General features: G+C 67.7%; 65 protein-coding genes (1 of these 65 cut by a window edge). 36 read left to right on the forward strand and 29 right to left on the reverse strand.

The features are described from left to right. The 3 genes from ABC271_RS00400 to ABC271_RS00410 all read right to left on the reverse strand — a co-directional run. Positions 1-607: response regulator transcription factor (locus ABC271_RS00400; RefSeq protein WP_412923018.1), on the reverse strand; the 607-nt coding region annotated here is incomplete at its 3' end. Between the two features lie 170 nt (positions 608-777). Next, the gene (locus ABC271_RS00405; protein WP_412923019.1) at positions 778-1,089 is read right to left on the reverse strand and encodes a hypothetical protein; all 312 of its coding nucleotides are present in this window, start codon (positions 1,087-1,089) and stop codon (positions 778-780) included. An 81-nt stretch (positions 1,090-1,170) separates the two neighbouring features. Beyond that, positions 1,171-1,527: a DUF7882 family protein gene (locus ABC271_RS00410; protein ID WP_108320225.1), complete on the reverse strand. Its 357-nt coding sequence runs from the start codon at positions 1,525-1,527 to the stop codon at positions 1,171-1,173. A gap of 235 nt (positions 1,528-1,762) precedes the next feature. On the opposite strand from ABC271_RS00410, the gene ABC271_RS00415 reads away from it, so the two are divergent. Further along, positions 1,763-2,047, forward strand: a complete 285-nt coding sequence (locus ABC271_RS00415; RefSeq protein WP_237488856.1) for a DUF7882 family protein — start codon at positions 1,763-1,765, stop codon at positions 2,045-2,047. 81 nt (positions 2,048-2,128) lie between these two features. After that, positions 2,129-2,299: a hypothetical protein gene (locus ABC271_RS00420; protein WP_160897575.1), complete on the forward strand. Its 171-nt coding sequence runs from the start codon at positions 2,129-2,131 to the stop codon at positions 2,297-2,299. Between the two features lie 189 nt (positions 2,300-2,488). Here the strand turns inward: ABC271_RS00420 and ABC271_RS00425 are convergent, their stop codons facing one another. The 4 genes from ABC271_RS00425 to ABC271_RS00435 are packed head-to-tail and all read right to left on the reverse strand — an operon-like array spanning position 2,489 to position 5,286. After that, positions 2,489-3,298: an AAA family ATPase gene (locus tag ABC271_RS00425; protein ID WP_070434716.1), complete on the reverse strand. Its 810-nt coding sequence runs from the start codon at positions 3,296-3,298 to the stop codon at positions 2,489-2,491. Continuing rightward, positions 3,295-4,332 carry a Mu transposase C-terminal domain-containing protein gene (locus tag ABC271_RS00430; protein ID WP_459564426.1) on the reverse strand — a complete coding sequence of 346 codons (1,038 nt, stop codon included), beginning with the start codon at positions 4,330-4,332 and terminating at the stop codon, positions 3,295-3,297. Before ABC271_RS00430 ends, ABC271_RS00425 begins: the two co-directional genes overlap by 4 nt. Then, positions 4,329-4,682 (reverse strand): hypothetical protein, encoded by a 354-nt coding sequence (locus tag ABC271_RS18750; RefSeq protein WP_459564417.1) that lies wholly within the window; start codon positions 4,680-4,682, stop codon positions 4,329-4,331. The genes ABC271_RS00430 and ABC271_RS18750 overlap by 4 nt, the downstream gene beginning before the upstream one ends. Positions 4,683-4,689: 7 nt before the next feature. Then, on the reverse strand, positions 4,690-5,286 hold the full coding sequence (locus ABC271_RS00435; protein ID WP_070434801.1) for a recombinase family protein: 597 nt from the start codon (positions 5,284-5,286) through the stop codon (positions 4,690-4,692). A 147-nt stretch (positions 5,287-5,433) separates the two neighbouring features. Between ABC271_RS00435 and ABC271_RS00440 the strand changes: the two genes are divergently transcribed. Then, the gene (locus tag ABC271_RS00440; RefSeq protein ID WP_183420941.1) at positions 5,434-5,853 is read left to right on the forward strand and encodes a hypothetical protein; all 420 of its coding nucleotides are present in this window, start codon (positions 5,434-5,436) and stop codon (positions 5,851-5,853) included. A gap of 11 nt (positions 5,854-5,864) precedes the next feature. Here ABC271_RS00440 and merB read toward each other — a convergent pair whose 3' ends face one another. Both merB and merA read right to left on the reverse strand, forming a co-directional pair. Continuing rightward, a complete protein-coding gene (gene merB, locus ABC271_RS00445) occupies positions 5,865-6,521 on the reverse strand; it encodes an organomercurial lyase MerB (protein ID WP_128219031.1) in 657 nt (218 codons plus the stop codon). A gap of 44 nt (positions 6,522-6,565) precedes the next feature. Then, a complete protein-coding gene (merA, locus tag ABC271_RS00450; RefSeq protein WP_128219030.1) occupies positions 6,566-7,990 on the reverse strand; it encodes a mercury(II) reductase in 1,425 nt (474 codons plus the stop codon). Between the two features lie 101 nt (positions 7,991-8,091). On the opposite strand from merA, the gene ABC271_RS00455 reads away from it, so the two are divergent. From ABC271_RS00455 to ABC271_RS00470, 4 genes are all read left to right on the forward strand, one after another. Continuing rightward, positions 8,092-8,481 (forward strand): heavy metal-responsive transcriptional regulator, encoded by a 390-nt coding sequence (locus ABC271_RS00455; protein ID WP_108320786.1) that lies wholly within the window; start codon positions 8,092-8,094, stop codon positions 8,479-8,481. Positions 8,482-8,574: 93 nt separating this feature from the next. Continuing rightward, positions 8,575-9,057, forward strand: a complete 483-nt coding sequence (locus ABC271_RS00460; protein WP_319801395.1) for an ArsR/SmtB family transcription factor — start codon at positions 8,575-8,577, stop codon at positions 9,055-9,057. 11 nt (positions 9,058-9,068) lie between these two features. After that, positions 9,069-9,665: a cadmium resistance transporter gene (locus tag ABC271_RS00465; RefSeq protein WP_412923020.1), complete on the forward strand. Its 597-nt coding sequence runs from the start codon at positions 9,069-9,071 to the stop codon at positions 9,663-9,665. Beyond that, the gene (locus tag ABC271_RS00470; protein ID WP_164878281.1) at positions 9,662-10,189 is read left to right on the forward strand and encodes a signal peptidase II; all 528 of its coding nucleotides are present in this window, start codon (positions 9,662-9,664) and stop codon (positions 10,187-10,189) included. Before ABC271_RS00465 ends, ABC271_RS00470 begins: the two co-directional genes overlap by 4 nt. 81 nt (positions 10,190-10,270) lie before the next feature. On the opposite strand, the gene ABC271_RS00475 is transcribed toward ABC271_RS00470, so the two are convergent. From ABC271_RS00475 to ABC271_RS00510, 8 genes are all read right to left on the reverse strand, one after another. After that, positions 10,271-11,143: a F510_1955 family glycosylhydrolase gene (locus tag ABC271_RS00475; protein WP_239277143.1), complete on the reverse strand. Its 873-nt coding sequence runs from the start codon at positions 11,141-11,143 to the stop codon at positions 10,271-10,273. 64 nt (positions 11,144-11,207) lie between these two features. Then, positions 11,208-11,813, reverse strand: coding sequence for a DUF305 domain-containing protein (locus ABC271_RS00480; RefSeq protein ID WP_108320503.1), 606 nt, complete (start codon positions 11,811-11,813; stop codon positions 11,208-11,210). 89 nt (positions 11,814-11,902) lie between these two features. Beyond that, positions 11,903-12,355, reverse strand: a complete 453-nt coding sequence (locus ABC271_RS00485) for a DUF6153 family protein (RefSeq protein ID WP_108320502.1) — start codon at positions 12,353-12,355, stop codon at positions 11,903-11,905. Positions 12,356-12,463: 108 nt separating this feature from the next. Then, positions 12,464-12,868 (reverse strand): four-helix bundle copper-binding protein, encoded by a 405-nt coding sequence (locus ABC271_RS00490; RefSeq protein WP_108320501.1) that lies wholly within the window; start codon positions 12,866-12,868, stop codon positions 12,464-12,466. Between the two features lie 93 nt (positions 12,869-12,961). Further along, positions 12,962-15,112, reverse strand: a complete 2,151-nt coding sequence (locus tag ABC271_RS00495; RefSeq protein ID WP_412923021.1) for a heavy metal translocating P-type ATPase — start codon at positions 15,110-15,112, stop codon at positions 12,962-12,964. A 40-nt stretch (positions 15,113-15,152) separates the two neighbouring features. Next, positions 15,153-17,414 (reverse strand): heavy metal translocating P-type ATPase, encoded by a 2,262-nt coding sequence (locus ABC271_RS00500; RefSeq protein ID WP_412923022.1) that lies wholly within the window; start codon positions 17,412-17,414, stop codon positions 15,153-15,155. Further along, the gene (locus tag ABC271_RS00505) at positions 17,411-17,734 is read right to left on the reverse strand and encodes a cation transporter (RefSeq protein ID WP_412923023.1); all 324 of its coding nucleotides are present in this window, start codon (positions 17,732-17,734) and stop codon (positions 17,411-17,413) included. The genes ABC271_RS00500 and ABC271_RS00505 overlap by 4 nt, the downstream gene beginning before the upstream one ends. Before the next feature lie 28 nt (positions 17,735-17,762). Further along, positions 17,763-18,044 carry a metal-sensitive transcriptional regulator gene (locus ABC271_RS00510; RefSeq protein ID WP_058233655.1) on the reverse strand — a complete coding sequence of 94 codons (282 nt, stop codon included), beginning with the start codon at positions 18,042-18,044 and terminating at the stop codon, positions 17,763-17,765. 217 nt (positions 18,045-18,261) lie between these two features. Between ABC271_RS00510 and ABC271_RS00515 the strand changes: the two genes are divergently transcribed. After that, positions 18,262-18,510: a hypothetical protein gene (locus ABC271_RS00515; protein ID WP_160897560.1), complete on the forward strand. Its 249-nt coding sequence runs from the start codon at positions 18,262-18,264 to the stop codon at positions 18,508-18,510. 99 nt (positions 18,511-18,609) lie between these two features. Here ABC271_RS00515 and ABC271_RS00520 read toward each other — a convergent pair whose 3' ends face one another. The 4 genes from ABC271_RS00520 to ABC271_RS00535 all read right to left on the reverse strand — a co-directional run bounded on the left by ABC271_RS00520 (position 18,610) and on the right by ABC271_RS00535 (position 21,806). Continuing rightward, positions 18,610-19,032 (reverse strand): hypothetical protein, encoded by a 423-nt coding sequence (locus tag ABC271_RS00520; RefSeq protein ID WP_160897559.1) that lies wholly within the window; start codon positions 19,030-19,032, stop codon positions 18,610-18,612. A gap of 154 nt (positions 19,033-19,186) precedes the next feature. Next, a complete protein-coding gene (locus tag ABC271_RS00525) occupies positions 19,187-20,587 on the reverse strand; it encodes a ParB/RepB/Spo0J family partition protein (protein ID WP_160897558.1) in 1,401 nt (466 codons plus the stop codon). Between the two features lie 397 nt (positions 20,588-20,984). Then, the gene (locus ABC271_RS00530) at positions 20,985-21,548 is read right to left on the reverse strand and encodes a hypothetical protein (protein WP_160897557.1); all 564 of its coding nucleotides are present in this window, start codon (positions 21,546-21,548) and stop codon (positions 20,985-20,987) included. A gap of 12 nt (positions 21,549-21,560) precedes the next feature. Then, the gene (locus ABC271_RS00535; protein ID WP_160897556.1) at positions 21,561-21,806 is read right to left on the reverse strand and encodes a hypothetical protein; all 246 of its coding nucleotides are present in this window, start codon (positions 21,804-21,806) and stop codon (positions 21,561-21,563) included. A 427-nt stretch (positions 21,807-22,233) separates the two neighbouring features. On the opposite strand from ABC271_RS00535, the gene ABC271_RS00540 reads away from it, so the two are divergent. The 9 genes from ABC271_RS00540 to ABC271_RS00580 all read left to right on the forward strand — a co-directional run bounded on the left by ABC271_RS00540 (position 22,234) and on the right by ABC271_RS00580 (position 30,000). After that, positions 22,234-22,596, forward strand: a complete 363-nt coding sequence (locus ABC271_RS00540) for an ArsR/SmtB family transcription factor (protein WP_412923024.1) — start codon at positions 22,234-22,236, stop codon at positions 22,594-22,596. Continuing rightward, positions 22,593-23,687 carry a cation diffusion facilitator family transporter gene (locus tag ABC271_RS00545; RefSeq protein ID WP_412923025.1) on the forward strand — a complete coding sequence of 365 codons (1,095 nt, stop codon included), beginning with the start codon at positions 22,593-22,595 and terminating at the stop codon, positions 23,685-23,687. Before ABC271_RS00540 ends, ABC271_RS00545 begins: the two co-directional genes overlap by 4 nt. A 5-nt stretch (positions 23,688-23,692) precedes the next feature. Then, entirely contained in the window at positions 23,693-24,427 is a 735-nt protein-coding gene (locus ABC271_RS00550) for a VIT1/CCC1 transporter family protein (protein ID WP_412923026.1), read from the forward strand. Further along, on the forward strand, positions 24,427-25,104 hold the full coding sequence (locus tag ABC271_RS00555) for a response regulator transcription factor (protein ID WP_412923027.1): 678 nt from the start codon (positions 24,427-24,429) through the stop codon (positions 25,102-25,104). The genes ABC271_RS00550 and ABC271_RS00555 overlap by 1 nt, the downstream gene beginning before the upstream one ends. Further along, on the forward strand, positions 25,101-26,462 hold the full coding sequence (locus ABC271_RS00560) for a sensor histidine kinase (RefSeq protein ID WP_412923028.1): 1,362 nt from the start codon (positions 25,101-25,103) through the stop codon (positions 26,460-26,462). Before ABC271_RS00555 ends, ABC271_RS00560 begins: the two co-directional genes overlap by 4 nt. 147 nt (positions 26,463-26,609) lie before the next feature. After that, a complete protein-coding gene (locus ABC271_RS00565) occupies positions 26,610-28,040 on the forward strand; it encodes a ferredoxin reductase family protein (protein ID WP_412923029.1) in 1,431 nt (476 codons plus the stop codon). After that, positions 28,037-28,585 (forward strand): FMN-binding protein, encoded by a 549-nt coding sequence (locus ABC271_RS00570; protein WP_412923030.1) that lies wholly within the window; start codon positions 28,037-28,039, stop codon positions 28,583-28,585. The genes ABC271_RS00565 and ABC271_RS00570 overlap by 4 nt, the downstream gene beginning before the upstream one ends. A 2-nt stretch (positions 28,586-28,587) precedes the next feature. Then, entirely contained in the window at positions 28,588-29,319 is a 732-nt protein-coding gene (locus tag ABC271_RS00575; protein WP_412923031.1) for an FAD:protein FMN transferase, read from the forward strand. Between the two features lie 165 nt (positions 29,320-29,484). Beyond that, positions 29,485-30,000 carry a DUF2231 domain-containing protein gene (locus tag ABC271_RS00580; protein ID WP_412923032.1) on the forward strand — a complete coding sequence of 172 codons (516 nt, stop codon included), beginning with the start codon at positions 29,485-29,487 and terminating at the stop codon, positions 29,998-30,000. 192 nt (positions 30,001-30,192) lie between these two features. Here the strand turns inward: ABC271_RS00580 and ABC271_RS00585 are convergent, their stop codons facing one another. Then, positions 30,193-31,248, reverse strand: coding sequence for an IS110 family RNA-guided transposase (locus tag ABC271_RS00585; protein WP_412923033.1), 1,056 nt, complete (start codon positions 31,246-31,248; stop codon positions 30,193-30,195). A gap of 338 nt (positions 31,249-31,586) precedes the next feature. On the opposite strand from ABC271_RS00585, the gene ABC271_RS00590 reads away from it, so the two are divergent. Continuing rightward, positions 31,587-31,745: a hypothetical protein gene (locus ABC271_RS00590; protein ID WP_412923034.1), complete on the forward strand. Its 159-nt coding sequence runs from the start codon at positions 31,587-31,589 to the stop codon at positions 31,743-31,745. A gap of 23 nt (positions 31,746-31,768) precedes the next feature. On the opposite strand, the gene ABC271_RS00595 is transcribed toward ABC271_RS00590, so the two are convergent. The 6 genes from ABC271_RS00595 to ABC271_RS00620 all read right to left on the reverse strand — a co-directional run bounded on the left by ABC271_RS00595 (position 31,769) and on the right by ABC271_RS00620 (position 35,005). Continuing rightward, complete coding sequence (locus ABC271_RS00595) at positions 31,769-32,491, reverse strand: single-stranded DNA-binding protein (protein WP_160897555.1); 723 nt, start codon at positions 32,489-32,491, stop codon at positions 31,769-31,771. Next, positions 32,488-32,718, reverse strand: coding sequence for a glutaredoxin-like protein NrdH (nrdH, locus tag ABC271_RS00600; RefSeq protein WP_160897554.1), 231 nt, complete (start codon positions 32,716-32,718; stop codon positions 32,488-32,490). The genes ABC271_RS00595 and nrdH overlap by 4 nt, the downstream gene beginning before the upstream one ends. Then, on the reverse strand, positions 32,715-32,975 hold the full coding sequence (locus tag ABC271_RS00605) for a hypothetical protein (protein ID WP_202401085.1): 261 nt from the start codon (positions 32,973-32,975) through the stop codon (positions 32,715-32,717). Before ABC271_RS00605 ends, nrdH begins: the two co-directional genes overlap by 4 nt. Before the next feature lie 29 nt (positions 32,976-33,004). Then, on the reverse strand, positions 33,005-33,211 hold the full coding sequence (locus ABC271_RS00610) for a hypothetical protein (RefSeq protein ID WP_160897553.1): 207 nt from the start codon (positions 33,209-33,211) through the stop codon (positions 33,005-33,007). Between the two features lie 405 nt (positions 33,212-33,616). Beyond that, the gene (locus ABC271_RS00615; RefSeq protein WP_160897552.1) at positions 33,617-34,627 is read right to left on the reverse strand and encodes a DUF3560 domain-containing protein; all 1,011 of its coding nucleotides are present in this window, start codon (positions 34,625-34,627) and stop codon (positions 33,617-33,619) included. A 24-nt stretch (positions 34,628-34,651) separates the two neighbouring features. Next, entirely contained in the window at positions 34,652-35,005 is a 354-nt protein-coding gene (locus tag ABC271_RS00620; RefSeq protein ID WP_160897551.1) for a hypothetical protein, read from the reverse strand. A gap of 331 nt (positions 35,006-35,336) precedes the next feature. On the opposite strand from ABC271_RS00620, the gene ABC271_RS00625 reads away from it, so the two are divergent. The 3 genes from ABC271_RS00625 (at position 35,337) to ABC271_RS00635 (ending at position 36,736) form a co-directional block, all read left to right on the forward strand. Continuing rightward, positions 35,337-35,612, forward strand: coding sequence for a hypothetical protein (locus ABC271_RS00625; protein WP_412923035.1), 276 nt, complete (start codon positions 35,337-35,339; stop codon positions 35,610-35,612). 47 nt (positions 35,613-35,659) lie between these two features. Then, the gene (locus ABC271_RS00630; protein WP_160897549.1) at positions 35,660-35,908 is read left to right on the forward strand and encodes a hypothetical protein; all 249 of its coding nucleotides are present in this window, start codon (positions 35,660-35,662) and stop codon (positions 35,906-35,908) included. Positions 35,909-35,977: 69 nt separating this feature from the next. Beyond that, positions 35,978-36,736: a ParA family protein gene (locus ABC271_RS00635; protein WP_160897548.1), complete on the forward strand. Its 759-nt coding sequence runs from the start codon at positions 35,978-35,980 to the stop codon at positions 36,734-36,736. A gap of 394 nt (positions 36,737-37,130) precedes the next feature. On the opposite strand, the gene ABC271_RS00640 is transcribed toward ABC271_RS00635, so the two are convergent. After that, positions 37,131-38,276, reverse strand: a complete 1,146-nt coding sequence (locus ABC271_RS00640; RefSeq protein ID WP_160897547.1) for a geranylgeranyl reductase family protein — start codon at positions 38,274-38,276, stop codon at positions 37,131-37,133. Between the two features lie 215 nt (positions 38,277-38,491). Here ABC271_RS00640 and ABC271_RS00645 point away from each other — a divergent pair, with 215 nt between their 5' ends. The 15 genes from ABC271_RS00645 to ABC271_RS00715 all read left to right on the forward strand — a co-directional run. Then, positions 38,492-39,004, forward strand: coding sequence for a hypothetical protein (locus ABC271_RS00645; protein WP_160897546.1), 513 nt, complete (start codon positions 38,492-38,494; stop codon positions 39,002-39,004). Beyond that, a complete protein-coding gene (locus tag ABC271_RS00650) occupies positions 39,001-40,071 on the forward strand; it encodes a hypothetical protein (protein ID WP_160897545.1) in 1,071 nt (356 codons plus the stop codon). The genes ABC271_RS00645 and ABC271_RS00650 overlap by 4 nt, the downstream gene beginning before the upstream one ends. After that, a complete protein-coding gene (locus ABC271_RS00655) occupies positions 40,068-40,529 on the forward strand; it encodes a hypothetical protein (protein WP_160897544.1) in 462 nt (153 codons plus the stop codon). The genes ABC271_RS00650 and ABC271_RS00655 overlap by 4 nt, the downstream gene beginning before the upstream one ends. Before the next feature lie 180 nt (positions 40,530-40,709). Continuing rightward, on the forward strand, positions 40,710-41,192 hold the full coding sequence (locus ABC271_RS00660; RefSeq protein ID WP_412923036.1) for a hypothetical protein: 483 nt from the start codon (positions 40,710-40,712) through the stop codon (positions 41,190-41,192). Positions 41,193-41,195: 3 nt separating this feature from the next. Next, the gene (locus tag ABC271_RS00665) at positions 41,196-42,353 is read left to right on the forward strand and encodes a hypothetical protein (protein ID WP_160897542.1); all 1,158 of its coding nucleotides are present in this window, start codon (positions 41,196-41,198) and stop codon (positions 42,351-42,353) included. 71 nt (positions 42,354-42,424) lie between these two features. Next, positions 42,425-42,736 carry a hypothetical protein gene (locus ABC271_RS00670; protein ID WP_202401084.1) on the forward strand — a complete coding sequence of 104 codons (312 nt, stop codon included), beginning with the start codon at positions 42,425-42,427 and terminating at the stop codon, positions 42,734-42,736. Between the two features lie 42 nt (positions 42,737-42,778). After that, complete coding sequence (locus ABC271_RS00675; protein WP_412923037.1) at positions 42,779-43,501, forward strand: DUF8175 domain-containg protein; 723 nt, start codon at positions 42,779-42,781, stop codon at positions 43,499-43,501. Continuing rightward, a complete protein-coding gene (locus tag ABC271_RS00680) occupies positions 43,498-45,099 on the forward strand; it encodes a TrbL/VirB6 family protein (protein ID WP_160897540.1) in 1,602 nt (533 codons plus the stop codon). The genes ABC271_RS00675 and ABC271_RS00680 overlap by 4 nt, the downstream gene beginning before the upstream one ends. Continuing rightward, positions 45,096-46,613 carry an SCO6880 family protein gene (locus ABC271_RS00685; protein WP_412923038.1) on the forward strand — a complete coding sequence of 506 codons (1,518 nt, stop codon included), beginning with the start codon at positions 45,096-45,098 and terminating at the stop codon, positions 46,611-46,613. Before ABC271_RS00680 ends, ABC271_RS00685 begins: the two co-directional genes overlap by 4 nt. 359 nt (positions 46,614-46,972) lie before the next feature. Then, positions 46,973-48,592: an ATP/GTP-binding protein gene (locus ABC271_RS00690; RefSeq protein WP_160897592.1), complete on the forward strand. Its 1,620-nt coding sequence runs from the start codon at positions 46,973-46,975 to the stop codon at positions 48,590-48,592. A 55-nt stretch (positions 48,593-48,647) separates the two neighbouring features. Next, positions 48,648-50,543, forward strand: coding sequence for a type IV secretory system conjugative DNA transfer family protein (locus ABC271_RS00695; RefSeq protein WP_412923039.1), 1,896 nt, complete (start codon positions 48,648-48,650; stop codon positions 50,541-50,543). Then, a complete protein-coding gene (locus ABC271_RS00700; protein WP_160897538.1) occupies positions 50,536-51,216 on the forward strand; it encodes a DUF4913 domain-containing protein in 681 nt (226 codons plus the stop codon). The genes ABC271_RS00695 and ABC271_RS00700 overlap by 8 nt, the downstream gene beginning before the upstream one ends. 72 nt (positions 51,217-51,288) lie before the next feature. Then, a complete protein-coding gene (locus tag ABC271_RS00705) occupies positions 51,289-52,377 on the forward strand; it encodes a PDDEXK nuclease domain-containing protein (protein WP_412923040.1) in 1,089 nt (362 codons plus the stop codon). A gap of 223 nt (positions 52,378-52,600) precedes the next feature. Beyond that, complete coding sequence (locus ABC271_RS00710; RefSeq protein WP_160897536.1) at positions 52,601-53,287, forward strand: hypothetical protein; 687 nt, start codon at positions 52,601-52,603, stop codon at positions 53,285-53,287. A gap of 10 nt (positions 53,288-53,297) precedes the next feature. Then, positions 53,298-54,202, forward strand: partial view of an XRE family transcriptional regulator gene (locus ABC271_RS00715; RefSeq protein ID WP_412923041.1) — the 5' portion only. Its footprint extends 211 nt past the window's final position; 905 of the gene's 1,116 nt are visible here — the first part of the coding sequence; it begins with the start codon at positions 53,298-53,300; its stop codon lies off the right edge, out of view.

Below are 54,202 nucleotides of genomic sequence, written 5' to 3' on the forward strand. Positions count from 1 at the left end.
GCAGGTGATGGATGTAGAGCTCGACGACGTTGGAGCTTCCGCCGAATTCGTAGTTCCAGACGCGGTCGAGGATCTGCGCCTTCGACACCACGCGGCGTTGGTTGCGCATGAGGAAGCGCAGCAGCTCGAACTCCGTCGCCGTCAGCTGGATCTCGCGGTCGCCGCGCACGACTTCGTGGCTGTCCTCGTTCAGCGAGAGGTCGCCGACGCGCAGGATGGGCTCGGAGTCGCGGGTGAGGGCGGTGCCCGCGCGTCGCATGAGCCCGCGGAGGCGTGCGACGACCTCCTCGAGGCTGAAGGGCTTGGTGACGTAGTCGTCGCCGCCGGCGGTGAGGCCGGCGACACGGTCGGCCACGGAGTCCTTCGCGGTGAGGAAGAGCACGGGGACGTCGTTGCCCGAGTGCCGCAGTCGCTGCAGGACCGCCATGCCGTCGAGGTCGGGCATCATGACGTCGAGCACGAGGGCGTCAGGTTCGAAGTCGCGGGCGGCCTGCAGGGCGTTGAAGCCGGAGCCGGCGGTGCGCACTTCCCAGCCCTCCATGCGCAGTGCCATCGACAGCAGGTCGGTGAGCATCTGCTCGTCGTCGATGACGAGCACGCGCGTCATTTCGCAACCACGACGGTGCCGGGGCTTTCTGCCAGATACGTCACAGACGAAGCATATGAGTGTCGGGCGGTCGTAATGCTGGCTTCAAGCGGCGCGAGGTCTGCACTGCTACCGCTTTGCGCCCCGGATTATTCGAAGCGGAACCGATCGGTTACGTGCCGTCGTGACGGTCAGATGATGTCGTAAGGCGACTCCTCATCGTCGAACACCTGCCCAGAATGGTTGCGCCACCCGTCGCCGCCGCCGTCGGCGAGGCCGCTATCAAGGCGCACTGTGGAGGAATCGATGGTGATCGAACTTGCCGCCGCCGACACGAAGATGCTGAGACGTTCGCCCCCGTCCAGCGTGACCGTGATGAAGCCACCGCCGGCGCGCGTGGCGCCGAGAACCTGAGCCTCGATATCCCCGACGCTCTCCAACGGCGCGAGAGCATGGGTGGCACCATTCACGGTCAGCTGAACCCGTTCGATGCTCTGAGTCATGCGGTACAACGTAGATGTCGCTAGGTCTCACCGGCATCGGGGTTGCACCATCGGAAAGCGCGTTGCACACTGCGACTGTTGTCACGCCTCTACCGGGTGATTCCGTCGGTCGGCGTCGCGCGCGAGTTGGTCCGGAGTGCGCCCGGCCGGCTCATCAAGCACGTGAAGTCCCTGTGGCGAGTTGGCGGCGTCGGTCAGCATCCGCAGCCAGGACGGGTTGAGCTGCGGTGTGTGGCCACCCTCGTATCTAAACGCCAGCTTGACTCCGGGGTACAGGTAGACGCTTGTCCGGCCACCGCCGAGGCTGATGTCGATCTTCCATGTGAAGGTGAACCGCTCCCCGCGGCGGATCTTCGCCACGATGACCGCCTGCAGGTGAGCGAGCTCCCGGTCATCGAAGTCGGCACTGACACTCGAGTCGTACGTGAATCTCCCCATCGGAAACCTCCAACATCGGGACCCCCGGCGCGACCATCATGGCGAGAGGTCCCACACGCCGGAGGAACGACGTCCGTGTCAGCGTCTCAGACGACACGTTCACCCCTGGACCCTTGCGAAAACCTTCCCGGGCTGTTGTGCAAATGTGAGCAACATCGCGGGTGCGATAATTCGGAGCGGCCGGGCGATTTCGCGATGGCCCAGCCTCGAACGAGATGAAGGACACGCTCGCCCCGTGGGACGACTGATCTACACGCAAGACTCCAGCTACGACATCGACGACCGTATCCTCGCGCACCTCCGCGTCGTCATGATGAACAAGCTCCGCCGCCGTGAAGGCTTCATGCTCCAGATGCCCACCACCGGCGGCGGCCGCTCCTCCATCTGGATCAGCCCCACACGGGCCCTGCTCATGCAGTTCTACGGCGGCCGCGCACCGCAGCTCGACCGTGAGTTGATCGACAAGATGATGCACGACGCGAGTAGCGCCGACGGGCTCACCCTCTCGAACCGTCTGTAACGGCATCGCCACAGGTGATGTGGCGGGTGAATCTCGGACCGATCCGTTCTGTCTCCCCGGCGTCCGCGTTAGCGTGACGCCGTGACGAAGCCCCACCGCATCAGCCATCCTGCGGCAGCCCGCCTCGCCGGCGTCCCCCTCGAAAGCCTCGACGCATGGGCAGCCGTCGACCGGCAAGGACGCTACGACACCGCCGAGTTCAAACTCTGGACCGAAATACACGTGGCCGTCCGCTCAATCGATGGGCGCTAAGCCGGCGCCATCCCCGCGTCGAAATAGGAGACGGGTCCGAATGCACCCTCTCGATGATCTGTTGCGCCTTGTAGGTTTCCTCATTGGTGCGATTCCGATCGGTTTTGCACGCTCGGAAGGCCTGTCGACCAGGTGGCTGTGAATGTTGACGCTCTTTGGCGGTGTTCTTGCGTTGTTGTTTGGCGGTGGCTATCCGATGACGAGGACGCTGGCGGCGGCTTCGACGACGTCGTCGGTGATGGTCTCGAGTTCGTTGATCTTGAGCACTCGTGCGATTTGGGGGAAGAGGCGTTCGAGGAGGCGGAAGTTGCCGCGAGTGATGCGTTCGATCGCGGCGATGGCTTGCGCGTCGGTGAAGTCGTCGGGGTCGAGGGTGCGGCCCAGTCGCTTCCAGCGACGTTCGAGGACGAAGAGGAGTTCGTCGCGGCCGAGGTTGCGGTAGCGGTGGGAGAACCCGAGGCGGCTGTAGAGCTGGGGGTAGTGCCGGAATCGTTGGTCGATGCCGGGCATGCCGATCAGGATGATCGCGGTGTGCTCACGGTCGTGCCGGTCTCGGAGGACTTCCAGGGCCGTGGGCGTGAGGCGTTCGGCCTCGTCGATGATGAGCAGCTCGACCCGCTTGCCCATGTTGTAGCGGCCGTGAGTCCCCGTAACTTTGCCGGTGGCGCGCAGGTGCTCATCGATGCAGATGCCCAGCCTGGTCTGCAGGTGGTCGATCTCATGGACGAGCTGCGCCGGCTTGGGGAGGACCGGTGGCGTGTAGAACAGGGTCCGGGATCGGTTCGCGGTGGCGTAATGCTCTGTGTCGGTCTCGCTCCGCGGTCCCCACTCGGTGATGAAGGGTTCCAGGGTGTCCCAGTGGGCGTATCGGCGGCCGGATTGCGTCTTGCCGACGCCGGCATCGCCGTGGCAGATGCCGATCGTGCGTTCCTTGCGGACGGCGTTGGCGAATTCGATGAAGCGGCGGTGTTCTTTCGTGACGATGAAGTCGCGGCTCATGGCTCGTCCTCTTCGTAGGTGCGTAGTCTCACCTGGCGTGGTGTCCGCGGCTCGGTTCGCGGCTCGTCACGGACGGCTGTCTGGGGGATGCGTTCGTTGATCTGTTGACGCAGCCGCCGACGGCGGGCGCGTCGGGCGGTCTCGATGTCGCGCAGGGAGAGTCGCTGGTTGGGGTGTGCTTCGTCGATCGCGATGCAGATGTGCGTGTCGTGGTCGTAGACGCGGATCTCGGACACGTCGCGCGGGTCGTACCTGATTGTCACGCTGCGTCCGACGAACGGCGCGAGTGTGGGTGAGAGGTACCGCTGGCCTTGGAAGTGGATGCCATCGCGTTGGACGACGCGGTTCTTCGGCAGGGTCAGCAGCAGCCCGTCGAGCTGGTCGAGGCTGTCGGGCATCCGCGGCAACCAGCCGTCACCGATCCAGGCCTCCTTCGGGCTGGCGCCGATCTCGCTGTGGGGGCGCTCGTTGTACTCGGTGACGAACCGGCCGATGGCCTGATCGAGGTCCGCGAGGCTGAGCTGCGGCTTCGGGGCTCGTGCCCGAGGGGTGAGGTGGCCGGGGAGGGTCGTGAGAAGTTCGGTGTTCACGGTGCCGAAGAATCGCTCGATCTTCCCGCGACCTTGCGGCCGGCCGACTGTCGAGTAGATCAGCCGGATCTTCAACGCCACCGCCGTGTACTCCAGATGCCTGCTGGTGAAGTCGCTGCCGTGGTCGACGTGGAGCACGTCGGGGAGACCGCACATCGCCCAAGCCGGGTTGGTCTTGCGCCAGATCGCCTGCCGCAATGCGAGCGCCGTGTTGATCGCCGAGGGCGCCCCTGTGAACACGGTGTACCCGCAGATCGCGCGCGAGTAGTCGTCGATCACGACCGTTAGCCAGGGGCGTTCCGGCTTCCCATCGGCGCCGACGATGAGGATGTCGAGTTCGGTGTGATCGGCCTGCCAGATCGCATTCGGTCGCTCGGCTCGGCGGCGGAACACTAGCTCGTGTCGGTCCCGGTACGCGGCTGGGCCGTCCAGCGCGAGGGTCACGAGTGCCGGGTCAAGGCGGTGCAGGAAGGCCGGACCGTCGAATAGCTTGGACGGGCGCACCCGATGCGGTCGGCCTCGGCCATGGCGAGCCGGTGCAAGGCCGCCATCCCGGGACGCGGTTTGGTGAGTCCGAGCTGCTCAACGAACGCGACCAGGTCTGGGTCGGTGCGCCGGGTCCCCGCGTCCGCTCGCGCGCTCGGTTTCAGCCCGTCGATCCCCGCCACCGCGTAGTCATGGTTCCAGCGTTGAAGGGTGCGCAGACCGATTCCGGTCTCCCTGACCAGCGTGGCCAGGGGAATGTCATCCTCGACATGGAGACGCAGGATCCGCCACCGGGCCAGCGCGTCCATGGCACATCTAGTCGCCGACCGCTGCCGGGGTGCCGGTGGCGTGCTGATGACGGTAGAGCGTCGCTCTGGACCATCCGACCAGTCGGGCTGCGTCTTCGGCGGTGCGTCCCTTCGCGCGCGCGTCTCGCACGATCGCAAGCTTCTCCTTCACGACGCCCGGATCCACGGGTGGCCGGCCGAAGCGCGTGCCAGCCTGCTTCGCCGCGGCGATGCCGGCGTTGACTCGCTCGGTGATCAGTTCACGCTCGTACTCCGCCAGCGTCGCGAGCATGCCCAGCATCATCCGCCCGGACGAGGTCTCGGGGTCGATGCCATCCGAAATCGATCGAACCTTCACGTCCTTCTCGCGCAGCAGGTTCACCGTGTTCAGCACGTCGATGAGGGAGCGCCCGAGTCGGTCGATGCGCCAGACGACCACCGTGTCGCCGGGCTCAGCGTACTCCAGAAGTCTCTTCATCCCTGGCCGCTGCACCGCGGCACGGCTGCCCGAGGTCACGTCTGAGAAGACGTCCCTCGCCTCAACACCCGTCGCGCCCAGGGCGTCGAGTTGCAGGCGCGCGTCCTGACTGACGGTGCTCACGCGCGTGTACCCGAGAAGCCTCACCCGATCAGCATGCCTCACAAACTCCTGTCGCGCGACCCCGTGAGGCAGAGCGCGATGAGGCAACTTTTCGAGACGTTCTCAACGCCCGAAATTGTGCGACGACGGCACCCTTTGACGCATCGCTCATCATGTCTCATTTAGCTATAGATGAACGAGGCGTTCGGAGAGCGCAACCAACACGTCGTTTCGGGATCCGGCACCTGCGCGAACGCTGAGGTTCAGCAGAAGGTGTCAGCTTCTGGGGCTCCGATCATCCTGCGCGTCGGCGTTGCCCTCAGTGTTTTGGGTGGGCGGGCAGCAGTCGGGGTCGTTCGTGTGGTGGCGTCGCCGGTTGCGTATCACAGCGATGGTGCTCGCCAGGGCCGCGAGGATCAGGAGCCCGACTCCGCCTGCTATCGCCCACGGGTTGTGCAGGAGGGCACCGATTCCTGTGATCGCGCCGCCCGCGGCAAGCAGCGGGCCCAGGGCGCAGCAGGCGACCACGAGGAAGGCCGCGCCCAGCGCCATGAGCAGACCACCCCCGGTTCGGTTGTCATCGTGAGGCGACATCGCCATCTTCGTCCGTGAGGTGGGCTGGTTCAGCAGCACGCGTCCGGCCCGCGGTAGCTGCCGTCTCCTGTGCCGCTGACTGGACGTGCAAGCGTTTCGGGGAGGAGGTTGCGGCCAAGCCCGAAGGCTTCGGCGACGGACAGTACCCGGCCTTCCGGGTGCTCTGCAAGCCAGCCGCCTGCGTCTTCCGGAGAGGTGAAGTAGTGGACCTGGTTGCAGAACGAGGAGCGGATCGACGGCAGATTCCCGGGGTCGACCAGGGAGACGACTGCGGTGATTGGTTCCACGCTGGTGACACCGGCGGTCGGATCGACCGTGACCCGGATCGTGTCGCCGCTGGCCGGGGAGACCGACTCGATCCGCGCGGGACGGCCGATAAGGGTGGGGAAGATCAGAGTGTCAAGGGCGCACCAGGTGTAGAGCTCCCCACCGGCGACGGTGAACCGGTGCCGGGTGGGGCGCAGGGTGAGGCCTTGGCCGATGATCCGGCCCTGGTCGTCGTACTCGGTGTCCGGCATCGCGGCCAGGCGGGCGCGGACCTCGTCGGCAGTGAGAGCGGCGGCGGCCGCGAGGTCGTCGATACTAACCGGGTCACCATCCGCAAGCAGCCGGAGCAACGGGACCAGCAGGGTTGTCTCGGCGGATCCGGCGAGACGGTCGATCAGGTCGGTAGCAAGGTTCGTCATCGTAATTGATCCAGTTCTGATGGGGTGCGTGCGTCGGTGCACTGTCAGGCGCAGCAGGACAGTTTCGAGACGTCGGTGGTGAACGCTTTCGCGACGATACGGATGCCCTCGGCCATGGTCAGATACGGGGCCCACGCGTCGGCGACCTCGGTGATGGTCTTGCCGAGGATGTAGACGCCGGCGGCGGCGAGCTCGCCCGCGTCCTGAGCGACCGCGGTGAGGCCGAGGATTTCACCAGTGTCGGCGTTGGCAACCATCTTGATGAACCCGCGGGTGTCCCGGTTCACCACCGCACGAGGCACATAGTGCAGAGGCAGGACCCGACAGTCGCAGCGGATCCCGGCCGCGATGACCTCTTTCTCGGTCATCCCGACCGCGCCGATCGCGGGACTGGTGAACGTCACCCGCGGCATCCGCGTGTAGTCGACCGCTGCGTCCGCTCCGTTGAAGGCGTTCTCGGCGACCAGCGTGCCGTGGCGTGCCGCGACGTAGACGAACTCGGGGTGCCCGGTGACATCCCCGGCTGCCCAGACCCGAGGGTTGGAGGTTCGCAGTTCGTCGGTGACGACGACCTGTCCGGCGTCGCCGGTCTTCACCCCGACGACGTCGAGGTTGAGTCCTGCCGTGACCGGGCGGCGTCCGAGCGCGACGAGGATCTCGTCCGCACGGAACTCCTGCTCACCGCCGGAGACCTCCGCCGTGACAACGACCTGACCGGTGGCGGTGTCTCGGACGACCCGGGGCGGAACAGCACGGCGGACCACCCGGATGCACTCGTCGGCGAAGACCTCCTGCAGAGCCTTGGAAACCTCGGGCTCCTCCTTCGACGCGAGCCGGGAACGCACCAGCATGGTCACCGTCGAACCCAGCCGGGCAAACAGCTGAGCCAACTCCAGCGCCACGGAGCCACCACCCAGCACCACCAACGAGTCGGGCACCTCGGTCAGCTCCATCGCCGACGTCGACGTCAGGTAGCCAACGTCGTCGAGCCCCTCGACGGGCGGGGCCCAGGGGGCGGAGCCCGTGGCGATCAGGTAATGCGCGGTCTCGATGGTCTCAACGGTGCCGTCGGCAGCGGTGACCTCCAACACAGGCGCATCCGGAGTGCCAGCGAAGGCTGCGTCGCCCTGCCGGACCGGCCAGCCGTACGCCTCGGCCACGTCGAAGTACTTCTCCCCCCGCATGGCCTCGGCCAGCTCCTGCTTGCCACGCACCAGACCGGGCATGTCCACCGGGCCCGCGGTAGCGGCAATCCCTGGGAATCGGGCGCCGGCGTCCGCCGCCACATGGCGGGCCTCACCGGCAGCGATCAGCGCCTTGGACGGCACACACCCGGTGTTCACGCACGTGCCACCGAACGTGCCGCGCTCCACCATCACCACCGACTTGCCCAGCATGGTGGCGCGGATCGCAGCGGCGAACGCCGCACCACCCGATCCGATCACGGCCAGATCAAACCTCGACTGCATTCCGATCCCTCCCGGACCTATCGCGAACATTCGCTGCTACAGTCATCATCAACCTTCCTGTGCGGTGGAAGGTCAAGTCCTCTGACGAAGGAGCGTCTATAATGCGGATCGGTGAACTCGCTGAGGCGGCCGAGACGACCGCAAAGACGCTGCGGTTCTACGAAGACCAGGGACTCCTACCCGCGACCGAGCGCACACCCAGCGGCTACCGCGACTACACGACTGCGGCGCTTGCCCGTATCAACTTCATCCACCGCGGTCAAGCAGCCGGACTCACCCTGGCCCAAATCCGGCAGATCCTCGACATCCGCGACCACGGCCAAGCCCCCTGCAACCATGTTCGCGACCTGCTCGACACACGCCTCGCTGACATCGACCAGCAACTCGCACAGCTCCACGACCTCCGCGACACCCTCGCCGCGCTACGCGACCAGGCAGACCACGTCGAGCCCGACACCTGCAGCACCGACCAGGTCTGCCGCTACCTATAGCAGCGCCCCGATCGAGAGGTCTGAGAACTATGAGTCGTCTCCGGTGATCCCCGGGCGGAGAGGACGGACTCGAGACCATCACCGCGACATCGGATGACCGCCGCCAAACAGCACTGCAAGAACACCGCCAAAGAGCGTCATCAGTCACAACATTCCGGCACCTCGTCGATTGCCCCGTGGGTGGTGCGAAACCGATCGGTTTCGCACCACTTATTAATCGGCAGTTACCGATATGATCGTCACATGCCGATGACACAAGAGCTCGCAGCTGCTGTATCTCTGTTCCACTCTCTTGCCGATCACAGTCGCCTGACGATCCTGCGTCGGCTGTCCGTTGGTGAAGCGCGGGTGAGGGACCTCACCGACGAACTCGGCTTGGCGCAGTCAACCGTGTCAGAGCACGTTGGATGCCTCCGCGAATGCGGACTCGTTGTTGCCCGCAGTGAGGGCCGACAGAACTTTTACTCTGTCTCCACTCCCGAGGTGATCGATGTTCTCGAAGCGGCCGAGCGACTCCTCGCCGCGACGGGTTTCAAGGTCGATCTGTGCAAGACGTACGGGAGCGACGCCCGATGATCGGAACCATCGTGGCCGCCATCGGCCTGTTCGCGGCGACGAACATCGACGACATCGTCGTCCTCACCGTTCTGTTTCTCGCGTCCGCACGCGGAGCCCTCCCGGGATGGAAGGTCGTGGCCGGACAGTACCTCGGCTTCATCGCTCTGGTCGCAATCAGCAGCCTCGCCGCCGCAGGCCTCACCATCGTTCCGGATGAATGGGTCGGGCTGCTGGGCCTGGTCCCACTTGCGATCGGTGTGTACGGGCTGATTCGTACGCTCCGACATCGCGGCGACGATGACGACGACGACGAAAGCTCCATCAGCGCCGGGGGCCTGCTCGGAGTTGCCGGCATTACCATCGCGAACGGTGCCGACAACATCTCGCTGTACACACCTGTCTTCCGCACCAACCCGGTTCCGGACACCATCGTTACCATCATCGTGTTCTTGGTACTCGTTGCCGTGTGGTGTCTTATCGCCCGCTTCGTGGGTACCAGCAAGGCTGTCACAGAGGCTCTTGAGAAGATCGAGCACTGGCTCGTGCCGGCCGTGTTCATCGGGTTGGGTCTGTACATCCTGGTCGAGTCCGGCGTGATCGTTCGTCTCATCGAAGTCCTGTCGTGAGCAGGTTCACACGCCTCCTCGCTGCCGCTGCTGCCGTAGTTGCCGCCTTCACGGTCGACCAACTCACCAAAGCGTGGGCCCTGTCCTACCTCGACGGAGGCCGTGATATCGACCTTGGGCTGGGCGTATCCCTGCGCCTCGTGTTCAACCCTGGGGTCGCATTCGGTCTCGGCGGCGATGTGGGAGCGCCGCTTGTCGTCGGCGTTATGGTCCTTGTCGCCGCGCTGCTCACGTGGATCGTCATCCGAGTGCTGCGGAGGCAGAGCATGGGCGCTACTGCGCTGCTGGCTGCCGCCCTCGGCGGCGCGATCGGCAACCTGTGGGACCGCACCACACGCGCTGAAACCGGACCGCTCAGCGGAGAGGTGGTCGACTTCATCGCTGTCGACTGGTTCGCCATCTTCAACGTGGCTGACATCTTCACAACGCTCGGCCTGCTCGGGTGGGCAGCCTTGTATCTGCTCCGTCGAGACCACGCTCCCATCAGCGGGAGCACCGGTGACGGTTCCCAGCACCGCGGCTGATCTGGGAACGAGGAGGGCCCGCACGGGTATTCGTGCGGGCCCTTCGCGGGTGGCGGAGGGCGGTGCCCGCCGCGATGCGCGTTACTGCTGGTAGGGGATGAGGCTCAGGCCGCTGTCATCGACGACGAGGATGTCGCCGTTGTTGGTGATGGTGACGGCTTGGGCGGTGCCGTGGATCGTTCCGACTTCGAACCAGTTCTGCGCTCCCGCGGTTGTGGCCCAGATCCGTCCCTGGGTGCCGATACCGACCACGCGGTTGTGGTCCGGGGAGGCGCTGAGCCCGGCAAGAAGGGGAGCATCCGGCCACGCCTGAAATGTGGCAGCCCGGTCGGTGCTGACCAGCAGACCATCCGCGGTGGAGGCCATCACTCGCCCTGCTGCGTCAACGGCGAGCGACATGGCGTAGACGGGTGCCCCGGTGGGCTGCCAGGAGACACCGCCGTCTGTGCTGGTGAGCATTTCATTGGCGTCGGTGGCGACGCCGTAGAGCGTTCCGCGGGGGTCCGCGGCGAGGGCGTGAAAGTCTTTCTCGCCTGTGAATGCGGTGGGTTGCCAGCTCTGCCCGTTGTCGGAGCTTCGGATGATGCCCAGGTTGGGGGCTCCCAGCTCGGGCGGGGTGGTCCGACCGGGGTGGCCAGATGCCACGAGTGTGTCGTCAAGGACGGTCAGGCCCATCGCGTCGAAGTCCGTCTTCGCCAGGCGGGCGCCCAGCTCACCGTCACGGGTGACGGTGAAGATGCCCTCGTGGGTTCCGATAAGGAACCCATCGGTGGCGGGGTCATCAACGATGCCGTGCACGTGTGTGAGCGGCTGCTCAGGGTGGTCGTCACCGGTGAGGGACGGTGAACCGGCGCAGCCTGCGAGAGCGAGCGCGACCATGGGGACGAGGGTGACCAAGGACAAGGCGCGGGTGCGGGAGCCCGGCGCGGTGAGGTTGGTGTGGTGGTGCTGCATTGGGGGTGCGTTTCGTCTGATCGGGTGGTGGGGCGCGGTGGTTTTCCGCGCCCCACCCGGGTGATCAGAGAGTTGCCAGAAGCTCCTCCATGGTCGCGATTTCGGACGTCTGCGATTCGACGATCTGGTTGGCCAGGGCGACGGCGTCGCTGTTCTGGCCGTTGCTGGCCTCTTCCTGGGCCATCTCGATCGCGCCGCGGTGGTGTTCGATCATCTGCTGAAGGAACAGTCGGGCGGCGTCCGTGCCGGTGGCCTGCTCGAGGGCCTGCATGTCGTCCTCGCTCATCATGCCGCCGCCGCTGTGGTCCATGCCGCCCATGTCGGAGGAGGTGGCTCCCCAGTCCTCGAGCCACCCTTCCATGGTCGCAATTTCAGGCTCTTGAGCGGCCTTGATCTGCTCCGCCAGGGCGGTGACGCGCTCGTCGATGCCGTCTTTCGACAGGAGCGTGTCGGACATCTCGATCGCTTGAGTGTGGTGCTCGATCATCATGCTGGCGAACATGACGTCCGCCTCGTTGGCGTCCGCGGACTGCGCGGGGCTAGCACTGCTGCTGCTGCCGTGGTCCATTCCGGGCATGCTGCCGCCCGAGGTGGTCCCGCCGGAGCATCCGGCGAGAGTGAGCAGGGCGGCGAGAGTGAACGCGGCGGTCGCCGCGGCGCGGGTCTTCATGGTGGTTGTCTCCATCGGTCGGTGATGAGGCACGACGGTTGTCGTGCGGGAAGATGCGTTGCCCGCGCGGAAGGCGGGCGTACGCGTCATCACGTGCGACTGATGCAGAGAACCGTGAGGGAAGGTGGCGGGACAATCTGTGCGGGCGCGGGCCACCGGGCCTGTACCGCGCGGAGTACGTCGTCTCGGACGGTAATGCGCCACCCGATACGGTGACGTGCGAGCACGAGCACGCTGACAAGCAGCGCCAACACGCACGCCATCCAGGCCATGGCGTGATCGTCGCCACAGTCGCCGCAGCCGTCGTCGTGGGCGGCGGTCGTGTTCAGCTGGGCGGAGAGGGGCGACGCATCGTGATGGGTCGATACCTCTCCCGCGACAGCCACCGTGTCGCCATGTCCGGAGGCGGTGGTGTGGGTGTTGAGGGAGTGCATTGCCAGGAGCCCCACGATGACGGCGCCGGTTACAGCGATCACCATCAGCAGGGTGCGGGTGAATGCACGCTGGCCACGCACATGCTGCGCGAGGGTAATCAGCGACATCTTCACCTCCTGGTCGGTTTCTAGGCTAACTTTCGCCGGCGAGGGCGGGTGGGCCGCTTGACGGCCAACGCGCGCTTTGCCCGCGAGTGGGTGACGGGAACTGGTGGGTTACAACGCCGCGAGGAGGTCGTTGCACGCCTGCTCGCAGCGGCGGCATGCCTCTGCGCAGACCCGGCAGTGCTCGTGCATGTCGGCGTGCTGCTCGCATTCCTGCGCGCACGCGGCGCACGCGGTGCGGCATGCCTCCACAACAGCGCGAACCACCTCGACGTCCACCGTCGTCTGTCGAGAAAGCACCGCACCGGTCGCGGTGCAGATGTCGGCGCAGTTGGCGTTTTTGGTGATGCACGTCACCAGCTCGGCCACCATGTCTTCTGACAGGCACGCGTCGGCACACGCGGTGCAGGTCTGCGCGCATTCGATGCAGGCCTCAATGCAGCGGGCGAGTACGTCCGCGGCCTCAATGGACGCGGCCTTGGGGTGAGTAGTGAGCATCTGATCGATAGCAGTCATGTTCGCTGGTCCTTTCCCGGGGACCGTCCCCGGCGCCTGCCACGATACGAGCGGGCGACGGGGACGATTCGGGGGGTTGCGGGCGCGGGGAAACTACTTCGCGGCGACGGCTTGCGGGCTGAGGTCGAGCCGACGCAGGAGTTGCGCGTTGAGCGCGACGACGATCGTGGACAGCGACATCAGGATCGCTCCGACGGACATGGGGAGGACGAACCCGATAGGGGCGAGCACTCCGGCGGCGAGGGGGACGGAGATGAGGTTGTATCCGGCGGCCCACCACAGGTTCTGCTTCATCTTCCGGTAGCTGGCCCGCGACAGGTCGATCACGGACAGCACGGAGCGGGGGTCGTCGCTGGCGAGGATGACCCCGGCGGACGCGATGGCGACGTCGGTGCCCGCGCCGATGGCGATACCGACATCGGCTTGCGCGAGGGCGGGTGCGTCGTTCACCCCGTCACCAACCATGGCGACCTTGCGGGATTCGTTCTGAAGCTGCTTGACCTTGGATGCCTTGTCTTCGGGGCGGACCCCGGCGAAGAAGCGGTCGATGCCGAGGTCGGCGGCGACGGATGCGGCAACCGCTTCGGCGTCTCCGGTGATCATGACCACCTGCACGCCCCGCTGGTGCAGCGCGTCGACCGCAGCGCGCGATTCAGGGCGGATCTCATCCGCCAGGCGCAGCGCTCCTGCCATCTGCCCGTCGATGAGAACGTGGAGGATGATCGCACCCTCCTTGCGCCACTCGTTCGCGATCGACCGCTCAGCGGCCTTCTCCTGCTCGAGCATGTAGGGGCCGCCGACCTGGACGGTGCGCCCGGTGACCTGCGCGCGGACACCGACGGCCGGTGACGATTCAAAGTCGTTGGAGGAGGGCACGGTGAGCTGCTTCTCTTTCGCGGCGTTCACGATCGCCCGAGCAAGGGGGTGTTCAGAGTCCGCCTCGGCGGCGGCGGCCAAAGCCAGCAGTTCGTCTGCATCGACCCCTTCGGCAGGGTCGATCGCGGTGACGGCCGGGGTTCCCTTGGTGAGGGTGCCGGTCTTGTCGAACAGCACCGTGTCGACGGTGCGCATGCTTTCCAGCGCGAGACGGTCCTTGATCAGAACACCGCCGCGCGCGGCACGCTCCGTGGCGATCGACACGACGAGCGGGATCGCCAGTCCCAAGGCGTGCGGGCAGGCGATGACCAGAACGGTGATGGTGCGGATGACCGCTTCGTCGGGGAATCCCACCAGGGACCACACCACAGCGGTGACCGCGGCCGCGCCGAGCGCGAACCAGAACAGCCACCCCGCAGCACGGTCCGCGAGCCGCTGCGCGCGAGAGGAGGAGTTTTGAGCCTCAGAGACGAGCTTTTGGATGCCCGCGAGGGCGGTGTCCTGCCCGACCGCGGTGATTTCTACGCGAACTCCGGAGTCGGTGGCGACCGTGCCGGCGACGACCTGATCGCCGTCGCCGCGGCGAACGGGGCGGGATTCTCCGGTGATCATCGACTCGTCCATGCTGGCCGAGCCCTGCACGATCCGCCCGTCCGCGGGAACCCGCCCACCGGGGCGGACCACAACCACGTCACCGACCTGCAGCTCAGCGGGGGCGACGGTGACGGTGGTGTCCCCGTCCACCTTCTCGGCCTCGTCGGGCAGGAGCGCGGCGAGGGAGTCGAGGGCGGAGGTGGTCTGGGCGAGGGATCGCATCTCGATCCAGTGCCCGAGAAGCATGATGACGACCAACAGCGCCAGCTCCCACCAGAAGTCCAACTCGTGGTGCAACAGCCCGAGGCTTGCCCCCCAGGACGCGAGGAACGCGACGGTGATCGCGAGGGCAATGAGAAGCATCATGCCGGGCTTGCGGGCGCGCAGCTCGCTGACGGCGCCGGTAAGGAACGGGGCGCCACCCCAGACATACATGACGGTCCCGAGAATCGGGGACACCCATCCCACCCACGCCGCGTCCGGCAGCGGGTAGCCGATCAGCATCGAGAACATGCTGGAGAAAGCCACGACCGGCACCGCGAGAACCAGCATGATCCAGAACAGCCGCCGGAACCGGGCGACGTGATCACCGTGACCGGCGTGACCGCCGTGGTCGGCGTGACCGTGCCCGGAGTGCCCCGCCGCAGGTGCCCGATCATCCGTGCCGTGCGGGTGGCCCATCGCTGCGTGGTCGTGTACTGCCGTTGCCGCCGGAGCGTTGTGGCCCTGGTGGTTCGTGCGGGCCGAGTGGTTGTGATGTTCGTGCTGGCTCATGGGAGCCTCCTTCGCTGGGTGCGCCGCCACGGCGCACGATTCAGGCCGGTTGGGGCATGGGAGTGCGGGCGATGTGCACGGGTGCCGGCTCGGGGCGGAACCGGCGCAGCCGGAGGCTGTTGGTCACGACGAACACCGACGACAGCGCCATGGCCGCCGCGGCGACGAGCGGGTTCAGCAGCCCGGCCATCGCGATCGGGATGGCGGCGACGTTGTAGGCGAAGGCCCAGAACAAATTGCTCTTGATGGTGCGGAGGGTGCGGCGGGAGAGTCGGATCGCGTCGGCCACGACGGTTAGGTCGCCGGAGACGATCGTGATGTCACTGGCGGCGATCGCCGCGTCCGTGCCGCCCCCCATCGCAAGGCCGAGGTCGGCTGCGGCGAGGGCCGCGGCGTCGTTGACGCCGTCACCGACCATTGCGACCACGTGGCCATCGTTTTGGAGCCGGCGGATCACTTCGAGCTTCCCGGCGGGGGTGACGCCGGCGTGCACGTCGGAGATGCCGACCTCAGCGGCGATCCGTGCGGCCGTGGTGTCGTTGTCGCCGGTGAGGAGCACCGGGCGCAGCCCGAGTGCGCGGAACCGTGCGATGGCGGTCGAGCTGGTCGGCTTCACCGTGTCCGCCACGCCGATCGCGCCCAGGTACTGCCCGTCGCGGCCGACCGCGATTGCGGTACTGGTACGAGCGAGCGTGTTCAGCTCCGCTGCGGCCTCCGACGGTGGGCGGATGCCCCACTGCTCGGCCAGCCAGGAGGCGCGGCCCGCGACCACCGCGGCGCCGTCCACGATCCCCTGCACACCGAACCCGGCGTGCGAGGCGAAGCTGTCCGCATATGCACCAGGCGCGGTGGCGGTGATCGCGCGGGCGACGGGATGCTCGGAGCCCGCCTCGACCGCAGCGGCGACCCGCAGCAGCTCGTCCCGGGTGACACCAGGGGCGGGGTGAACGGTGGTGACGGTCATCTTGCCGGTGGTCACGGTGCCGGTCTTGTCGAGCACGATGGTGTCGACGGTGCGGGTCTGCTCCAGCACCTGCGGTCCACGGATCAAGATTCCCAGCTGCGAGCCCCGGCCGGTGCCCACCAAGAGGGCGGTGGGGGTGGCGAGGCCAAGCGCGCACGGGCACGCGATGATTAGTGTCGCGACCGCGGCGGTGAACGCTTGTTCCAGCGATGTCCCAGCGATCATCCAGCCGACGAAGGCGGCGGCGGCAAGTCCGATGACGATCGGGACGAACACGGCCGACACCCGGTCAGCGATGCGTTGCACCTTGGCCTTGCCGGTTTGGGCTTCCTCCATCAGCCGGCGCATGCGCGCGAGCTCGGTGTCGGCGCCGACCCGGGTGATTTCTACGGTGAGGCGGCCGCCGACATTCACCGTCGCTCCTATGACACGCGACCCAGTCGTCACCTCGACGGGGACTGATTCTCCGGTGAGCATGCTGGCATCGACGGCGGAGGCACCATCGATCACCAGCCCGTCGGAGGGAATCTTCTCCCCCGGTCGAACGAGCACAGTGTCTCCGACCGACAGCTGCGCGACCGGCACCATCCGTTCGGCGCCGTCGACGAGCTGCGTGGCGTGCTTCGCGCCCATCTCCAGCAGCGCCCGTAACGCCTCCGACGATGATTTCCTCGCGCGCGCTTCGGCATACCGCCCGGCCAGGATGAAGACGGTGACCAGCGCGGCCACTTCCAGATAGATTTCGTGGCCCCCGGCCTGCGGGGTACCGACGAGGGTGAACGTCATCGTCATGCCGGGCATGCCTGCGCCACCGAAGAACAGCGCGTAAAGGGACCACCCGAATGCGGCGATGACGCCAACGCTGATGAGGGTGTCCATGGTCGCCGCGCCGTGTCGGGCGTTGACGGCCGCGGCCCGGTGGAACGGCCACGCGCCCCAGACCGCCACCGGGGCGGTGAGAGTGAGGGCAAGCCACTGCCAGTACTCGAACTGCAACGCCGGGACCATCGACAACACTGCCACCGGCAGCGACAGGGCGGCACTAATCAGCAGACGCCGCCGTAGCGCCCCGACCTCGCCGTCCTCTCGGTTTGGGGTGTTCTCATCGATGTCACCGCTCGGTGGCGGTGCGGGGAGAGCCGCCTGGTACCCCGCGGATTCGACGGCGGCGATCAGGGTGGCAGGGTCGACGTCGTTCCCGCGAACACGTGCTTTCTCGGTGGCGTAGTTCACCGTTGCTTCCACACCGGGAAGCTTGTTCAGCTTGCGTTCAATCCGGGTCGCACACGACGCGCATGTCATCCCGGAAATATCGAGTTCGACGTCGACCGCGCTCATGCGGGTGCGCCGGCCAGGGTGTAGCCGGCCTCCTCCACCGCGGCCTGCACTGCGGCAGCATCGATCGGGGTCAAGCTGTGGATGGTGACGCGCGACGTACCGCCGGCGTTGAGGTCTACCGTGACGTTCTCGACACCGTCGATCGCAGTCAGCTCCTCCGTGACGCTCGACACGCAGTGCGAGCATGTCATTCCGGTCACCAGGACGTCTTCTGTCACCGTCGCCGCGGTGGACGCGGGTGCGTCTGTCGCTGTGGACGTGGCGCAGCAAGCGCAGCCGGCGTTGGTGTCTTTCAGGCCGAGGTCGATGCGGTCGGTCATGATTTGCTCCTCTGGGGTTGGTGCGGGATCAGGAACGGACGAGCCGTGCAATCGCGTCGTTGGCCTCACGAATCTTCTCTGCGGCAACCTGGCCGCCCTCTGCGCTCGCCTCCGCGACGCAGTGGCGGAGGTGATCCCCGAGCAGGGATAGCGCAACCGTCTCCAAAGCCTTCGTCGCGGCGGAGACCTGCGTAAGGATGTCGATGCAGTACTTGTCTTCATCGACCATTCGGGCGATCCCTCGTACCTGACCCTCGACGCGACGCAGCCGCTTCTGGAGGTCGTCTTTGTTGCCCTCGTATCCGTTCACCCAGATACCATACCCCCCTAGGGTATGTAGCGCAACACTCCTATTCATCCCCCTGCGCGCGTCCACCGGAGTGGTCCGCCCAACCGGGGATGATTATTAGCATCTGCTGGGAGAGGCGCTGAACCAGGCATGGGACCTTATCGGAGCGCCTTGAAGCACACCGCGGCGGCGGTGTCACGCCGTAGATTCGCGCAGCGACGGGTGGGATGGTGAGCGCATGTCTGAGAAGCGGTCGAAGCTCGCTCAAGCGGCGTTGGTGTCTAACGGCATGGTGTGGTTTGGTGCGTCGTTCATGCTCTTCGCGATCGCGGCGGAGCAGACGGCGGCGGTGTTCGCCGGCACGTGGCTGAACGTCCTCGGGTGGGCGATCATCCTTCTCGTCGCCGCGGGCCTGGCCGTCGTCGGCGTCATCGAGAACGTCAACATCCGGGCGGGCAAGAAGTACAAGCCGCGGCCGCGCAGCTGACCGCGCTCGAGCGGGGAACCCGCGACCCGCGTTGGAGGGGGGTCGAGGGGGTCTCCCCCTCGTGCGGGCCGGCCCTTTCGGGTCGGCCCGCCGCCATGCTCAGAGCGTGAGCGCGTGCAGCACCGTCGCCGCGGTGCCCGCGGGCGTTCCGTAGTCCGTGACGTGCAGCGTCGCGGCGCGGTTGGTGATGAGGTCGAGGGCGACGAGTTCTTCTTCGGACTCGTCGGTCATGTCGCCGGGTTCGTCCTCCCATTCGCGCAGCACGCGTCCGTCGACGTCGACCACGCGCCACAGCCCCCACACGTGAGCGACGGGACCGGTCCTTTCGTACTTGAACACCAGGGCCGTAGCGGTGGGCCAGCCATGCGCCGCCGCGGCGACGATGAGCGCGTGCGCGGCCGCGGCGATCTGCTCAACGTCGCCGGATGCCGTGGCCGTGTTGACGGCGGCTTCCGCCTCGCGCAGCGCCGCGGTGTGTCCACACACGTCGACATCGACGGCGGGGGTCGTAGTGGTGGTCATGGTGCGCCTTTCTGGGCAGCTGAGGGTGACGCCCGGGGGGGTGAAAAAAGGGTGATGCGACAGGGTGACGTCCGGGGGTGACGCCGGGGGTGACGCCGGGGGTGACGCCGGGGGTGACGCCGGGGGTGACGGATGCCGGTCCCCGTCCGGTTGGTCAGGCGAGGCCCGCGGCTTCGGCGGGGGTGGTGTCGCCGGTGACGATCTGCTCGACCGGGGAGAGGGCGTATCCCCACGCGGCGAGCTGGCGGAAGAACGCGGCGGCGCGCTCGTCGCCGCGTCGCCACGATTCCTTGCTGGTGCCTGCCTCGGCACCGGCGAGGACGACCGCCAGGGACACCAGGCGGGCCTTGCCGGGGTTGGCCTCCACCAGCGCGGCCAGGGCGTCGGTGCGGAAACCGGAGGGCCGCTCGACGCCGAGGAACGTGTGCGCGAGGTCGTTGCCGCCCGACATCGCGGACGACACCGAGAACCGGTGAGCGGTCAGGCCCAGCGCGATCACCCGGTCAGCGTCCTTCGGCAGCGTCTTGCGAGACAGGAACGTCGCGATCCATTCGCGGCGCACCGTCTCAGCGGCGGTCCACGCCTTGTTGTTGGCGATGAGCGCCTTGCGCTCGGCGGACTTCTCGACGCGCTCTTCCTCGATCTGCTCCGCGGTCAGCGGCTCGGCGGGGGTGCCGGGTGCGCCCCAGGCGTAGGTGAATCCCGCATCGGTGGGGTTCTGAACGAAGTAGGTCACGTCGATGTCGCCGCGCCAGTTGGTGTCGATGAGCGCGCCGCGCACCGGGACGGTGGCGATGTGCTCGGCGGTGACCTGTGCGCCGTCCGCGGTGTGGAGCTTGCGGAGGATCACCCACGGGCTTTCCTGCCCGTACGCCCCGCCACGAGTGAGCACCTGGAAACCGCCCGCGATCAGCTCCTGCTCGACGGCGGCGAGGCGGGCCTTTTCCGCGGCGTCGTCGCGGAGGCTCTGCGCGGTGTGCTCGAACTGGGTCGGGTCGGTGGTGGCGACCTCGATCAGGTGCGCGCGGGCGTCGGCGTCGTCCTCGAACTCCAACAGCACCGCCGCCTGGTCCAGGGTCAGCGGGTGCTCGTTGAGAGCGGAGGTGACGGTGGCGGACTCGGCGACGGCGAGGCCCTTTTTCACCGCGTCGGTCTTGGTGCCGGTGCGCTTGGCGATCTGCGCGGCGCTGATGCCCTCGAACGCCAGCTGCGCCCAGGCGGCGGTGCGATCCGCGGTGCTGAGGTCGGCGCGCTGGTCGTTCTCGATGATCTGCTGAATGATCCGGTCCGCGGTGGTGTCGTCGCCCTCCACGACGTAGACGGGGACGGTCGGCACCTCGGCCTCGCGGGCGGCGAGGGTGCGACGCTGACCGGCGCGGACGATGACGTTTCCGCGCTCGTCGCGGCGGGCAAGGATCGGGGTGATGACGCCGTTCTCACGGATCGACGCGACGAAATCCTTCGTCACGGGAGCGCTGGTGCGCACGTTCGCCTCGATGACGAGGGTGGTCGGGTCGATGTGCTCGATGGTCCCGGTTCCGGTGGTGATGCTCACGATGGTTTCTCCTTGATCGGTGTGCGACCATGAAGGCGACAGGTCCCGTGGTGCTAGGTCCACTACGGGGCTTTTGTCGTCTTCCAGATCGTTCTTCTTTGCCTCTCCGGCGAGTGAAAACCAACTGAGTGGAGGCGGCGGAGTGACGCCGATCCCGGGCGAAATAAGCCCGCAGGGCGCGTCCGGGATCGGTGGCACGTAGCCGATGGAGCGAAGTAGGTTGAAACCGCGGAGAGGTGAAGAAACCGGGGAATCCTGCCGCGTAGCGGCTCGCTTCGGCGGTGCTCCGTCACCGCTGCGCGGGCGGAGCTCGCGCCCCGCCGCAGGCGGAACACCGGGGAGCGCGAGGGGGTCGCCCCTCGTGGCCGGCCCGTAGGCCGGCCCCTCCCCCGCTGGGTCAGCTCCAGCTCTCGGTCCAGTCCTCGGGCGGGACGACGGCGTGCGGCTGGCCTGTCGTGTGCAGGTAGTACAGGGTGCTGCTGTAATCGTCGTCCCCTCGGCTAACGCTCATCTGCTGGTGATCGTCGTCCGTTTCCGCGATGTTCCACCTGGTCGAGACGTCCACGGCGTACAGGTCGCCGTAGGAGTCGGTGACGAGCTGGTCGCAGACGGGGCAGCGCAGCGCGCGGTACGTCTCCCCGTCATCGGTCACGGTGACGACCATGAGGACCGGGGCCGCGGCCCACACCTGTTGTTGCAGCTGCTCGATCGTGGCGAGCAGGGCGTCAGCGCTCGGGGTCGGGGTCAGGAACGCGACAAGCGCCGCGGCGTATTCGGTGCCGTTGTCGGTGACGGGATGCCCGCCCGGCGCGCCCTCGCCCGGCAGGGTGAGGGTGTTGCGCACGTGCGCAAGGATCTCGGCGTCGGTGGCCGCGGCGTCATCGCCGGACTCCGCACGGCGGGTGTCGAGGATGAGCGCGAGCTGCGCCGCGGTCGCGCGGCCGGTGTCGATGGTGGTCATGGCGCACTCCTGTCAGCGGACGGTGGTCGGGTCGACGGTCAGCCCGTGCTTCGCAAGGCGGGCGAGGGTGTCGGGGTCGCCGGTGATCTGCTCCCAGCCCTCGGGCGAGACGACGGCCGCGGGATCACCGTCGCGGTCGGTGAGAACGACGCACGTCCGAGCGTCGAGCGCGCCCCCGGTGCGCGGGCACACGATGTTCTTGCTGACGAGAAACGTGACCATCTGATCGCGGAGGATCGCTTCGAGGGTGGTGGACATGACTGCTCCTGACTGATCGTTTTTCTTTGCCTCTCCGGCGGGAATGACCGTTTGAGCGGAGGCGGCGAAGTGACGCCGATTCCGGGCGAAATAAGCCCGTAGGGCGCGTCCGGAATCGGTGGCACATAGCCGTTGGAGCGAAATAGGTTGAGACCGCGGAGAGGTGAAGAAAACCCAGGGAACAGGCCGCGCAGCGGCTCCGCCCGGCGGCGCTCCGTCGCCGCCGGGCGAGCGCAGCTCGCCTCCCGGGACGGGATGCCGGGGACCCTTCTATGGGTTCAAGTCAACTCGGGTGCGTCGCTACCCGACCGCAGGCTGCATTACCTCGCGTCGTTCGGGTGCTCTGTCGCCGCGCGTCGAGCAGCATCGCCTAGCAGCGGTAAAGAGTCGTTGGGCTCCGACGTGGAGCGTGAGCTATTATCTGCGTATGCACGTAGATAAGAAATCTTGCGGGTTGGATGTCGACTCGGAGTACGTCGAGCTAGCCGTCGAGGTGTTCGCGATGCTCGCGGACGCGACGCGGGTGCGCATCGTCCTGGCACTGCGGAAGGCGGGCGAGCTGCCGGTGAACGTCCTGGCCGAGACCGTGGGAAAGAGCCCGGCCGCGGTCTCGCAGCATCTCGCGAAACTGCGCCTGGGCCGCATGGTGCAGACCCGCCGCGAGGGCACGACCGTCTTCTACCGGCTGACGGACGAGCACGCCTCGGAGCTGGTCGTGGACGCGATCAAGCAGGCCGAGCACGTCGTCGGGCACGCACCGCATCACCAGACGGGCGGGCCGACCGCGTGACGACGCGCACCGAACACCACGAGCACGGCCACCCCCACGAGCACGAGCACCCGCACGACCACGAGCAGCCGCGCGGCCACGAGCACGGCCATACCCACGGTCACCCGCACGGCGGCCTCCGGGGGTTCCTCCACGACCTGTTCGTCCCGCACACGCACGACTCCGCCGACTCGATCGACGACGCGATGGAGGCGTCGACGGCGGGAGTGCGCGCGCTGAAGATCAGCCTGGTGATCCTGCTCGCGACGACCGTGCTGCAGGCGGCGCTCGTCGCGCTCACCGGGTCCGTCGCACTGCTCGCCGACACGATCCACAACTTCGCGGACGCGTTGACCGCGGTGCCGCTCTGGATCGCGTTCGTCCTCGGGCGCCGCGTCGCCTCCCGCCGCTACACCTACGGCTACGGGCGCGCCGAGGACCTCGCCGGGATGTTCATCGTCGTCGTCGTCGCGCTCTCCGCCGTCGTTGCAGGCTGGGAGGCGATCGCCCGCCTTCTCGATCCCCGCCCGATCGAGAACCCGTGGCTGCTCGTGCTCGCCGGCGTCATCGGCTTCGCGGGCAATGAGATCGTCGCGATCTACCGCATCCGCATCGGCCGCCGCATCGGCTCCGCCGCCCTCGTCGCCGACGGGGTGCACGCGCGGCTCGACGGCTTCACGTCTCTGTCCGTGGTGCTGGGAGCGATCGGCGTCCTGCTCGGATTCCCGCTCGCGGACCCGATCATCGGCCTGCTCATCGCCGTCTCGATCCTGGTCCTGCTCTGGGGAACCGTGAAGTCGGTCGGCGCCCGCCTGATGGACGCAATCGCGCCCGACCTCCTCGAACGCGCCGAGCACGTCCTCGAGCACGCCCCGGGCGTCACCGCTGTCGAGGATCTCCGCCTCCGCTGGATCGGCCACCGACTGACCGGATCGGCCACCCTCCGCGTCGCAGCCGATCAGCTTGACGACGCGACGCAGATCGCGCAACACGCGAGTGAACACCTCCACGCCGCAATCGGCAACCTCGACATCTTCACGCTCACTCCCTCTTCGGGGAGGAGAGGGAAGCCTGTCCTGCCTGGCGCGGAGGAGACTCCGGTGCTTCCATGAGGCTCATGCCGTCCGATCCCACTCCTCCGCCCTCCACTCCTCGCGCGGAGCCGCATGATGGCGCGATCTCGGGGCGCCTGAATTGGTTGCGAGCGGGCGTGCTGGGCGCGAACGACGGCATCGTGTCGGTCGCCGCTCTGGTCGTGGGTGTCGCGGGCGCTACGACGGCGACGGCTCCGATCCTGACGGCCGGTGTCGCGGGTCTGGTCGGTGGCGCGGTATCGATGGCGCTGGGCGAGTACGTCTCGGTGAGCAGTCAGAGCGACAGTCAGCGCGCGCTGATCGCGAAGGAGCGCGTCGAGCTCGCGGAGGATCCCGCCGGGGAGCTCGAGGAGCTCGCTTTTCTGTATCAGGCGCGTGGCCTGACCCCGGAGACAGCGCATCAGGTCGCCCGCGAGCTGACCGAGAACGACGCTCTGACCGCACATCTGGAAGCGGAGCTCGGGTTGAACGAGGAAGCGGTCGCCAGTCCGCTCGCCGCCGCCGGCGCCTCGGCGCTGGCGTTCTTCCTCGGAGCCGTGCTGCCGCTGCTCGCGATCCTGCTCCCGCCGCCGGAGCTGAGGGTTCCGGTGACCTTCGTCGTGGTGCTGATCGCCCTCGCCGCGACCGGATACATCAGCGCACGGGTCGGCGGCAGCCCGGCTCTGCGCCCGATGATCCGCATCGTCGTCGGCGGCGCTCTCGCCCTCGCCGCGACCTTCCTGATCGGGTCGCTGCTCGGCACTTCCGGCGCGGTCTGATGTCCCGGATCCTCGTCGTCGAGGACGACCCGCAGATGGGCGCCCTCGTCGACCGGGGACTGCGCGAGGACGGCTACGACGTGCAGCTCGTCGACAACGGCGTCGACGCGCTGATCGCCTTCACGGCGGGGGACGTCGATGTCGCCGTCGTCGACGTGATGCTGCCGGGGATGACCGGGTTCGAGGTCTGCCGTCGGATGCGGGAGTCGGGCAGCACCGTCCCGGTCGTGCTGATCACGGCACGCGACGCCGTCGAGGACCGCATCTTCGGACTGGACTCGGGCGCCGACGACTACGTCACCAAGCCGTTCCACTTCGGCGAGCTGAGCGCCCGGATCCGCGCGCAGATCCGTCGCCGGGCCAGCGGCCCGCAGCCGGTGGTGCAGATCGGAGCGCTGCGATTGGACGCCCTGTCCGTGCGCGCGACGGTCCGCGATCGCCCCTTCGCGTTGAGCGTGAAGGAGTTCACCCTGCTGCGCTTCTTCGCCGTGCATCTCGATGAGGTAGTGACCCGGACGGAGATCCTCACCGAGGTGTGGGGATCACCTGAGACGTTCGAGCCGACCCTCGTGGACCAGTACGTCAGCTACCTCCGCAAGAAGCTCGCCCTGGCCGACGCGGGCCTGCGGATCACGACCGTCCGCGGCGCGGGGTACCGGCTGGAGCGCACCGAGTGAGGCTGCTGCGCTCCCTGTCGATCCGCTCCCGGATCACCCTCGGCAGCCTCCTCGTCGCGCTGATCGGCGTCGGCGTGATCACCCTCGTGCTGCACGGGCAGTTCCGCAGCATCGTCGTCGCGTCCGAGGTGACCCTCGCCGAGGGCGACCTCGCCCCGTATCTCGCCGATCTGGGATCGGACCCGACCGAGACCCCCGACCCGCCGGCCGAGGGGATCCTGATCTTCACGCGCGCTCCCGGCGGGGCGGTGCCCGTCGACACGATGCCGCACGACGTCCACGAGGTCCTCGAACGCAGCAGCGGCAGCGACGGCACCTCGACGGTGATCACCGACGAGAACGTCCGGTTCACGGTCGTCTCCCGAACCCTGGACACCAGCGCGGGCACGTGGGAGCTGTGGGCGGCGCGCAGCGGCGCCGGCAGCGACCTCACCGTCGCGGCCCTAGACCGGACGCTGCTCGTCAGCGCAGCGGCCCTCGTGATCCTGTCCGCCCTCGCCGCGTGGCTGCTCACCGGCGCCGCTCTGCGTCCGGTCGAGCGGATGCGCCGCACCGCCGCGTCGCTCGGCGACCGGGACGGCGGCGAGCTCCCCGTCGGCCCGGCGGCTGATGAACTGTCGGATCTGGCGGAGACGTTGAACGCCTTCATCGCCCGGACGCGGGACACCGCGGAACGGGAGCGGCAGATGGTGTCCGCGGCCAGCCACGAGATCCGCACCCCGCTGGCCGTCGTCATCACCCAGCTCGAACTCGCGCACCGGCACTTCGGCGACGCGGACGCCCTCGAAAAAGAGATCCGCGCCGCCGAGGGGTCCCTCGCCCGCCTGTCCCGCCTGGCGACGAACCTCCTCGAGCTCTCCCGCCTGGACGCCGCACCGCCCGTCACTGCGCTCGCGACTGCGAGCGAGCTGGAGACCGAGCTGATGGACTCCGTGGACCGGCTGAGGACGATCACGGGCGGAGCCGGCCCCGACATCGAGCTCGACACCGCGATCGAGCGGGCCGACTCGCCCTATCCGCTCTCGGTGAGCGCGTTCTCTCGGATCCTCGACAATCTGGGCGCGAATGCGATCGCCGCAACACCCCCCGCAGGACGCATCACCCTCCTCCTCCAGCAGCACGACTCCGCCCTCGAGCTGCGCGTGGAAGACACCGGACACGGCATGCCGGAGGAGTTCGTGCCGCACGCGTTCGAGCGCTTCTCCCGACCCGACGAGGCGCGCACCAGCCGCGAGGGCGGCAGCGGTCTCGGCCTCGCCCTCGTCGCAGCGCTCGTCGACACCGCCGACGGATCGGTCGCCATCGAGAACCGCCGCTTGAACGGAGTGGCGGTGACGGTCATGCTGCCCGAGCGGTGACATGTGAGACCTCGAACACGAATCGGACCCCGGCGGGGAATCGGCACGCATCCCTCATAGCCGACACCAAGACTCCACCGCGACGGTAAGAGCGCGCCCCCGGAAACCCCGGGCCGGCGCACTCGACACCAACCGAAGGGCGCCGCCGTGAGCACCACGATCCGACCGACCAGCGCACCCGCACCCCACGCCCCGACCACGCTGCAGCGGTCGCAGGCCGACCGCGAGCGATCCCTGCGCCGGCGCCTGCGTTCCGCGGACACGCTCGTCACCGCCAGCTGGCTCTCGGTCGCCCTCGCCATCGCGCTCTACCTCGCAGCCGGCGGACCCGCGCAGATCACCGATCTCGCCGGAGCCCTGACGGCCACGGGAATCGTCGCCGGCCTCGTCGGCACCGACCTGATCCTGGTCATGCTCGTCCTCGCCGCCCGGATCCCCTGGATCGATCGCACCTTCGGCCAGGACACCGCGATGGCGCTGCACCGCCGCCTCGGCAAGCCCGCCCTGTACCTGATCCTCGGGCACGGCGCCCTACTCACCGTCGGCTACGCCCTCACCGACGGGCTGACGCTGTGGAACGAGACACTCGCCCTGTACTCCGGCGCCGACATGCTCCTGGCGCTGCTCGGCAGCACCCTGCTGGTGCTCGTCGTCGTCACCTCCCTCGTCGCCGTGCGCCGCCGCTTCGCGTACGAGGCGTGGCACGCGATCCACCTCCTCAGCTACGCGGCCGTCCTCGTCGCCGTGCCCCACCAGCTCTCCGCCGGCCAAGTCCTCGCCGAGAGCACCCCGCAGCGCGTCTACTGGATCGCCCTCTACGTCCTGGCGTTCGGCGCGATCGCCTGGTTCCGGTTCGCGGTGCCGGTGCTCGCCACCCTGCGGCACCGGATCCGGGTCGAGGCCGTCGAGACGATCGCCCCCGGCGTCTTCTCGATCCACCTCTCCGGCCGCGACCTCTCCCGCCTCGGCGTGATCGGCGGGCAGTACGCGATCTGGCGGTTCTGGAGCCGCGGCACCTGGTGGCACGCGCACCCGATCTCCTTCTCCGCCGTCCCGACCGACACCCGCGCGCGGATCACCGTCCGCGCACTCGGAGCAGGGACGGACCGACTCGCACGGCTGCGCCCCGGGACTGCGGTCTCGATCGAGGGCCCCTACGGGATCTTCACCGACGTCGCCCGCACCGCCCCGCGCCTCGCGATCATCGCCGCCGGCATCGGCATCACCCCCGCCCGAGCGCTCCTCGAGCACGGCGGCCTGCGCCCCGGCGAGGTGACCGTCCTGCTGCGCGCCACCGACGACTCGCAGACCTACCTCTGGGACGAGACGCAGACCCTGGTGCGCAGCAGCCGCGGCGCGCTGTTCGGGATGATCGGCCGACGGCCCGCAGGGCTCGCGACGTGGATGTCGGCCGAGTCCATCGCTCGGGGTGTGACGATCACCTCGGCGCTGCCCGGCCTGCTCGAATCCGACCTGTATGTCTGCGGTCCCACAGTCTGGGCCGATCTCGTCGTCCGCGACGCGCGAGCGGCAGGCCTGCCCGACCGGCAGATCCACGTGGAGAGGTTCGACTGGTGAGAACACGAGCAGCAGTCGCCAGCGTCCTCGCCTCCCTCGCCGTCCTCGTCGGCGGCTGGCAGCTGGGATCGGCCGGCTCCACCGGATCACCGCTCGCCACCGGGACGAGTACCACCACGGCCACGGACAGGACGGTCCCCGCGGCGACCACGCCGACCCCGGCCGCCACCCCCGCCCCGACGACGCCCGCTACACCCTCCACCGGCGCCACCACCGACCCCTCGGCCGGCGCGAGCCCGACAGCCACCGCGAGCCCGTCCGCCTCGACAGACGGCACCTGGACCGGCTCGTCTGTGGCGACCCGCTTCGGCGCGGTGCAGGTCGCGATCACCGTCGCCGGCGGGCAGATCACCGACGTGGACGCGGTGCACCTCACGGACAAGGACGGCCGGTCCGTGTCGATCTCCAACCGGGCCGCGCCGATCCTGCGTCAAGAAGTCCTCTCCGCCCAGTCCGCGCATGTGCAGGCGGTCAGCGGAGCGACCTACACCAGCGACGGATACCTCACCTCCCTGCAATCGGCGATCGACCAGGCCGGACTCTGACCGTGCACACGTTCACGACGATGGGCACCGTCGTCAGCTTGCGCGCCGCTGACGATGCACCGGTAGGCGACGTCGAGGCCGTCTTCGCCGACGCCGACGCCCGCTTCAGCCTGTACCGGCCGGAGTCGGAGGCGTCCCGGATCGCCCGCGGCGAACTCGCGCTAACCGTCGCGTCCGAGCACATGCGGGCCGCCTACACCGAAGCACTCCACTGGCGCACCGCGACGGACGGCGCCTTCACCCCGCACCGGCCCGACGGCGTCATCGACCTCGCCGGAACCGTCAAGGCGACAACCATGGCTCAGGCGGCCCGGCTGCTCGGAGACGGCGACTGGCTGCTCGATGTCGGAGGCGACGTCCTCACTTCCCCCTCCGGCAGCTGGACGGTCGGGATCGTGGACCCCGACGACCGGCACGCTCTGCTCTGCGTCGTCCCACTCGGCGACGGGCGCCGCGCGATCGCCACCTCCGGGACCGCCGAACGGGGCGAACACGTCTGGCGCCGACCGGCCGAGCCCGGCGATGTCCCCTTCGTGCAGGTGTCCGTGATCGCCGAGGACATCGTCACCGCCGACGTCCTCGCGACCGCGATCCTCGTCGGCGGACACCCGACGCTCGATACGGTCGTGGACCGGTTCGACGTCGACGTCCTCACCGTCGACGCCACCGCCGCCCTTCTCGTCACCGACCGGCTCCGCCGCCTGATCGCACCGGCGAGCGAGCACACGCAATAACTCCACCCGGTCGACACCTCGCCCCTCGGCATGAAGCGGGGAGTCGGCTCCGAGGAAGGGCGAGCGATCGTTCGAGGGCTCACACGAACACCTCGACCAGCAGAGCGCGCAGGACCGGGCGCGTTAGCGTCACGAGGACACCCCCCCTCGACCGAAGGCGCCCCGATGAACGACTGGCAGATCAACGGCCTCCCCCTCCACCCGCTCCTCGTGCACGCCGTCGTGGTCCTGCTCCCCCTCGCAGCCCTCATGCTCATCCTCGGCAGCCTCTGGCCCGCCGCCCGCCGCAAGTTCGCCATCCTCACCCCGATCATCGCCCTCGCCGCGCTGATCGCCGTCCCACTTACCACGCAGGCTGGCGAAGCCCTCGAACGCCAGACGGAGCCGTCCGCGATCCTCGAGCAGCACACCGAGCTCGGCGACCACCTGCTCCCCTGGGCCGCCGGCCTGTTCCTCATTGCCCTGGCTCAGTGGCTCTGGTTCCGCCGCACACGACGAACCGACGACCGACCCGCCACCCGCCGTCCTGTCGTCGGAATCGTGCTCGCCGTTGCAGCGATCGCCATCTCCGTCGGAGCGACCATCGACGTCGTCCGCATCGGCGACTCCGGGGCACAAGCCGTCTGGATGGACTCGACCTCAAGCACAGACAAGGTGCCCGCTACCGACGGCGACGACTGAACGCTGTCCGCCGCCGCCGCCACCCACAGCCACACCTCAGGCAAGGACCAGTGCCTCCGGCAGCTGCACCGCGCGAAGGGGTGAGCGCGGGACGTGGAACATGGTCAAGGATGAACAGGACTGCAACAAGATCCTCATCGAGATCTCCGCCATGATCCGCGCCCGCGAATCCGTCACCAGAATTCGTAGACATCACGCCATCAGGACGGTTGCTCCCATCCGCGCTTCCAGCGCCTTGAAGATCTCGCGAGCGATGTACCTCTTCACGCACCGCCGGATCTCGCGAGCAGTGCGACCCTCAGCCGTGCGGCGGTCGACGTAGGCACGGGTGCGCACCTCTGACACCATCCGCACACGGGCGACGACGTCAAGCGCCCGATTCAGTTGCCGGTCACCGCCTCGATTCAGGCGGTGACGAATCGTGTTACCAGACGACGCCGGGATCGGATTCACCCCTGCGAGGGCTGCAAACGCAGCCTCGCTGCGCACCCGACCCGGATGGGAATACGCCGCAACCGCCACAGCCGCAGTCACCGGACCGACACCGTAGATCTGCTGCACGCCAGGCGCGAGAAGCTCGACGAGCTCGGCCAACGCCTCGCGGTTCTCTCGCATCTGTCGGCCCAGCTCGATCACCGTCGAGGCCAGCCGGAGGGCCTCGCCTCGGATGATGCGCTCCGCAACATCGACGTGGCGAACGTCCAAGTCGGCGAGCTTCTGCACACCACGATCAGTGAGCGCGCGCCTGGTATCGAGGCCGAAGTCCGCAGTCCGGACCAGCGCGTTCAGCTGGTTCCGTGCGCTCGTACGACGGACCTCCATGTCGCGGCGAGCATCGAGCGCCACACGCAGGGCGTTGCGCAGCCCGTCTGCTTTCGGTTGAGTCAGCGCGTCGAGCTCGATGCCCATCGCCGAAGTCGCGGCCGCGACCGCGTCGATTTCATCAGTCTTGCCGCGGACGCGGCTCGACTTCTTCGGCGGCCGGACCTCACAGAACGCAACTCCGTCGCGCTGCAGCGCCCTGCTCAGCGATGCGCCATACGAGCCGGTTCCCTCCATCGCGAACAGCACTGATTCGCTCGCCGTGCTTCCTACCCAGGCGATCGCTCTGTCGATCGCCGCCGCCGTGACCGGGAATGCTTTCGTGCCGAGGATCTCGCCGGTCTTGGTGGCGACGATCGCGTAGGTGTGCGTGCGGGCGTGGGTATCGACTCCGACGACGTGGTCGTAGTGGTGGGCGACGATCATGCGGCCTCTTCTCCTCAAGGGGTCATCCGGGTGGGATGCGCCGCGGAGGCATCTCTCTAACGAGTCACGCGACCCAAGTCGCGGACAACCTTCTATCAAGCCATCGCAGCGTCACGCCGGAACTGGCCGCTCGGACGGACAGGTCCCCAGCAAGACATTGCGGTCAAGAGTGTGATGAGTCACGCCCGAGCGAGCCAGAACCAGCCTGACAGCCAGCACCAGGCCAGCCGAGACCATTAGAGAGTGTGAGGGGTCGCCCCTCACGGGCCGGCGGCGCCGGCCCCACGACCGCGCCGGTTCACGTGGGCGGTGTCGGTGGTGGGTGCGATGATCGCCGGATGTGGGAACTGGCGCATCGAACACGTGACGCGGCGACGGCGACGGTGGTTCGCAGCAGCGCAGCATCCGGCGACGCGGCGATCGCAGAGGTACGGGCCTCGATGCCGGAGGATCACGTGATCCTCTACGTGCTCGAGGTCGAACGCGACGGGAGCTAGTCGCCCTCGCCCCCCCTAACGGGTTACTCGGCCGCGGCGCCGCGACGCGGTGCGCGCGGTGAGCGGGTGACGACGGCGGTCGCGCGGGAGAGGTCGGGGCCGATTGCGTCAGCTTCGAGGACGCGGCCGTGGCGGCGGTCTTCCCCTTCGCCCCATGCCACGGTGCGCTCGTATCCGACGACGATCACCGCGTCACCCTTGTGCAGCGACGCGAGCACGTGCTCGCCGAGTTCGAACTTCGCTTCCACGAAATGCGTTGTCGGGGCCTCGTGCGGGGTCCACTCCCCCGCGCGGTACTCGCCGGTGTTCTCGATCACGCGCAGCTTGACGATCTGCACGCGACCCGCCTGCACGGCCTCGGGGTCAACGGCCAGATTGCCGGTGATAGTCCTGGTGCTCATCTGTCGTCTCCTGCTCGTGCGGTTCGTTCTCCCCGTCGACGTCGACGGGATCTGAGGGGCGTCTGCGGCCGGGGTGGCTGGGTCCTCGTCGGCGGGCATTTCCAGGCCCCATGACGCGAGCGCGTCGCGGCGGGTGATTTCCACCGGCGGCTCCGACAGCGATCGCCGCTGCTCGAGCTCGGCGCGTGTGACGTAGTGCCCGGGGATGCGGCGTTCCTCGCCGTAGGCGGCGCGGTAGAACCGGTCGGCGTCGTTCTCCAACCGGTCCACCTCCCCCTGGCGGTCGGTGTATCCGGCAAGGTATCCGGCTCGGTAGTCGTCGCTGGTGGTGTCGTGCTCCCTCATGCGGCGTGCTTGTCGATGAGGTCGGGACGAAACCCCGACCAGTGGTCTTGATCGCCTGCCACGACCACGGGAGCGGCGGAGTAGCCCAGCTCGTCCATGACGTATTCGAGCGCTGCGGGGTTGGTGGTGAGATCCACGACGGTGTACTCGATGCCCTTCGCGTCCAGCGCGCGGTAGGTCGCCGTGCACTGCACGCACGACGGCTTCGAGTAGACGATGAGGCTCATTGCTCCGATCCTCCCTCAGTGTGGTGCGCGTCGCCCTCGTCGTCGTCGGTGGCGTGTTCTTCGATCCACAGGTCGGCCGCCTCGACCTGCCCGCATGCGCGCAGCATCTCGGCAAGCGCGTCGACCTCTCGGCAGCTGAGGCGCGTTGCCAGATCGGCAGCGGTGTCCGGGCGGGAGAACACGAGGGCGAACTCGGCCACCGCATCGAGGAAGGTCGGCCGATCCGGCGTCCGGTTGGTGTTGGTGGTGTCGGGCATGGCGTCTCCTCCTCGATGGGTGGTGCGGGTTACTGCTCAGTGGTGCGGGTCAGGGTGTCCACGAACATGACGCCCTCGGGGCCGGGAATCGTGGCGGTGTGCGCGAGTGCCCAACCGGTGCGGGCATGGGCTTGGAGGTCCTCGGTGCGCTCGGCGATCTTGCGGCCCTGGTACTGCCGGTCCTCAGCCGTGGTGGCCGGAACGAAGGTGCTGACGGTCGTGATCTGCTGGTGCATTTCTCTCTCTCCTCCTCATCGTTTTTTTGCCGTGAAGGCGGTTTCCCGCCTTAGCAACCGGAGGGCGCAGTGCAACCCGCAGGGCGAGGGGGGAGAGAGTTTCGGCGCGAAATAAGGGAGCGCAGCGACCGCGTGCCGAAAGTCTCGGAGGAGTCGGTGGCGCAGCCACTTGAACGGAGCCCGCAGGTAGCTACGAGGGAGCGAAGCGGACGAGCTGCCGCAGGCTTCACGGCAAAAAGCGTGAGCCCGTAGGGCGATCCTCGGCGGCCGACGGAGCCGGTCGACCTCTGGGCGTCGCTCCGTCGACGCTGCGGGAGCGCAGCTCGCGCCCCGCCGGCGGCGGAACGTCGGGGAGTGCGAGGGGGGCGCCCCTCACGGGCCGGCCCGAAGGCCGGCCCTCACCCCTCAGCTCGCCGCGGCGGCCTCCGTGGTGGTGGCCTTCTCGGCGGCGGCGGCCCGTGCGGCCTCGACCTCGGCGGCGGTGTGGTGCCCCTGCACGTCGGTGTAATCGACCTTGTAAGGGCGGGTCGTGTTGTTCCAGTCGAGCGCGACGGTCACGCTCTTGGGGTTCACGCGGGTGACGACGTGCCAGCCGAAACGGTGCTTGATCATGTCGCCCTTGGCGATCGTCTCGCGGCTGTGGATCGTGACCTGTCCAGCGGCGGCCTGGGCTTCGCGGACGGCGGTCCAGTAGGTGTGTTCGTCCTCGAGCTGCGCGCGCTGAGTCAGCAGCCGGTCCAGGTAGGCGCCCGTCGCGGGGGCGGTCGTCTCGATGTAGCCGCCTCCGAAGTTGTGCGAGCTGCCCTCGATCTTGCGCGTGTACCCGCGAATGTCGGTCGCGATCCGCTCGATGCGGCGGGCAACCATCCCCGGCGCGTAGCGGGTGTCGGTGGTCTTGGCGGCGACGTCGGCGCGGGCGCGGGCGCGGGTGGCCTCGCGGTCGGCCTCGACGCTGCGACCCATTGCGGCATCCGCCTTGGCGATCGCGTTACGGTGGCGGCCTTCGGAGTGGTGCCCGACCTTGATCGGCTCGCCGCCCTCGGGCAGGCGGTCCAGCGCACGGCGCGCGGCTGCGTCGGCGGCGTCTGCGTCGGCCGCGCGTCGGTCGGCCTTCGCCTCGAGCGCGTCGACGCGGGCGGCCTGGCGCTCGATCTTGTCCGCCTCCACCTCGGCGGTCGGCCGGAACGTCTCGTCAGCCTCGATCGTGACCTCGTGGCCGGCCTCGCGCAGCGCTGCCGCAGCACGGTTGATGTTCCACCACTTGGGCAGGCGGTCGCGGGACTGGGGGACGTACCAGGCTCCCATGGATCGGCCCCACCGCCAGCCGTTCGCCTTCAAGATTTCGGCGGTGCCGTCTCCGCGGCTGGTGCCCTCGATGATCGTTCCGGCTTCGGGGGTGTGGGTGATGGTGAGCATGTCGTTTCTCCTTGGGTGTGGGGGTCAGTCGTTGGCGAGGTAGTCGGCGCGGGTTTCGCTGCGGTCGTGCAGCGCGTAGGCGGCGGGGTACAGGTCGAGCGCTCGCGCGACCGCGACCGGCACGACGACGTAGGCGCCGGATGCCATGTAGCCGATGCGATCCGCGGCCACGCGCTCCGCGGGCTCGAAGTGCTGCAAGGTCATGCCGATGACTTCACGGGTGACCAGGCGCACGGCCGGGGTCTGCTCGGTCACCGGGTCGTTCCCACCGGCGCCGATGATGACCACCTGACGGGCGGTGCGGCTGATGCCCTCCTCCCCCGGTCCGTGGTTCACGCTGACGATGACTTCGGTACGTGTGCCGCGCTGCTCGCTCATGTGTCTCTCCCTCTGACTGATCGTTTTTCTTTGCCTCTCCGGCGGGAATGACCGTTTGAGCGGAGGCGGCGAAGTGACGCCGATTCCGGGCGAAATAAGCCCGTAGGGCGCGTCCGGAATCGGTGGCACGTAGCCGTTGGAGCGAAATAGGTTGAGACCGCGGAGAGGTGAAGAAAACCTCAAGGGATGGGCCGCTGTGCGGCCTCCCCACGGCGGCGCGTAGCGCTGCTGCGCGAGGTATCTCGCGCCCCCGGAACGGGCATCGCTTGCGCGGATTCGCGCTCGTCCCCACTCCCCCGGCCCGCACTCCTAACTTGCTGGCATCGAACACATGTTCGATACTTACGGGATGCGCGACGACGGACCTCGGTGGCATCCGCAGCTGCTCGCGCGCGAGGGCCCTCCTGCCCATTGGGTGATGCTCGACGCCCGAGACGATGAGGTTGGGGCGATCGACCTACGCCGCACCGACGACGGCCCGCGATACCGCGTCGAGTACAGGGGCTCACTCCTGGGCTGGGCGACGTCGCTCAAGATCGCGACGGAACGGCTGCATCGGGCGATCATTTCCGCAGGCGTTCCTCGCGGCGGGATCAACGGTTCGTGACTGCCGAGAGTGCGTGAGGGCTGCTCATGGTGCAGGTGTGGTCGCCCATGTCGCAGCTTCAGAGATCCCCCGAGCCGGGGGTTTGGTACATCTTCGACAACAGTCGACGTATCGCGATCGTGCGCGTCGTGGAGATTCATGGGCGCAAGCTCCTGCGGTCGGTCACCTTCGACCACGACCCCGCGCAGCGGCAGCTCATCGGATACTTCCCCGAGGACGCCATGCGACTAGCAGTGGAGTGCACGTGGGCGGAGTACGTCAAGCACCGCGGGCCCTCGACAAGCAATCGCAATTAGCTACCTAGATACCTATATAGGTATCTAGGTAGCTTGCTATCTGGCTTTGTACCCAGATAGGTTTCAGCCATGCAGAGCTTGATGATCTATAGCGAGAGCGGTGGAGCGACGAAGAGCACTACCGCTGTCTCTCTGGCGACGGTGGCCGCTGAGGACGGGAAACGCGTGATCTTGATAGACCTCGACCCCCGCGGCGCGACGACGAAGTGGCTCGACGCTCAGCCGGTCGATACCGGGCTCGACGTCGGCGCGATCCTGGGGAACCAGGACGTGCGGGGGTGGGCCGATGAGCTGGCGGTGGCGTCACCGTTCCACGAGAACCTGCGTGTCATCCCGTCCGATCGGAGCGTGAGTGCACGTGAAACAGACGACCCGGGGGAGGTTGGGCAACGCCTGGCCGACTCGCTCGAGGGCGTGCCCGCCGATCTGGTGATAATCGACTGCCCGAACCGGCAGGGCGGGTCACTGATATTCAACGCTCTGACTGCTGCGCAGTCCGTCATCTACGCCGCCACGCCGACCGCTGACGGCGTAGACGGGTTCCTCGGGGCCCAAGAGAGCGTGATGCGATACAACGCCACCAGCGGCCACCAGGCGGTCGCAGAGGCCGGAATCATCGTCGGTGGCTACAAGGAGACGGTGACGCCGCGCGAGGCGACGCACAGCATCGAGCAAATGCGTGAGACGGGCCTGCTGCTCACGCCTCTGATCCCGCACCGGACGATCGTGGGGGAGGTCCGGTACTCGCATGACTGGTACGGCCGTTTCCGCAAGGGCGCTCCCGTCGCTGACGCATACCGAGAACTGGCACGAAAGGTCATCCGATGACGAACGAAGATCGCCCCCAGAGCCTCCCTCGACGGGCACAGCCGGCACCTGACCGACGCGACCCGATCGAGTCGTCAAAGCCCCGCCCCGCGCCCGCTGCGGCGCCCGGTGCGCCGGCGCCGTCGACGCCCGCTCGATCGAGCGCGGCTGCTCCGCGTTCACGGCCGCGCAAGGCTCCCACGGAGGTACTGCACGCGGACATCGACGCCGAGCTGTCGTACTACGTGGAAGACCTGCGCGCAGCGACGGGGCGAACGAAACGAGACATCGTGGAGTCGGCCCTGCGCGAGTACCGGGACCGGAACCCGCTTGCGTAGGCACCGCCTAACCTAGATAGCCAGATACCTATATAGGTATCTGGCTATCTCGTCGTTCGGGGGAGGGGCTGTCGCGGCTAGCGAGAAAGCATCGCCACGGCGAGACGGACCGATGGGTGGCGGAATGCGCGGGCGAGGTTGGTGTCACCGTTGCAGAATCGGAAGAAGTAGTTGGCGCCGACGCGGGAGTGGGCCGTGAAGAGCTGCACCAGCGCGGAACGCTTCTCGAAGAACCGCAGGAACGCCGACCCGGCGCTGATTTCCGGTTCGAGCTCGCGCGTGATCTGCGCGGAGTAGCCGGTCAGCGCAGCCTCATCGCCGCCGATGAACGCCGCGGCAGCAGCACCGGCCCAGGTGCCCGATCGGAGAGCGAAGCTGATGCCTTCGCGTGTCCACGGCTCGAGCAGGCCGGCCGTCTCGCCGGCCACGATGACGTGTCCGCGGGCGGATGGTGTGCCGACCCGCCGCCATTGGGTGAGGTGTCCGCTGTCGTGCAGCGGGGGAGTGTTCGCCATACCGAGGCGGGCGAGCCACTGATCCAGGTACTCGCGGGTGTGCGGAGCATTGCCCTTGGCCTCGATGACGCCGACCGTGAGGGAGTCCTTCTTCGGGAACACCCATGCGTAGGTGCCGGGTCGCGGACCCCAGTCGAGCAAGGCGGTGGTCCGCCATTGCTCGCCGGCGGGCATCGGGATCTCTGCCTCTAGGCCGAGGTCGGCCTGTTCGATTTCGACGCCGACGTATCGCCCGATCCGGCCACCGGAGCCGTCCGCCCCGATGACGACCCGGGCAGTGAACGTCTCTTTGTCCGTGGTGAGGGTCACGATGCCGTCGTTCTCGCTGACAGCGCGGACGTTCACGCCGTCGCGAAACTCGGCGCCGGCGGCCTTGGCGGCGTCGACGTTCTGCTGGTCGAACGTCTCTCGCTGCACCATTGCCAGGGAGGCGTCCGGGCCGAAACGGCGGGTGATGCGGCCCATGTTGCGGGAGAACCCCACGGCATTGATGCGGCGATCGACGTCGTAGGTGACTCCGGGCGCGAGGTAGTTTCGAGAGGTGCCGATGAGGCCGCCGCCGCACGTCTTGCAGCGAGGGAACCGGGCCTTATCGAGCAGAAGCACACGAGCGCCGTTCTCGGCGGCGACGCGGGCGGCGGTGGCTCCTGCCGGCCCTGCGCCCACGACAACGACGTCCCAGCGGTTGTCGGAGGTCTCCTGTGTCATGGGGAAAAAGTCTATGACGGCGCGCTTCGACGGGCCTCGCCGCGGCGCGGTGGGGCGCTGGACACGGCTCACGTTCAGCCCGAAAACACCGGATGTTGCGAAGTTTCCCAGGCTTCCGGCAGACCGGCCCGATCGCCTAGGCATGACTATAAGATTTTCCGGTCGCTGGCGGGGCCGGGGGGCGCAGCCAGAGGACGCGAAACGAGGAGGGCCAGATGAAGCACCGCCAGCGGAGAGCGGCAGCACTGCAACTCGTGAAAGACCGGGGCATCCCCGACACCCTGAGCTTTGCGGACCTCGTGCAACTGGTTGAGAGCTACCGCGGAACGACGATCAAGTTCCGGCAGGACCCGCGGCTGAACGGGCAGCGCGTGTGCGGTGCGTGGACCGGTGATCCGGTCAACCGCATCGACACCATCCACGTCCCCGCCGACGCGAAGATCGAGATGCAGCTGTTCATCGGCGCACATGAACTCGGCCACATGCTGGACGAAGAAGTCGGGCGTGAGACGCGGCTGGGCGACGACCCCCGCGTCAAAGAATTCCTGGCATCCGTCCTAAACCCGGACCGCATGGTCCCCTACGCCTTCCAGGGCATCGACGACCTCACCAACGAGCGCGAAGCACGCGCCGAAGCAATCGGTGATCTGCTGGTGCTGCGCGTGCTGCGCGGACGCCGGCAGAACACCACCCGCGATTTCAAGTTCGAGCAAGTGTTCGCGGGATGACCTTCCTCGACGCAGCGGCGGCAGTGCTGCGGTGGCTGGTCGAAAGCCCCGTAGACGCCATCACCATCGTCGTGGCGACGGTGGCCTCTGTGTCGGTCCTGCGCAAGAAGATGCGCGAGCGGCGTTCCATGCTGCCCTCCGGCGTGCTCCTCTGGTCGGCCGCGTGCATCCTGCAAATCCACGTCGTCTACGACTTCATCGACCCCCTTTTGGGCGGCTCGAACGTCACGAACTTGCTCTATCGGATTCTCGTCACCGCGGCGCTGGGGTGCCTCGAAGTCATGGTGATTCGCGCCACGAAGGGCCGGGGCACCCCCTGGGAATCCCTGGTCGCGGCGATCGTCGTCGCGATGATCGCGCTGCAAGCACTGATCTTCGCTGTCAACTCTTGGCCGGTCACCGACACGTATCTTTCGGAGTACGGCGGCGAAGTCGGCCGCGAACTGTTCTGGAACGTGATGCCGCTGTGCATCGGCGTGTTCTCGGTGCACGTGATCTTGACCGTGGGTGCTGAGTGGCGCGCCCATTCGGTCCGCGCGACGCGGTGGGGACTGGCCCTCATCGGCTTCGCCGCCGCCCTTGATCTGCTGTGGCTGGTGGAGAACTTGGCGACGAGCACGTATCGCGTGCTCGCGGATAGCAGCTTCTTCCTGGGCCCGAATGGCGATGTCGTCGGGGCACTGCTGGTCGGTACGATGATCGCCTGTACAGGGCTAGGAGTGGCCGTCGGCTCGGCGGAAAGACTCGTAGACCACCTGTGGATGCGTCTGCTGCTGATTCGGGCGACTCCAACTTGGCACCGCGTCATCAAGTCAGCACCCGAGCTGACGTTGACGGGTAGTACGGGTTTGGCGAGTTCGCTTCTCACCCTGGAAGTCGAGCACGTCCTTTATCGAAGGTGGAAAGAAATGCTGGACTGCGAAAGAGCGGGAAAGTTCACGCCCACTGACGCTGAGCGCGGCCTTCTCGAGGAAATCGGACGCACCCTCAGCGGGTCCCCCGGAGAGACGCCCGACCGCGAGCACACCGGCCTCAGCGGCCTCCTGACGGCTGGACGAGCATCATGAGCGATACCGACTGGTACTCCCCGGAGCAGAAGCACGAGCGCGCCGAGCTGGCGCGCAAGCTGAACCTGCTTATGGATGTCATCGTTGCCGACGACGGCAAGCCGACGAGCTACCGGGCACTCGCCACGTTCCTGGAAGCGCGCGGCATCAAGCTCAGCCGCGCCCGGTGGACCTACATGACGAGCGGCAACCGCTACGTCGTCAACGACCGCAAGCTGCTGACCGGCATCGCGGAGTTCTTCGAGGTCGACCCGAGCTACCTTCTTGGCTCCAACAACGACGAGATTCCCGCCAAGGTCGAGGCCGCGTTGCAGTTCGTTCGTGCGGAACGGCTGGGCGCCGTCCGCCTGTTCGCAGCTCGCAAGCTCGGAGAGGTGTCGCCGGAGACGCTGGCAAAGCTCACCGCGATCCTGGACGAGGCCGCCGAAGAAACCGACCCGAAACCGACCGCCGGCTAGTACCGAAATACCTCCTAGGCATGCCTAGCTAGCCATGCCTAGAACTGTTACGCTCGCTCCCGTAGGGCAATAGCGGGGGACCTTCCCGCGCTGTGTCCACAGCGATGGGAGCGGCATCCGATGGTCCGACTGGGCACAAGTTCGCGGGGGACGGCGGGGGCCGTCCTTGCGATCGCATCGGTGCTGGCGTTGACCAGCTGCGCGGCAACGCCGGCGCCCGTCGACGCGGCCGACAGGGGCGCGGCCGCGTCGACGGAGGCTCCGGCCCCCATCGAGTCCGCCACGGCGGAGAGCGACCACGACGAGTCGATTCCGCACGACCACGACGTCGAGGTGGACCCGAACGCCGACGCTGACGTGTCGGAGCTCGCGACCCGATCGGTGACGCTGTTCTGCCGTCCGTCGCTCGCCTACGCGACGTGGATCGCAGAGCTGTACCCGGTGCTGTCGCAGTCGGCGGCGGTCGCTTACGAAACCGTCGACCCGGCGAACGTGCCGTGCACGAGCGTCACCGGTGCCGCGCGGATTCGCGACACGGACGGCGCCTACACGGCCCGCGTGCTCGTCCCCACGGATGCCGGCGACTACTCGGTGTACGTGCACCGCCCCCTCGACACTGCCCCGTGGGCTGTCGAGCAGATCACCCCCCTGGCATCGGAGTAACCGGTGGCGAAGGGGGGAGCGGGCGTGCTGGCCGTGGTCATGGTGCCGGTGCTGGCGATCGCAATGCTGCTGTGGGTGCTGTTCTTCGGCGGCTCGGCTGCCGCGGCGTGCCTGCCTGGCGGGGGACCGGTGAATATCGCCGCGATCCCCGCGGATGCCAAGGTCGGCGCGTACGGTCACGACCAACTCGTTAACGCCGCACTGATCGTCAACGCGGGCGCTGCGAAGGGCCTCGGCTCGGACGGGCAGACCCTCGGCGTGCAGACGGCGATCGGGGAGTCCTCCCTGGTGAACATCGACTACGGCGACAACGCGGTCAACCCGGACGGGTCGATCGCTGACTCCATCGGTCTGTTCCAGCAGCAGTCCAGCTGGGGCACCGTCGAAGAGCGCATGGACCCGACGACCTCGGCGGGATTCTTCTACGACCGTCTCGTGAAGGTCGAGGGGTGGCAGGCGATGGAGCCTTCCATCGCGATCAACAAGGTGCAGCGCAACTCCGACCCCAACCACTACACGAAGTACCGCGGCGACGCTGTGGCGATCATGGCGTACTTCGCCACCCTCGGCGGCGGCTCGGCTACGCCCGGCGCAACGACTCCGGCGTCGACATCGACGGCGACGCCGGCCCCCGTCGCCGCGGGGTGCGCCGCGATCTCCGGCGATTCTCAGGCGCTCGCGCAGGGCCTCGTGAAAGCGATGGAGGAAGGTCGGCTGACCTTCCTCGAGGACCGCTACGCGCAGCAGGTCCGCGACGTCGCCGCGGGCACCGCCTCGGCAGACTGCGGGATCGACCTCCGCATCCTCCAGATCATGACGGTGGCGCTGAACACGTTCGACAAGGTGGGCGTCTCCGACATCAACCGCAAGTGCACCGGCGAAACCGGATACGGGGCGGGCACCGCCTCGTCGCACTACATCGACGGCGGCGGCCACGCGGTCGACTTCTACTCCTTCAACGGCACCGCCACCACCGGCTGCGACGCAAACGCACTCAAGCTGCTCGGCGTCCTCGACCCGCAGGTGCCCAACGGCACGCGCGCCGGCCAGATCCAGTGCCGCTCCGTCACGTACGTGAACATCAGCGGCTTCTACGACCCCGCAACCCACCTGCACATCGACATGGGCTTCACCGACGCCCCTCTCACAACCACCGGATAACCGGACCCTTTCGGCGCCGCACCGGGCGGCACGAGAACCCCGCACCACCAACACGAAACGGAGAACAACCCATGTCTGCACTTCTCGCAGCAAGCGACCTGATCACCGCCGCCGCACCCGCTGTGCTCGCCGGCGTCGTGCCCGACCCGGGCTCGGGCTCCATGCCTCCCGGGTTCGAGGCGTTCACCACCGTCATGGGCTGGGCCAAGTGGGTCGGCCTCGGCGTCGCCGTGGTCGGTCTGATCATCCTCGGCGTCACCATGACCGTCTCCGCCCGCCGCGGTGAGGGCGGCGAGATCGGCGGCTGGCTCGGCCGTCTGCTCGTCGGCGTGATCATCGTGTCGGCGGCGTTCACGATCGTCGGCTTCTTGATGGGCGCGTAGCGTCCCGGAGGAAAGCCACCGATCAACGAAAGGCACGACGTCATGAGCGACGCAGAATCCCGCAACCCCTTCACCAGCAAAGGTTTCATCTTCGGAGCGATCATCTTCGGAGTCCTCGTGCTGGCGGCGATCCTGCTCGCTGTCACGTCCCTCGGCGGTGGTGGCGGGCAGACCGCGCCCGCCACCACCGCAACGCCCACCGCCTCCGCTGTGGCGGCCGGTGAGGCAGCAAGCGTCTGTGGCCTCCCGGGCTACGACGAGAGCGGTGACCTCACCGCCGCACCCACTACTGACTGGACCATCGTCGGAACAATGGCGGCGCCCTCTTCGGAAGAGGCCGGTCCCGGGGTGGTTGCCGAAAGCGGTCTGCGTAGCTGCTACGCCCACACGGTAGAAGGTGCGTTGTTCGCAATGGCGAACCTTTGGGCAATGGGCACTGACGGTCGACTCTCGGCGGTCCTGCTCGAGGAGCAGACCGCGCCCGGAGCGGGTCGCGACGCCGCACTTGCAGCGGGGGCGGCTCAGAGCAACACGGGCGGCAGCGTGCAGATCGTCGGCTTCCGCGTCAGCTCGTATACCGCGACCGAAGCCACGATCGACATCGCATTCCGCACGAACACGAACCAGCTCCTCAGCTTCCCCGCGCCCGTGAAATGGGTTGACGGGGACTGGAAATTGGTCCTGACCGACGCCGGTCAACCTCCGTTCCGCCCGTCGACGCTCACGAGCCTCGGCGGCTATACCCCCTGGGCAGGTACCGAATGAATCCACCCGCAGGAGAGCCCTGCACGCCGCTGGACGTGCTGTGCTGGTCCTCGGCCGGGCTCGGCGAAATCGTTTCGAAAGCCTCGAACGACGCGCTGCAGCAGTTCGTGAACAACATCTTGGAGGGCTACGGCAAAGCGATCGTCTCACTCGGCACCCTCTGGGTGAACGTTCCCTCCCCGGTGACCGTAGTCGACCGGGGAGGCGGCGTTAACGGCGGTGGCACGCCACCGCTGCCGGGCGCTTTCGAGACGATCCTCGGCTATGTGACGTGGGTCGCTGCGGGCCTCGCGGTCATGTCGCTCATCATCGCCGGCGTCATGATGAGCGTCCGTCGTCGCCACGGCGACGGCGAGGCGCACATGGGCCGCATCAGCGTCATCATCTTCGCCGTCTTCCTGCTCTCCGCAGCCTCCGCGCTCGTCACCGGGTTCCTCCCGCTGGCAATGCACCTCAACGAGTCCTCGAGCGTGGTCGGCTGGGTGCAAGGTCAGCTCGAGTGGTACGCCGGCGGCCTCGCAATCCTCTCGATCCTCGTCGCCGCCGGCCGCATGGTGTGGACGCAGCGCGCGGGGGAGCTGCGCACCCTCGCCCGCTCCGTGCTGACGCTGATCGCTGTCGCCGGGGCCGGGCTCGTCGTCATCCGTCTCGCCACGCAAGCGGGGGACGCCTTCTCCATCTGGATTCTCAACAACTCCACCAACTGCGACGTCACCAACGGTGAGAGCAACTGCTTCGGCACGAACGTCTTCGCGATGATTAACCTCACCGCGACCTCGCCCATTGGCCTCATCGGCCTGTTCTTCCTCGGCATGCTCGCGGTGCTGATGACCTACATACAGATCGCGCTCATGATCTTCCGCGGCGCGATGCTCGTCGTCCTGGCCGGCATCTTCCCCGTCGCCGCAGCGGCGACGAACACCGAAATCGGGCAGCAGTGGTTCAAGAAGGCAATGGCTTGGACCCTCGCCTTCATCCTCTACAAGCCCGCCGCCGCAATCGTCTACGCGATCGCGTTCCGCATGACCGGAACCGACCTGTTCAAGTCGGACGGCACGGGTCTTTTCCAGATCGTCACGGGGCTCGCGCTGATGTTGATTGCCCTCGTCGCACTGCCCGCGCTGATGCGCTTCCTCGTCCCCGCGGTCGCGTCCGTGGGTGGCAGCGGCGGCGGAGCGGGCCTGCTTCTTGGAGGCGCGGCGATCGCCGGTGCCGGGGACATCGCCACCGGTGCGATCCGCTCGCGCGGCGGCTCGGACGGCGGCGGCTCCGGCGGTGGAGGCGGCGGCTTCGGCTCCGCACCGAGCGGCAGCAACGCCGCTGCGGGCGGCAGGGGCGCAGCCGCCGCAACGCCTGCGGCACCCGTCCCCGTGGGGGCGGGAGTCGGCGCTGGCGCTGGCGCAGCCTCGGGCGGTGCCGCCGCGGGCGGCGCCGCGGCCGGGGGAGGCGCAGCAGCGGGCGGAGGCGCAGCAGCCGCCGGCGCCGGGCCGATCGGGGTGGGCCTCATGGTCGCCACCAAGGCCGCTGAGGGCGCGAAGAACGCAGCAGGCGCGGTCAAGGCCGCCACGGATGACGCGACGGGAAGCGGGAACTCATGACCACCACAACGCCTACGCGCAGCGCTGAGGCGCCGCGCACATACGGCAACTGGCGCCGCCCGCAGACCGCGGGACTCGGCGGCCTCGGGCAGCTCGCCACCGGCGTGCTGTTCGTCGGCATCCTCTCCTCGATCATCGCGTCGATGTTCTCCGGCCTCGGCGCCGCGCTCATCACCGCGGGGATCTTCGGCGGGATCTTGCTGACGGTTTCGGTGAAAGACAAGCACGGGCAGAGCGCCCTCGGAAGGACGGTGAATCGCGTGAACTGGATGCGCACGAAGGCCAAGGGAGCGAACGTGTACCGTTCCGGCCCCACGGGGCGAGCGAAGTGGGGCACCTACCAGCTCCCCGGTCTTGCGGCGGCGTCGCAGCTCACCGAGCACGAGGACTCGCACGGCCGCAAGTTCGCGCTCGTGCACATTCCCTCGACCAAGCACTACACCGTCGTGATCGCCACCGAGCCGGACGGTGCGGCCCTGGTCGACCAGGAACAGGTCAACAACCAGGTCGCGGAGTACGGCATCTGGCTCTCAAACCTCGGGGATGAGCCCGGCATCGAGGCCGCCTCGGTCACCGTGGAGACGGCACCTGACACCGGCACGCGCCTGCGCTCGGAGGTGGAAGGGTCGATGGACCCCGACGCCCCGGAGTTCGCTCGAGCGATGCTGTCGGAAGTCGTGGACAGCTACCCGGTGGGATCGGCCACGATCCGCGCATACATCGCGGTCACGTTCTCGTCGCTGTCGCGCATCGGCGGGAAGCGCCGCAACGCGAAAGAGGTCGCCGTCGACCTCGCCGCGCGTCTGCCCGGACTCACCACCAGCCTCGCGGCCACCGGTGCGGGCGCAGCTCGCCCACTGGGCGCACAGGAGCTGTGCGAGGTTGTGCGAGTCGCGTACGACCCCGCTGCGGCCGTCCTCATTGACGAGGCCCGCGCCGCCGGCGACGTGCCGGAGCTGTCGTGGACGGACGTCGGCCCCGCCGCCGCTGACGCTCGATGGGACTCGTACCGGCACGACGGCGCGGTGTCGACGTCGTGGACCATGACGTCTCCGCCGCGTGGAGTCGTGCAGTCGGGCATCCTGGCTCGCCTGCTCGCCCCGCACCGTGACGTCGCCCGCAAGCGCGTCACCCTGCTTTACCGTCCGATCGACCCGGCCCGCGCTGCGGCGATCGTGGAGGCGGACCTGAACGCCGCCCAGTTCAACAGCTCGGCGTCGACCAAGCCCACCGCCCGCTCCACGCTCTCCACCCGCTCCGCCCAGGCGACCGCGGCTGAGGAAGCATCCGGCGCGGGGCTGCTGAACTTCGGCCTGATCGTCACCGCGACCACGACCGATGCCGCGCACGAGGCGGACGCCCGCGCAGCGATCGACTCGCTCACCGCCGCGGCGCGTCTGCGCGTGCGGCCGGCCTTCGGGTCACAAGACACCGTTTTCGCCGCCGGTCTGCCGCTGGGGCTCGTGCTCCCGCGGCACCTGCGCCTGCCCACCGAAGTGAGGGAGTCCCTGTGAGCATGCTCACCCGCCTGTTCGCCTCCAACAGTGACGACCACCTCGAGCCCGAAGAGGACACCCTGCCTGACGGTGCGACCACTGCGGCGCGCGGCGACACCGCGGGGGAGGACGTGTCAGCTGACGGGCTGCCTACCGGCGCGGTGTCGTCCGCGACGCCGGCCACCCTCGACGCAGAGGCTCCCTCACGTCGGGGTGCGCGTGCGCAGAGCGATGCGCCGACGCTCGACGTCGCGGCGCAACCCACGCTGTCACGGGCGACACCCGCGCGCACGCGCACTCGGCGTCGGCAGGGCAAGCGTGTGGCAATCCCTCACGGCGGGAAGAAGGAGAAGCAGGGGACGGCGCTGCGCCGGCCGATGCGTCCGAGCATCCGCGGTTGGCTCGGCCGGGGCGGCGGCGAGGCCGTCAACGTCACCGCCGCCGACGAGTTCCGCGGAACGACCGTCCAGGTGTGCGGGCTGTACCCGTTCTCGGTCGGCACCGGCACCCCAATGATCGGAGTCCCACTCGGCAAGAACCTCTCCACGGGCGCATCGGTCTGCTGTGACCCGATCAGCTGGTTCCAGCGCGCGCAACTCATCTCCAACCCGTCGATGTTCGTTCTCGGCAAGCCCGGCCTCGGCAAGTCCTCGCTCACGCGCCGCATGGCCGCAGGCCTGGCCGGTTACGGCACGATCCCGCTCGTGTTGGGCGATTTGAAGCCCGACTACGTGGACCTCATTCAGGCCCTCGACGGTCAGGTGATCCCCCTGGGCCGTGGCCGCGGCTACCTCAACATCCTCGACCCCGGCGAGGCGTCCGAGGCGGCGCAGCGACTCCGCGACGAGGCCACCCGCGCACACGCTCGCGCCGACGAGCTCACGCACCAAGTGAGGGCTTCCGACCCCTCCAAAGACACCGACGAGCTGGCCGCAGAGGTCGGCAAACTGCGCAAGCACGCCGCAAAGGTGCAGCGCCTGGCGCACCAGGTCCTCGCGGACGCCCACGGCCGCCGGCACACGATGATCGCCGCCTTGCTGACGATTCTCCGCTCTCAGCCGCCGACCGACCGTGAAGAGACGATCATCGACCGGGCACTCAAGTACCTGGACGAGCACCACGACGGCATTCCCGTTCTCGCGGACCTGCTGCGCGTCATCCAGGAGGCACCGGATGAGATTCGACAGGTCGCCCTCGACCGTGGCGATATCACCCGCTACAAGGCGATCACGGAGGACCTCGAAGCCTCCCTCATCGGCCTCACCACCGGTGGCCGTCTGGGCGAGGTGTTCTCGCAGCAGACCACCACGCCGATGCGCCGGGACCGTCCCGTCGTCTACGACGTGTCCTCGATTGACGACTCTGAGGGAGACCTGCAAGCGGCGATCCTGCTGGCCTGCTGGTCCGCCGGGTTCGGAACCGTCAACGTCGCCGCCGCCCTCGCGGACGCGGAGCTCGAACCTCGCCGGCACTACTTCGTGATCCTGGACGAGCTGTGGCGCGCGCTGCGCGCCGGCCGCGGCATGGTCGATCGCGTCGACGCCCTCACCCGCCTGAACCGCGCCCGCGGCGTCGGCCTGGCGATGATCTCGCACACGATGAGCGACCTCCTGGCGCTGGCATCGGCCGAAGATCAGATGAAGGCCAAAGGCTTCGTAGAGAGAAGCGGCATGGTGATCTGCGGTGGCCTCCCCGGCGCGGAAATGCCGCTGCTGACCTCCGCGGTGCCGATGTCGATCGCGGAACAGGGAATGCTCACCAGCTGGCAGGACCCGCCCGCATGGGACCCAGTATCAGGTCATGAGTCCGAGCCTCCCGGCCGCGGCCGCTTCCTGATCAAGGTCGGCGGTCGCCCGGGCATCCCCGTGCGCGTCGAGCTGACGGCGGCGGAGAAGGACGTCAACGACACCAACAAGCTCTGGCACGCGACCTCGCGCGCCGGGCGAGCGGCGGAGCCGCTGCCCACCGATCCGGTGAACGTCGAGATTCTGCCGTGAACCACGACGACACCCACGCGCACACACTCGCCCCCATCAGCACGGAGGACCACTCATGAGCGTCACCGCCAACAACCGCCGTCGCGAGCCGGGCAAAGCAGGCAACGACGCCATGATGCTCGGCGGCACCCTCGCGGCGATCGCCGCTATCGGCATCGTCTGGGTGTCCGTCGCGCTCGGCTCGGAAATGGATGGGGTGAATGAGGATCTGTCGAAAGATCCGTTCGAAATCATCTCCGGCCTCGCGCGGGGCACCGTCACCTGGTCGGGATCGGCAACAGCGGTCGCCCTCGCGGCGGTGGGCGTCATCGCCACCGTCGCGCTGTGGTTCCTGTACCTGAAAGCGGCGGGGCGAAAGAAGCGCGCGAACGTCGATCACGCAGCGCGCTACATGGCGACGGAGCGGGATCTGGCGCCGATGCTGGCCAAGGAGGCGATGAAGAAGTCCAAGCGGCTCGGCGTGGAGGGCTCGCCCGGTGTGCCGGTGGGGCGTCTCGTGTCGACGGGGAAGATGGTTTACGCCTCGTTCGAGGACATGATCACCGTCGTCGCCGGCCCCCGCGTCGGTAAGTCGACCTCGCTCGTCATCCCCGCGATCATCGCCGCCCCGGGCGCCGTGGTGACGACTTCGAACAAGCGCGACGTGCTCGATGCGACCCGCGACGTCCGGGAAAAGGACGGCCCGGTGTGGGTGTTCGATCCTCAGCGCGTCGCCCGTGAGGACGCGACGTGGTGGTGGAACCCGCTGTCGTACGTCACCGACGACACCCGCGCGGCGAAGCTCGCGCAGTATTTCGCTTCGGGATCCCGGGCGACGGATGCCAAGACGGATGCGTTCTTCGACGGCGCCGGTCAGAACCTTCTTGCCGGGATGCTGCTCGCGGCCGCGGTCGGTGGTCGCCCGATCGCTCAGGTGTTCTCGTGGTTGACCGACTCCACCGATGAGGAGCCGGTTCGGCTGCTGCGCGAGGGTGGCTACCCGATGATCGGTGACGCCGTGCTCGGCATCATCCAGTCCACCGACAAGCTGCGCGGATCGGTGTACTCGACGGGCCAGGAAATGGCCGCGTGCTTGAAGAACACGCAGGTCGCTGACTGGGTGAACCCGCGCGGAGCTGACGACCCCCGCCCGCAGTTCGACGCCGCCGAGTTCGTGCGCGGCCGCGGCACCCTGTACTCGCTGTCCAAGGAGGGCGCCGGCACCGCCGGCCCCCTCGTCACCGCCCTGACCGCCGCCACGCTCGAGGCGGCAACCGACCTCGCAGACACCTCGCCCGGTGGCCGGCTGCGGACCCCGCTGGTGGGCATCCTGGACGAGGCCGCGAACGTGTGCCGGTGGCGGGATCTGCCCGACCTGTACTCGCACTTCGGCTCGCGCGGCATCCCGATCATGTCGGTGTTCCAGTCCTGGTCGCAGGGCGTGGCCGTGTTCGGCCGCGAAGGCATGCTCAAGCTGTGGAGCGCATCGAACGCGTTCCTCTACCTCGGCAGCGTCAAAGAGAACGACTTCCTGCAGAACATCTCGGAGCTTGTTGGGGACTACGACCGGGAGACGACCTCGGCCAGCTACAACAAGGGCGTGCGCTCGACGTCGACGGCGCTCAAGCGTGAGCGCATCCTGACCGTCGATGAACTCGGCGCGATGCCCCGCGGCCGCGCGGTCATGCTCTCCACCGGCGCCCGGGCAGCGCTGCTGCGTACCGTCCCCTGGTACGAGGGCGCGAAGGATCAGGTCGCGGCGATCAAAGCGTCGATCGCCGCACACGACCCCGCGATCACCCCCGCGGCATCGCCTGCGGTGACGGCCGCGGCGCCGGTGTCGCCTGTCGACCTCGCGCCTACGTCGACACCGGTCGCGGTAGCGGCGCCGGCGGCGCCGCCGATCGACCTGGCCTCCTCAATGCGTGCCCTGATGGAACGCGACGACGCGAATGACCGCACTGATGGATGACGTCGACCCGCTCGACTCTGACGAGTTCGACGCCGCAACGCCGGCACAGGGGGGCTCTCCGGCAACGGGGAGCCCCCTCGGGGTCGCGGACGGCATGGGCTCAGCGGTAGAGAACGCCCTCGGCGCCCTAGACGTGGACGCGCTCGTAGCCGACGCCGCGACGGCCGTCGTCACGCAGCTCGTCAACAACCTCGCGAAGGAAGCGCTCAGCACCGCCCTGACGCCCGAACGCCTCCAACAGCTCCAAGAACGCACAGCAACCGCTGTTGAGCGCGCCTTCGAACCCCCGGCACCGGGGGAGGACGTCATGGCGGGGGAGACGGTCTACGGCTCGGTGGACGAGTGGCTCCGGAAATACTGGCGGTTCACCTATCGCCGCCGCGTCTCAGCCAAAGGCACCGGCACCGGTCGGTGGAAAGCCGAGTGGTGGAACACCGACGAAGCCGTGCAGCGCCTCGAAACGCTCTGGCGCGGGTGGGAGGCCGCACGCCTCGACCCCGGTCTTGGCACAAGCGCCTGGTGGATCAATCACGCCGCCCCTCACATGACCGCCCTCCTCGCCACAGACGGCCCCTTCTCGGACTCGAAGGATGAGAACCAAGTCGGCGACCCGCTGCCGTATCAACAGCCGCCAGCACACCTATTTCCACCGGACAGACAGCCTTGCAGCTGAGACCGGCAGAAGAGTTGCGAGATCCGTGCCATGTGATCCTGCACACCGTGGTGCCGGTGAGAAGCTAGATGAATGACCGAGATGGAGCCCGCGGAGTACGCATCCACTCTCGAGGACCTTAAGAAGCACGTTCACGGGGCTCGACTCCGCGCTCAGCGCGCGACCAACAACGAGCTCCTTCAGCTGTGGTGGACCATTGGCCGCACCATCCTTACCCGCCAAGCCGAACAGGGGTGGGGCACCAAAATCATCACCCGCCTCGCGGAGGACCTGCGAGCAGAGTTCCCCACCATGAAGGGGTTCTCCCGAGCGAATCTGTTCTACATGCGGCGGTTCGCTGAGGCATGGCCGGACCTGACCGCAATAGTCCAACGGCCTGTTGGACTATTGCCATGGGGACACGTCATCGAACTGCTCGACAAGCTCGACAGTCCTGAACAGCGCGACTGGTACGCCGCTAAAGACGCACATCACGGTTGGAGCCGCGCAGTACTCGCCCACCAGATCACAACCCGGCTCCACGAGCGCGACGCAGCAGCTCCTAGCAACTTCGCCGGCACGCTGGAGCAGCGCGACTCAGACCAGGCGCAAGAACTCACCAAAGACCCCTACGCCCTGCAGTTCCTCGCCGTCGATAGCAGTGTCTCCGAACGTGAACTCGAGCAGCGACTAGTCGACCGCATTCTCGAAACCATGCGTGAACTCGGACAAGGCTTCGCCTTCGTCGGACGCCAAGTGCACTTCGACGTCGACGGCGACGACTTTTCCGTTGACCTTCTCTTTTTCCACGTGGAGCAACTGCGCTACGTCGTCATCGAACTCAAGACCACCACCTTCGACCCGCGCGACGCTGGCCAGCTCGGGTTCTACGTCGCCGTTGTCGACGACCGTCTTCGCCATCCGCACAAGCACCAGCCAACCGTCGGAATCCTCCTCGTGGCAGACAAGAACGACACCGTCGTGCGCTACGCCCTCGCCTCGTCGAATCAGCCCGTGGCGGTAAGCCGCTATGAACTCACCGCCGAGATGCAGGACGCTCTCCCCGACGAGACAGCGATCACGCGCGCATTCGCCGATGAACTCGATCGCTCGTCTGACCGAGGTATGCCCGATACCGAGAGTGATGATCAAGAGGCGCAATCACCTCGAGCGTCGGCCTGATGAAGCGGCTTCACTCGGGTACTCGGTGAGTTCAGCAGTCCCCGCCCGACTGAGAGGAGGCTAGGCCCTTGAAGTAGTGCGGTGATCCTCCCTTAAAGGAGGATCGCACGGCGTGTCGCGAGAAGTGAAGCTTAATGAAGTACAGGTGCGCGTATCGTGTTATATATTAAAGTTAGCGCTCTAGGTGAATAGGGGCGCTTGACCTTCGAGACGGGACGCGCGCATGGCTCACAACACACCTGCCGAGGCTCTCGGCGAGCACGAGAGCCTGGCTCGTGACCTCATCATCGACGTGGTCTATGCGCGCCACGAGAGCACCGCTGACGGCCATGACGCCGCAAAGACGCGGTTCCTGAACCTGTTCGGGAGCCAGTGGCGTGACCTGCTCTGCGATGCGCGCGATGCGTTCAAAGAGCGTGGCTTCGAGGCACACAAGCTCACCCCCGGTGGGTATTGGCTCCCTATCGTCAACGATGCACTGATCTTTGTCGCCCGGATCCCCGAAGGCGCCGACATCGGTCGAGACTTCGCTTCGAGCAAGACCCGCATGAGCAGCTTCTTCGCGCGTCGAGAGCTGGGTCTGTTCGGCAACAGCTTTATGACCGGCGGTGACGAGGAGTCCCATACCGAGGATGAGCTGGCGCGCTTCGAGAAGCTGGTTGGGGCGGCAGGAGCGGTGATGCCCGTGGTTCTCGTCATGGTGCACTCAACGCCGCGCCAGTTATCGTCCATCGACTGGGCCGTTGCCGAATACCGCGCCGGCGAAGTGCACCTGCACGGCGAAGAACCCATCTGGTCCAAGGACTTCGCCGGGGAAGGCTCGGACATCGACATCGAGTCGTTCGACAGCGGCGTGCCCGAGACGCCCGTCGTCGCGCTGCAGGCTCGGGGCGTTACCTCTGATGGGTGAAATCCCACCAATGCTGTTCGACCTGCCGAGCAGCAGGTCTCCTGGCAGGTTCGAGCCGGCGCGACTCACGCAGGCCCGCGTCCGGCAGGGCCTGAGCAAATCCGAGCTCGCCGCCGCTGTCGAGGTTTCGTCCGCCGCCATCGGCCAATACGAAGCCGACGTCAACGCGCCTCGACCCGAGGTCATCGAGAGGCTCGCGCGCACGCTTAAGGTGCAGCCTGACTTCTTCAACGTCGGTCGCCCACTGGCTCGAATCGACACCCTTAACGCGCATTTTCGGAGCCTTCGGTCCACCCGCGTCAGCGACCGGCAACGAGCACTGGCGACAACAACGCTTGTGTGGGAACTCACCTTCGCGCTCGAGCGCTATATCAAGCTGCCCGATGTGGATCTGCCCAGGCTCCCCGCAGGAACCTCCCCAACGGATGCCGCACAGGCTCTCCGCGTCCAGTGGAAACTCCCCGACGGGCCGGTCAAGCACCTTGTGGCGACGGCCGAATCCCACGGGATTGTCGTCGTCGTGCGTCCGCTCAGCGAAATTGAGCGCGTGGACGCATTCTCGGCGATCATCGTCGAGCGTCCCATCGTGGTCACGACGCCCCGTCGAACGGAGAACGTCTTCCGACACCGGTTCTCGATCGCACACGAGATTGGGCATCTGCTCCTGCATGCCGACTCCGACGAGCAGAGCGCCGCGATCGAGCGTGAAGCCGATGAATTTGCGGCGGCGTTTCTGACGCCGGCAGCGGCGATGGACGCTCTGCTGCCGCAGCGCTTAGACCTCGCTGCGCTGGATCGAGTTGGACGAACCTGGGGAGTGTCACCACACTCGCTCATACGCCGGATGGTTGAGCGTAACCGCGTAACGGAGTCGTCGGCTCGTCGGGCTTACCAGCGACTTGCAACGAGCTACGA

Origin of the sequence: Microbacterium canaveralium (assembly GCF_047238045.1) — a bacterium.
Lineage (GTDB): Bacteria > Actinomycetota > Actinomycetes > Actinomycetales > Microbacteriaceae > Microbacterium.

Excerpts from the sequence above, each read along its gene's own strand:
- ABC271_RS00405 (WP_412923019.1), bottom strand. The coding sequence starts at position 1,089 with ATGACTCAGAGCATCGAACGGGTTCAGCTGACCGTGAATGGTGCCACC.
- ABC271_RS00410 (WP_108320225.1), bottom strand. The coding sequence starts at position 1,527 with ATGGGGAGATTCACGTACGACTCGAGTGTCAGTGCCGACTTCGATGAC.
- ABC271_RS00425 (WP_070434716.1), bottom strand. The coding sequence starts at position 3,298 with ATGAGCCGCGACTTCATCGTCACGAAAGAACACCGCCGCTTCATCGAA.
- ABC271_RS18750 (WP_459564417.1), bottom strand. The coding sequence starts at position 4,682 with ATGGACGCGCTGGCCCGGTGGCGGATCCTGCGTCTCCATGTCGAGGAT.
- ABC271_RS00440 (WP_183420941.1), top strand. The coding sequence starts at position 5,434 with ATGAACGAGGCGTTCGGAGAGCGCAACCAACACGTCGTTTCGGGATCC.
- merB (WP_128219031.1), bottom strand. The coding sequence starts at position 6,521 with ATGACGAACCTTGCTACCGACCTGATCGACCGTCTCGCCGGATCCGCC.
- merA (WP_128219030.1), bottom strand. The coding sequence starts at position 7,990 with ATGCAGTCGAGGTTTGATCTGGCCGTGATCGGATCGGGTGGTGCGGCG.
- ABC271_RS00455 (WP_108320786.1), top strand. The coding sequence starts at position 8,092 with ATGCGGATCGGTGAACTCGCTGAGGCGGCCGAGACGACCGCAAAGACG.
- ABC271_RS00460 (WP_319801395.1), top strand. The coding sequence starts at position 8,575 with ATGACCGCCGCCAAACAGCACTGCAAGAACACCGCCAAAGAGCGTCAT.
- ABC271_RS00475 (WP_239277143.1), bottom strand. The coding sequence starts at position 11,143 with ATGCAGCACCACCACACCAACCTCACCGCGCCGGGCTCCCGCACCCGC.
- ABC271_RS00480 (WP_108320503.1), bottom strand. The coding sequence starts at position 11,813 with ATGAAGACCCGCGCCGCGGCGACCGCCGCGTTCACTCTCGCCGCCCTG.
- ABC271_RS00485 (WP_108320502.1), bottom strand. The coding sequence starts at position 12,355 with ATGTCGCTGATTACCCTCGCGCAGCATGTGCGTGGCCAGCGTGCATTC.
- ABC271_RS00490 (WP_108320501.1), bottom strand. The coding sequence starts at position 12,868 with ATGACTGCTATCGATCAGATGCTCACTACTCACCCCAAGGCCGCGTCC.
- ABC271_RS00495 (WP_412923021.1), bottom strand. The coding sequence starts at position 15,112 with ATGAGCCAGCACGAACATCACAACCACTCGGCCCGCACGAACCACCAG.
- ABC271_RS00500 (WP_412923022.1), bottom strand. The coding sequence starts at position 17,414 with ATGAGCGCGGTCGACGTCGAACTCGATATTTCCGGGATGACATGCGCG.
- ABC271_RS00505 (WP_412923023.1), bottom strand. The coding sequence starts at position 17,734 with ATGACCGACCGCATCGACCTCGGCCTGAAAGACACCAACGCCGGCTGC.
- ABC271_RS00515 (WP_160897560.1), top strand. The coding sequence starts at position 18,262 with ATGTCTGAGAAGCGGTCGAAGCTCGCTCAAGCGGCGTTGGTGTCTAAC.
- ABC271_RS00520 (WP_160897559.1), bottom strand. The coding sequence starts at position 19,032 with ATGACCACCACTACGACCCCCGCCGTCGATGTCGACGTGTGTGGACAC.
- ABC271_RS00530 (WP_160897557.1), bottom strand. The coding sequence starts at position 21,548 with ATGACCACCATCGACACCGGCCGCGCGACCGCGGCGCAGCTCGCGCTC.
- ABC271_RS00535 (WP_160897556.1), bottom strand. The coding sequence starts at position 21,806 with ATGTCCACCACCCTCGAAGCGATCCTCCGCGATCAGATGGTCACGTTT.
- ABC271_RS00540 (WP_412923024.1), top strand. The coding sequence starts at position 22,234 with ATGCACGTAGATAAGAAATCTTGCGGGTTGGATGTCGACTCGGAGTAC.
- ABC271_RS00550 (WP_412923026.1), top strand. The coding sequence starts at position 23,693 with ATGCCGTCCGATCCCACTCCTCCGCCCTCCACTCCTCGCGCGGAGCCG.
- ABC271_RS00555 (WP_412923027.1), top strand. The coding sequence starts at position 24,427 with ATGTCCCGGATCCTCGTCGTCGAGGACGACCCGCAGATGGGCGCCCTC.
- ABC271_RS00580 (WP_412923032.1), top strand. The coding sequence starts at position 29,485 with ATGAACGACTGGCAGATCAACGGCCTCCCCCTCCACCCGCTCCTCGTG.
- ABC271_RS00585 (WP_412923033.1), bottom strand. The coding sequence starts at position 31,248 with ATGATCGTCGCCCACCACTACGACCACGTCGTCGGAGTCGATACCCAC.
- ABC271_RS00590 (WP_412923034.1), top strand. The coding sequence starts at position 31,587 with ATGTGGGAACTGGCGCATCGAACACGTGACGCGGCGACGGCGACGGTG.
- ABC271_RS00595 (WP_160897555.1), bottom strand. The coding sequence starts at position 32,491 with ATGAGGGAGCACGACACCACCAGCGACGACTACCGAGCCGGATACCTT.
- nrdH (WP_160897554.1), bottom strand. The coding sequence starts at position 32,718 with ATGAGCCTCATCGTCTACTCGAAGCCGTCGTGCGTGCAGTGCACGGCG.
- ABC271_RS00605 (WP_202401085.1), bottom strand. The coding sequence starts at position 32,975 with ATGCCCGACACCACCAACACCAACCGGACGCCGGATCGGCCGACCTTC.
- ABC271_RS00610 (WP_160897553.1), bottom strand. The coding sequence starts at position 33,211 with ATGCACCAGCAGATCACGACCGTCAGCACCTTCGTTCCGGCCACCACG.
- ABC271_RS00615 (WP_160897552.1), bottom strand. The coding sequence starts at position 34,627 with ATGCTCACCATCACCCACACCCCCGAAGCCGGAACGATCATCGAGGGC.
- ABC271_RS00620 (WP_160897551.1), bottom strand. The coding sequence starts at position 35,005 with ATGAGCGAGCAGCGCGGCACACGTACCGAAGTCATCGTCAGCGTGAAC.
- ABC271_RS00625 (WP_412923035.1), top strand. The coding sequence starts at position 35,337 with ATGTTCGATACTTACGGGATGCGCGACGACGGACCTCGGTGGCATCCG.
- ABC271_RS00630 (WP_160897549.1), top strand. The coding sequence starts at position 35,660 with ATGTCGCAGCTTCAGAGATCCCCCGAGCCGGGGGTTTGGTACATCTTC.
- ABC271_RS00635 (WP_160897548.1), top strand. The coding sequence starts at position 35,978 with ATGCAGAGCTTGATGATCTATAGCGAGAGCGGTGGAGCGACGAAGAGC.
- ABC271_RS00640 (WP_160897547.1), bottom strand. The coding sequence starts at position 38,276 with ATGACACAGGAGACCTCCGACAACCGCTGGGACGTCGTTGTCGTGGGC.
- ABC271_RS00645 (WP_160897546.1), top strand. The coding sequence starts at position 38,492 with ATGAAGCACCGCCAGCGGAGAGCGGCAGCACTGCAACTCGTGAAAGAC.
- ABC271_RS00650 (WP_160897545.1), top strand. The coding sequence starts at position 39,001 with ATGACCTTCCTCGACGCAGCGGCGGCAGTGCTGCGGTGGCTGGTCGAA.
- ABC271_RS00655 (WP_160897544.1), top strand. The coding sequence starts at position 40,068 with ATGAGCGATACCGACTGGTACTCCCCGGAGCAGAAGCACGAGCGCGCC.
- ABC271_RS00670 (WP_202401084.1), top strand. The coding sequence starts at position 42,425 with ATGTCTGCACTTCTCGCAGCAAGCGACCTGATCACCGCCGCCGCACCC.
- ABC271_RS00675 (WP_412923037.1), top strand. The coding sequence starts at position 42,779 with ATGAGCGACGCAGAATCCCGCAACCCCTTCACCAGCAAAGGTTTCATC.
- ABC271_RS00680 (WP_160897540.1), top strand. The coding sequence starts at position 43,498 with ATGAATCCACCCGCAGGAGAGCCCTGCACGCCGCTGGACGTGCTGTGC.
- ABC271_RS00685 (WP_412923038.1), top strand. The coding sequence starts at position 45,096 with ATGACCACCACAACGCCTACGCGCAGCGCTGAGGCGCCGCGCACATAC.
- ABC271_RS00690 (WP_160897592.1), top strand. The coding sequence starts at position 46,973 with ATGCGTCCGAGCATCCGCGGTTGGCTCGGCCGGGGCGGCGGCGAGGCC.
- ABC271_RS00695 (WP_412923039.1), top strand. The coding sequence starts at position 48,648 with ATGAGCGTCACCGCCAACAACCGCCGTCGCGAGCCGGGCAAAGCAGGC.
- ABC271_RS00700 (WP_160897538.1), top strand. The coding sequence starts at position 50,536 with ATGGATGACGTCGACCCGCTCGACTCTGACGAGTTCGACGCCGCAACG.
- ABC271_RS00705 (WP_412923040.1), top strand. The coding sequence starts at position 51,289 with ATGACCGAGATGGAGCCCGCGGAGTACGCATCCACTCTCGAGGACCTT.
- ABC271_RS00710 (WP_160897536.1), top strand. The coding sequence starts at position 52,601 with ATGGCTCACAACACACCTGCCGAGGCTCTCGGCGAGCACGAGAGCCTG.